Origin of the sequence: Fructilactobacillus fructivorans, from assembly GCF_001434095.1 — a bacterium.
Lineage (GTDB): Bacteria > Bacillota > Bacilli > Lactobacillales > Lactobacillaceae > Fructilactobacillus > Fructilactobacillus fructivorans.
Genome location: NZ_AZDS01000002.1, coordinates 1 through 57671 on the forward strand (window position 1 = coordinate 1; position 57671 = coordinate 57671).

Here is a 57671-nt window from a genome sequence, read left to right on the forward strand (position 1 = left end):
TGGTACTCAATGAAGCACTGCCACTGTTGCTTGTGGAGATACTTTGACTGTCACTAGTGCTTAGTGAAGCACTACCACTGTTGCTTGTTGAAGTATTATTGTCACTTTCACTAGTTGAAGTGCTTAAGCTATCGCTTGCACTGGTAGAGTTGCTGTCACTCATTGAAGTGCTTGCGGAATCACTGGCACTAGTAGATAAACTATCACTCATCGAAGTACTTGCGTAATCGCTCTTGCTGGTTGAGTTACTATCACTCATTGAGGTACTTGCGGAATCACTGGCACTGGTAGATAAGCTGTCGCTCTTTGAAGTACTTGCAGAATCACTTGTACTGGTAGATAAGCTGTCACTCATTGAGGTACTTGCAGAGTCGCTGGTGCTAGTTGATTGACTATCGCTCATGGAAGTACTTGCTGAATCACTGGCACTTGTTGATAAACTATCGCTCATTGAGGTGCTTGCGGAATCACTGGCACTAGTTGATAAGCTATCACTCATTGAGGTGCTTGATGAGTCACTGGCACTAGTTGATAAGCTGTCGCTCATCGATGTGCTTGCGGAATCACTTGCGCTGGTAGATTGACTATCGCTCATGGAAGTGCTTGCGGAATCGCTTGCACTGGTTGATAAACTATCACTCATTGATGTGCTTGCGGAATCGCTAGCACTAGTTGATTTGCTGTCGCTCATTGAGGTACTTGCGGAGTCGCTTGCGCTAGTTGACTGACTGTCGCTCATCGATGTGCTTGCGCTAGTTGACTGACTGTCGCTCATCGATGTGCTTGCGGAATCACTTGCGCTGGTAGATTGACTATCACTCATCGAAGTACTTGCGGAGTCACTCTTGCTTGTTGATTGACTATCGCTCATTGAGGTACTTGCTGAGTCGCTGGTACTAGTTGAATTACTTAAACTATTACTATCACTAGTTGAGTTGCTCAAACTGTCACTCTTGCTAGTAGAATTGCTTAAACTATCACTGTGGCTGGTTGAATTGCTTAAACTGTCACTCTTACTAGTAATTTTACTAGTTGATCCACTTTGAGAAGTACTAGTACTCTCACTGTTAAATGCGGTAGCAGATCCAAATTGAAGATACTTTGGTTGGTTTTGATTATTCAACAAACCCTTAATTTTTTCGGCTTCATCAAAATTGCCAGGAACACCTATTACAACATTTTGAATTTTTCCATCATAACCGATCTGAAAATTCAAATAGCCAAGAGGCGATGAGAAAGTTTGATCTCCAATTTTGATTGTCGAACTATTAACAATAAAGCTAGTGTTAGGGCTGGCAATTAAACTGTTATTATTAGTATTATTAGTTAAATCAAATACCACATTATCAGGATCAGTAATATTAACGGTGGCATTACTTCCAGAATTATTTAATAGTGTAACTCGTTGGCTACCTGTCGATACTAATGATAATTTCCCATTAGTCTCAATGGTAACAGCTCCACCATCATTTAAGTACAGCAGACTTTGATTGTTACTGTCTGTACTACCAGATTGATTATACGTAATATTAAAGTTACCGCCACTAGTAATATCAACACTAGAGCCAGTGTCAAGAAAAACGATGCCTCGTTGAGAAGCACTACCTGGCATAAAGTACCCATTAGCAGTTACGTTCAAAGTTCCGCTATCACTAATTTGAGTGTGGCCAAAGGAATAAATAGCACCAACTTGAGGATTAGAAAGTGTATTATTTAAGTTAATGTTTAAATTAGCACCCTTACCAATAATAATATCTCCACTTTTAGTGACAATACCATAGTTAGTGCCATTAACATTGTTTTCATTAGCACCACCATTATTGTTAGGATTTAAGGTAACAGTCGCACCATTTTCTAAGATGACATCGCCGCTTGTACGACCACCTTGAGTTAATTCAATCACATCATCACTATTGGTAGTTCCAGTGAAATTAGAATTAGCAGCGAAAGTAATTGAAGTAGCTTGAATTACCTGCTGACCACCGGCTTCTGTTGGAATAGATCTACCATTAGTAAATTGATTAGTATAGGAAGAAACAGAATGAGCAGTTACGTTACCTTCGATCGTAACGTCAGTACCAACGCCAGGAGCATTGAAACCAGAACCATTGATTCCATAAATGAACTGTGCACCAGTATAATTTACGTTGTTAACAACATATGATTTAGCTTGACTAATAAATCCATAGAAACATCTACCATAAATATCTAAATTGTCATATTCAATCGTGGCACTACTATTGTTAACACCGTTATTCCAGTCATTAAAGGTGTAACCCCTTAAGTCAATCGTGTAATGGTGCCCCGCAGCTGAACCAATTGTTAAGTCACGTGGATTGTTAATTTGAACAACTACTTCTTGTCCGTTATTAAAGTTCCTCAAATTAGCAAAGTTAATATCACCAGTAACAACAATGTTATTAGCGGTACCGTTTACTAATTCATTGTATAATTCGTTGGCGTTGTTAACGTACACAGTATTTTGATCAGATGCTAAAACAACATTATTAGAATTAGTATTTTGTTGAACTTCACTAGTTGAATTCTGTGCACTAGTAGATTGTTGGTCAGTTTGACTGGTAGAAGTGCTGCCGCTTTGTGACATTGAGGTTGAATCATTTTGACTTGTAGATGCACTATTATTAGATAATACATTTTCACTGTTTGCCAAAACGTTGTCAGCTACAGTCGAAGTGCTATTAGCTTCGCTATTCTTATTGCCACTTAAGTCCTTGATGTTAACGGACATATTATTGTTTTCACCAATACTGCTTAAGGCAGCTAAAGTACTGGTGTCAGGAGTTAACCCGTTTGCTAAGCCAACGTTAATTACTTGGTGTTGGGAATCAACCGTAACGGTAGCATCGGCTGGTACCACTGCTTTAACCTGGTTATAAACCTTTTGGTTATTTGCTTCACTAGTACTTGTATCAGCAGAAGTTGAGGTGCCGTTAACACTGTTGCTTTCGCTGTTAAGGTTTGAAGCAGAAGTGATGCTTTGACTATTTTCTGTTTGACTATTGCCTAATGAATTACTGTTAGCAGTTTCACTGTTAAGTCGTGCACCTGGTTGTAATGGAGCAATTGGCTGATTGTTGTCAGTAATTGTTTGACTAGCAGCTGTAGTAGAGTTCACTTGGCTAGTAGAATTAGCTAGTGGATTATTACTATCAGCTTTAGCTGTCTTACTGTCAGAAGTAGATGCAACCTTATTAGTTGTAGAATTTTGATTCGATTGTTGATCAGTCTTAGTCTGATTATTAGCCTTAGTAGAATCTGCTTGAGTAGCAGAATCAGCGGTTGAAGTATTAGTGTCAGCCTTCTTTTGACTATTAGCCGTTGTAGAACCGGAATTAGAACTAACCTTATTATCACTTGTTGAGTTAGTTGAATTAGCGATTGACATGGAAGCTGATGTCGAATTCGACAATGCTTCACTCATACTAGTTGAGATCTGGTCAATCTTAGCTTGTGAGTCTACCTGACTGCCAGTTGTAGAAGACGTGGTTTGTGAAGTTGATGAAATCGTTGCCGAGTTCTTATTTGGTAAGACATCAGCGTCCTTATTTTCTTTACTAGTGTTGTTACTAGTTGTAGTAACGGAATTAGCAGAAACAGAAGTAACACCAATGGTAGCTCCTAATAATCCACCAATTAGTGAAATTCCAGCAACCATCCACTGCTTTCCAGCTTTGTACATTTTATAATGCGTTCTAGCATCGTCTTGAAGTGCTAAACGGATGTTTTGCTTTTTATTTCCTTTTCCTCTCATAAAAAACTTTCCCCCTTAAATTTGTGAATAATCTATACTTAGATGGTTTCACTATATAACCAAATTAATTTATTTAGCCCATATTCCCAAAAATGGGACGATTTTTTCACTTGCAAACCCAATTTAATTTGAATATAAAAAAACAGCTGGAATTACCATCATTCCAGCTGTTTTTTGTATTAGTTGATATTCATTTTAATGAAGTTGTGAATTTCATTCCAAAAATCATTTTCATAATTAAAGACCGGTTGAGACTGCAAAATAGATTGTGAAAAGCTTGGGAAAGTCACTTTATTCGTTAGCAATTTACCAATTTGTTCGTAACAATTACGAAGATGATCATCCATGGCTCCACTCGTATTGATCGCTTGATAAACTTGCTTTAAGAAATCAATGGCCTGATCTGCCTGATGATTAATGTAAAAGTTCATTACAAAATCAATCGCGCATCCCCAATAAACATATATCCGATCCAAATCATTACTTTTAAGGCCACTCAAGATCTTTTGTGATACCAAGAAATCACTATTGATCTGCTTTCCTGGAAACAAGGAGCGCTTTAAATTTAAATTTAAAATATTTAAATAGATATCAAAATCCGTTAGGTCATCACAATATTGAAAATATTTATCATTATTCTTAAAAAAGGATGACACATCCGGTTTTTGTTTCCGTGCGATTTGACTAATAATCTGAGTGTACGTATAAACCTTAAAAAAAGGTGACGTCAGTTGCAGACGATACTTATCAAGTCGATTTAAAATCGTTTCAAGTTTATCCGGATTATAACTATAAGTATTGTAAAAAGAAGCTAATGCTAATGTATCGATTAACTCATCCGTCGAAGGACTCAGTAATGCCAAAAATTCTTCATCAGAAATTCCCAACAATTTTTTAATCCCGAAAATGTACTCAAACGGAATGTCAATTTCATAATTGATCCACCGATAGTAACGTGAAGTGCTCAACCCCACTCGATCTAAAAATGAACTTATTTTAACTTTCCGTTGCTGAATCAATTCGGCTATTTTTTTCCGATCAATACTGACCGCGGCAACACTATTTTGTGGAATTTCTTTATTACGACAATGCAAATCGATATAATATGCAACTCCTAATGAAGGAAAATTCATTTTTATTACCCCGCTAAAGTGATAAAACTATAGACCAAACTAATAATAACTACGAATACCATAATGACTGAGACGATAATCATAATTACTTTCCCGCTGCTCTTGGTGTCTGATGCATCAACAACGTACTTCTTCTCTTCATCAAAACGTGACTTAATATCCTGCTGCAATTCTTTCAATTTAATTTTTTGCATTTTATTACCTACTTTAAAAACTAATCAACTACTACCTTTTTGGTGGGAATCCCCTTGTTTTCTAGTTCTTGCAAAAATTCCTTACTCATATGCACATCTTGAATGTAAGAAATTCTATCCGTCAGAATGTCTAACAAATTTTGTTTGACTTTTCCATCGGCATTAAAGGGTGATTCTTCCAAGTAAAGCGTATTGTGCGACTTAGATTGCGATAATGCCCACAACTCAAGCCCCATGTAGCTAATCCCGACGGAATCTTTAGGCGTTAAGTATTTCCCAACGGTGTCAGCATAAAACTCATCTAAATTATTAAACTGTCGCTTGGTTTTTAACGAATCAAAATCTTCAATGGTAACCCAGTTCAGCTGCTTTTTATAAAAATAAAAACACAAGGCTGGAACACCGGCATCATTATAAAAATCAATTCGTTGTGGTTGTCCCCGCGTATAGATAATGTTGCTGAACTTTTTCCCGTCGCTAGCAAATTCCTCGATATAATCTAATTCGTCGTTTGGGAAAACATAGTCCACCTCTTTAACGTGCCGACGCGTATTCGGCCACAAAATGACATGTCCGATCGTGCTGCCGTTGGAGATGATATTAATGGTAAAATCAGCGTTCATAAATATCTCTGCGCCATCAACGGTAGGAACTCGGTTGAAAAACAAAAATGACTTTGGATCCATGTCTAAAGTGCGACCAGTAACGTAATCAACAACATTCAAACCACTGATATCATTCGCTAATAAAGCATCCCGAAAATTAGAAGCTGGTGATAAAGTAATCACTTTGCCATGACTTTTTTTGATTCTGTCTCTTTGGTGCTTCCAGATTAAATTTTGATCGTTTATTTTATTGGTTAGCTCGTAATGCATCAACAAACTCCTTCCACTTATTCGCAATTACATGATTTTGAAATGAAGCCATGGAACTGATGGTTGCTTTTTGAACCTGGGAATAATTTGACTTTAATAAGCGGTTAATTCCATTTGCTAAACTTTTTACATCGAAATCAACGTTATCATCCCCACGTTTGAAGTCTTGCAGGAATCCATTTACACCATCTTGGATCATTTCAAGCGCTCCAAAACGTGCTTTAAAAGCAATTACTGGTAATCCAGCGCTTAACGCTTCTACCGTGGTTAACCCGAAGCCCTCTGAAAATGACGCTGAAATGAAAGCATCATATTTGGGATAAACGTCCTCTAAGTGCTTGGACAATCCCTTTAATTTGATATAGCTTTCAGCCTTTTCTTTTTTGATCGTTTTTTCAATTAAATCCTTCTCGCCACCAGCACCATAAATATCCAAAGAAACTGTCTTTCCTTGTTTATGTACCTTAGCAACTGCCATCACCAACATATCAATATGCTTCTCGCCAGCTAGTCGCGAAGCAGTGATTAATTTGAGTGAACGTAATTTTTTATTCCGGGCCCTTGGTCTCGTTTTGCTGCTCCCCTTATCAGCAACTCCACCAACCGGAATCGTAGCAAACTTGTCCTTTTTATTAGGAAAATCTTCAATCAGATCCTTGGTTTGCATTTTGGTAGCACTAATAATTTTGTCGATATTATCAAGATGAGTTAACGAGTATTCGTAGTAGTTATTCCACAATGGATAACGAGGATCATTTCTGTCAGACAAGTGGTCCGCATGCACAACTTCAACAACTTTACTTTGGGACATCTTAGGATATAACAACGCCGCTTCACTCTCTTCGCCACGATCCAAGAACCAGTTGTTGGAGTGACCATAAGCTTTATCCACCTGTTCAAAAAAGTATCGTTGGAGTTGAACCTCATTAGGAAAGTAAAATTGATGACCATTTTGGTTATAAAGATGAATATTTTTAATCAGGGTTTCTTTATGGCCGTTGTCATAAAAATCAAACGTGACCTTCTTCTCACCGGTCTTACTTGAATAAATTTCAACCTTCGAAAGGCTCATAATTAACAAATTGTGTTCTTTATTAGGAAATTTAACCATGGTTTCGATGATTTTCATCCCCGAAGCGGTCTGAACCTTTAACAGTCGGGTCGTATTGGTTCCATCAACCACCGTTTCATTTTTAACGGGATAGAACTTTTGAACTCCCTGATGTAAATAGTCGTCACCTAACACAAAATATTCGTACATATTAATAACCTGATCATTTTTTAGGTTCCACGTGTCCATGGCCTCGTGTAGATTATTAATTAATTGCACAAAAATATAACGATATGGCAATCCGACTTCATCAAAACGACGAGCGCGATAAAATTGCGCATGTTCCACGCCGGAATTACCAATTCCCATGGCACGATTAATAAAAAAATTCATTGGTTGGTTATTTTTTACTTGTTCTTTCATCAATTTCATTCCTTTGCTTTGTTAATTTTAGAAAGCGGATAACCATATGACCTTACCCTAGTTGGCAGCTTTCCCAACTGCTTATCTTGCTTAATGGCTTTCAATAACTTATCAATTACTGCATCGACCTTCGCCGGATCATTAATTTCATTGTTAGACAGTCGATAAAAGATTTGAGCATGATCGCTTTGAACGGGAACCGTCCAGCTTCCCGAATCACGGCGTCCGATGTACACATCCAACTCCCTCGCCTTAGGATAGCTGAACTCCGTCAGCTTTAAATCAGGGCTCACCTTAAAGCTCAGATTCTTAAAATTATCAGCTTCACCTAAGATAAGATAGCGAAACGTGATGGACTGATTGGATTTCACCACTAAGGATATTTCATACTCTGAGGCATGTTCCGGATACTCAAAATCACCGTCATGACCATTGATAATAATGTCTTTCATAAAATCATGGGATTGATCATAGATCGTTACTTTGAAATAAACTGAGTCAGCAGGTTCAGCCGTGAAATCACTAGCGAGGTGATACCTATGCTTACCAAGTAAAATTGGTAATTCTCCTTGCATCCTGGCGTCTTGAAAATTTAGTCGTGAGTGCCAGGTGTAAACGCTCGTGCCCGGAGACAATAAGGGGGATGAATACGTGACCGCAGTTGGTGAATACGTGACCTGAGCCCCATACCTTTCCATTGGCTTAAGATATCTTCCCCACGTTAAAACCGTCATTGCTTCCAATTTCTTAACTCCTATCAAACTTTTCTTGCATCAAATTATGATATTGCCGCACAAACCAATTAACGATGCCATCCGTATCATCATTATGGCGACCAATTAATCCCTTGCTGATTACTTTGACGGCTTGTTTTTGCTGCTTAAAATAATTAAATAACTCGTTGTAAGCGCCCTTGTCGTAATCATCTTGTTTCATATAGGCGATGGCAAAAATCGTTTTAGCAAAATGACCGTTCTTAAAATGATTCCAAAAGTATTGGTTAAAATGATCTTGGGCTTTCTGATCGGTACTACCCTCATGCATTAGTAACAAGTCTAATGAAGTCAAAAAATCAGCAGGACGATGCAAACGCGAATTCCTAGCGATGGTGCCCAAATTGACTAGCGGCTTTCCGACAATCACAGCCGCCGGACTTAAATCCGTCGCATAGTAAAGGGCAGCGGTCGTTCCCATCGAAATGCCGGATAAAACTAACTCTTTATTAGAAAAATTCAACTTTTTCAAGCAATCCTTGATGGTCGCGATTAATTGTCGTTCAAACTCCTTACTCCCAACGTAAAAGGAGCCACCTTCCATTCGTTCATCAGCAATTAATAAATACGGTGCGGAACTAATGTTGCTCATCATCCGGCCTCCTTCAAATCCTTCAGCCGTTCTATAACCACTGAAGTAAACGTTCAGAGGTGGTTTTAAATCACCCGGATTAAAGTAAGTCGCAATCTGGCCCCTATAATTTTGTTGATCGGTTAGGGTTTTCGATCCAACCATGTAAGTTCCCAGATTTCGTCTCCGGTTTCTGATGTGAAGCCTTCGGAGGGTAAACGACTCAATCGTGCGTGCCTTGCAAGAAAACTGAAACATATAAATTAGTAAGCTTTTGGGGCGTTTCGTAAGCGACCGGTTGGTCTAAATCAGACTCAGAAACAGTGAGCTGTTTGACGATCTGATCCGTTTCGGCATCCAAAAAATACAGTTTAAATTGCACTTTTCCCGTACCTTGGAGTTTGTACTCTGGCCAAAACTCCATTAAAGTATGATCTTTCCCTTGCGCTAGGGTCATTTGAAAATTAATGGCCTGGACCTGATCGGGCAAAGTTAAATTATGGAAACTAATCTGACCGGAACCGGTCTGTGTCATGTTGGACAATAATTCAGAATTTACGTCGATTCTGTCTTTGTCCAACCGATCTCCAAATTGACCCCCAAAATAAACCTGCTCAATTAGCTGAGTTACTTCATCAACGTCCGCTAAGTTTGCGCTTTGCGCGTTTTTGTAACTGAGGGCTTCACCAATTTCATCTGAAAAATTTTCCCCCTGCTGGTAAATAATATTATTGGCGGGAAGGTCTTTAATTAGTTTCGGCATGATGTAAACCATAGACTTATTACCTAAGATAAACAGCGTATTGCTATATTTAGGGTCAAGGTGCTCCTGGTGTTTTTCATCTAACAACTCTTGTTGCATCGCAAAGACGTCCTTGGGATCGGCCAGTGAAAAATACTGAAACTTGAATTTATCATTTAATGTTTGATTTAAATCCAACCGTTGCCCACCTAACTGAATGATCCTCTTATTCTTTGCCATTAATTTCGCCTCATTTCCTTAAAGATTGAATTGATTTCAGTGACAATCTTTTCACTGGAAAACATTTCAATTTTACTAATATCGGCAACCAGTGACTGGTTCCAATGGTCCAAATGATCTAAGAAGTAATTAACTGCTTTGATGAGATGCAGATCATTTTTAATGATGATGCCATTCTTGTCATAGTCCACGTAGTTCGTTTTAACCACGTTAATTTGCGGAATTCCAGCGCTAATCGCACTAACCTGCAAATAAGGGCTCGGGAGCCGATCCAAATCAACCAAAACGCGGGCCTCATGAATACTTTGCTGATAAAAGGATGGCTCATTATTAGAATAAATTTTGATCCGATCGAGCGTTTCACTCGCATCGACGAGCTGGTCCCAATTAGTTTGCTGCTCTTTTTCCTTCGCCCGTTTTCGTAACTTAGGCGTTAACTGATGTCCCTTTTTTAATCTGAGGTATTTGTGTACCCACTTAAAATCAGTTGAACTTAACGAAACGTCGAAGTGGTTTTCTATTCCCGTGATGACTTCTTGTTTTAAGACTTCGTGAATGGCTTCGTGATTTGCACCAAAAGCAAGAGCCTTATCCTTACCCTCGATAACCACTTGCAGTAGCTTCTGGGTCAGTCTTCGAATGGTTCGTTCGGGCATTTGGTTAACTTTCCAAAAAATAACCTGCTGCTCCATACTGTTGCTGATCCCCAAATTCAGATGGGCCGCGTATGGAGAAACAATTTTGACGTTCAGGGGATGTGCTTTTTCATGCCAAATCCGTTTGATTTTAGCGGCGAATAATTGGTTCGGCACTAGAATCGCACTATTTTTGGCAGATAGCTGGGCTAGAAATGGTCGCTTAATTAAGTTTGCATCGGTTAAGAAGCTACAGACCTGACATTTTCTTTGCAGCTCATGGGTAAGCGCTAAGCTATCTTCCGTCGGATTGTTAATGATTTTAATCTCAGGGTCCGTCTTGACCTGATTAAAATGATTTTGCGAAACCTCACTGATTAAATCCGTCAACTTAGAATAGTGCGAGTGCGCAAAGCGTTTTTGAAAGGGTTCGGCAATCTGAACCTGATCATTTTGAGTGTGATTAATGGTTAAAACCACTTCTGAAAGTGGATTATACAATTGAGTTTGATAGGGAACACCATTATCGTACGTGCCCCTTCTTGATAAAAAGCCGCGCGAATCAAAATAATCAATGGCGGTTAACTGATTATCTTGATAATATTCAATCGTACTTAACACTTTCCCCGCAAAATAATTCGCCTTGGCGTACAATTGATCGTCCTTTAAAAATTGGACTCCCCGTGGTGAATAAACTCGTTCTAAATCACTAGAAAGGGGGAGATCCTCGATCGCTAACGGTTTACCAATCTTAATGTGCACATCCTGAATTTCATCTAAAGCCTGCCAATAGGGAGTATTAAGCAGTCCAAACTCATTTAATTGGTAAGTTAACATGGGCAAAAAACTATTGGTAATTAACGTACAATCTTCATTATTATCCTGAAAAATCGCAAGTTGACTAATAATAATGTTATAACCCAGCTGCAACGTATAAGGACGCCAATTAGGGATAAAATAAACCATACACACTCCTACTAATAACTAAAAAATACGATAACGATATTTGTAAATTAGTGCCAGAATTTCTTGGGAAATGCCGTCTAAGATAGTAATTAAAATAAATAAGGACCCAAACAAAAACGAAAAATTCGTTACGATGGGGAAATATAAACCGACTACTAAAGGCGCTAAAGCAATCAACAAGATATAAATGGTACCGACAAACGACATAATGTTAACCTGTCCGGTCAGATACTTCTCGGTCTCCTTGCCAGGAGCCAAGTTAAAGATGTAATCGCCGCTTTCTTTTAATGACTTGGCAATTATATTGGGCTGGAAATTTACAAAGGCAAACAAATAACTTAGTACGATGATAATCAGACCGTAGGAAACGATTCCCTGCCATGTGTGATAAGAAAATAAAAGCGAAATAATTTTTGACAGCTTCGCGTTTACATTTAGGTTTGATACAACTAACAGTGGAATTGAAAATAACGATAGGGCAAACATAAATGGCATGGCGCCAGAAACCAGCACCTTAATGGGAATATATGAATCCGTTAAAAAACTATTAACTCCAATTCTTTCAACGGGAATTCGATATTCCCCCTCATTAACAAAGACCGTAATATAAACAAATAAGATGACGATGATGGCGACAATGATCCAACCGATAATCGAAAAATTCAGGGGCTTTTTTAGGCCTGAATCTAAAACGGTGGGTAAGTTTTTGACCAATCCTGGAATAATGAAGATACTGACTCCACCAACTCCAAGATCCTTATTTACGTCAGCCAGCCACACAATCAGCATGGCACCAGCTAGCAAGACCGTGAAGATGAACCAGAAAAAGGTCTCATCATCAAATCCCAGGGTCTTGGGACGATAACGCAAGAATAACTTCGACATCGCCAGGGCCTGCAGAGCCGCTAACACAAAGGTAATACCCTTTTGCCAGTATCCTGAGACTTTCTGAGACATTCGGCTAGTCGTTTTGTCGTCCACCGTCGTAATAACTTGCCACACAATTAAGGCCGTCATGTAAGGACCCAGTCCTAGAGCGAATAGACTGGGAACCGTAATTTGACTACCAAAGTTACTAGAAATTAAATTGATGTAGGCATTTTGATCTAACGCGCCAGCATAATTTTTTAATTGAAACCCTGGAATTAAGATAAATCCGCCTAATTCAAACAAAGCCAACAAAAAGATTGTAAATGATCCCCGCTTTAAAAATTGCCTCACAACAAAATCTCCCTTTTTAACCTATACAAAAATCAAATCAATGGTGCCATCGTCCTTTTGTACGATCTCTGATAATAAGATGTTTCTAAGTATTAATAGATAAATTTTTTCGCGCATATTATGAAAAGCCCGACGCGCCTCGTGTTGATACTCATAAATTGGATTATGCTGACCCCAGTTTCGGCTACTAACGGCTAATTTAAGCTGTTCCAGCGCATCCACTTGGTCGATCCACATCGTATCAATTGATTTTAATAAGACGAGTCGCTTGTACTCTAACAACTGATCCTTATTTTCAAATTGTTTGTAGACACGCTGCTTTTTCGTTTCAATCATGTTTAACAACTGGGCTCTTAAGTATTTCCGGTCACGCCACCGATCCTTTAGGGTACTTTGATTAGGTAAAAACGAATAATCAATATTGTTATAAATGAAATTCGTGATATCAAAATAGTTTTTCCACTTCGGTAGGTAATTATCAATACAGGAATGAATCGCAGTATCAACGTAATGATCTAAATCATCAGACCGCATGACCTGATTACGGGTGTCGTAAAGGCAATTTCGTTGCGCTTTCACGACCTCATCAAATTTTAAGATGTTTTGCCGTTCGGAAATTTCACTATTTTTTTGGATCCCCTGTGCTTGATTAATAATGTTTTTAATCCGCGGCTTTTTTAGTGCACTCGTAACGTGCTTTTTGACCAACTTTTCCCGGTACCTTTTGACCCATTTGGGAGCGTTCTCGGTAACAATCTTATCTTCCAGCGAAACATAAAACTTCGTGTCACCGGGTTCACCCTGGCGGCCAGCACGACCACGGAGCTGATTATCAATTCGTAAGGAGGACATTCGTTCCGTCCCGACCACAAACAAACCGCCATTTTTAATGGCCTGATCGGAAAGTTTAATATCAGTGCCCCGGCCAGCCATTGAAGTGGCAACCGTAATGGAATTCGTCTTCCCAGCTTCAGCAATGATTCGACTTTCCTTGGGAGCACTATTAGCGTTCAAAATGTTATGGGGAATGCCTAACGATAATAAAATATGCGAGTACAGTTTCGACATCGATACCGAGCCGGTTTCAATCAGAACTGGTCGATGCAGTTCCCGCATTCGTTGGACCTCCTGCAAGGAAGCCTTAATCTTATCTTCGTTGGTGGCATAGATCTGGTCTGCATGATCCTTTCGAATGATCTTTTCATTGGTGGGAATAACAAACGTATTTAAATGGTAGGTTTCACGAAATTCGTCCGCATCCGTTTTGGCCGTTCCGGTCATGCCAGAGAGGCGGGTAAACAAGCGAAATAGGTTCTGATAGGTAATACTTGCTAACGCTCGACTATCATCACTGATCTTGACGTGTTCCTTAGCTTCCAAAGCCTGATGGAGTCCCGATTGTAACTTGGTCCCATACAATTTACGTCCGTTCATTTTATCTAGTAGAACAATTTCATTGTTTTCCACCACATAACTTCGATTTCGGACAAACAGACACTTGGCTTTCAGCGCTAAATTCAAGTGTTGATATAACTCATGAGCCTTAGGCGCTAGTAAGTCGGGTACCCCCGAATACTCCTCTAAATTCTTGATCCCGGTTTCGGTAAACCAGACCTTTTTCCCGTCTTCTGACTTTTTAAAATCAATCTTTTCGTCTAACTGTTGAATCATATTCTCACATAGCTGATACAAGTTGGATTGCACGTTCGGTGCCCCAGAGACAATCAGCGGCGTCTGGGCCTGATCCAATAAAATGGAATCAATTTCGTCAATCAAAGCGAAGTCCAAATGTTTGATATATTGGTTTTCTGGCTTCGTTGCTAAGTTGTCAAATAAATAATCAAATCCCAAGTTACTGTGGGTGGTGTAGACAATGTCCGAACTATAGATCTTCTTTAGGTCACGACTCGCATCGTCACCGTCGTCCTCAGGAACACCACTAGCAATCGTTAAGCCCAGCCAGCGGTAGACTTTACCAATATCTTCCGCATCCCGTTTGGCCAAATAAGAATTAGCCGTAATTAAAAAGGCACCTTTCCCCACTAGTCCGTGTAAATACATGGGCATCGTGGCAGTCAGTGTTTTCCCTTCACCGGTTTTCATCTCGGCAATGTTGCCATAGTTCAAAACTACGGCACCTAGAATCTGCGTATAATATGGTGATAATCCTAAAACGCGGCGGTCAGCTTCACACACGGTGGCGTAGGCCTCCACAATCAAACTATCTAGTTTGGCTCCATTCTTTAACTGGTCTCTCAATCGCTTGGTTTGTTGCTTTAACCGTGCATCAGAAAAATGTTTTAAGTCTTTAATGCGTTTTTGCACTTTTAAAGCAATTTTTTTATATTTATACATTACTTAAAACATCCTCCTACCGTTTAAAAGTGATTTGAGCCAATCCTTCTCAATTACTTAATTATTTCACAAGCACAAAACATTTAGCCAAGCTTATTTTTTTTAATAATCATTCTTCTTACCATCGAGCAATTAATTGCTTAACGGAAAAGTCCCCGTTGAGTAGCCTCTCACACCACTGTTACATATTCAAGAGCATTATAATTTTTTATGTTACATATATCAAATATGTAACATTTTAAAATGATTGTGATTGCTTTTGAATTAAAATTGTTGTGACTTTGATAACAATTTAAGAATAATTATTGTCTTAGAAGTCGACCATTATAGGCATTTATCGAATTACTCTCCTTTCCCCCTCCATAAGAAAAAAGAAATCACAAATGGTTTGTGATTTCAAATTTACCTCCTTTTGTCTCTTCATGGTTGCCATGACAGCTAAAATAACCATAAGAATTTTTGATAAGAAAAAAGACCTACACCGATTGAAAATCGGTATAGGTCTTTGAAGGGATCAATTGTCTAATTTTAAGATCGTTCTGCATTTCGGTTCATTCCACGTGGCTTAATGCCGGCGAAGGTTGAATTTTCTAATTTGAAAAATTAAATAAATCAGCAACAACAAGATCACAAGTAACTCGAGCGCCCCCATGATCATCTTCATCACGTTAACTGGGTTAGCGACTTTGTAAACAACTGGAACACTCGTTTCACTTCCGGAAAGCAAATCGAGTTCATCTGAGCCAGCTTTAATATTCACCGTTCCAACCTTTTCACCCTTAGTGATGGGTGCAAGCGGCGTCTTGAAAATCTTGGAATTATGATTTGAAACAAAATCAGTTTTGATCTTTTCGCCTTGCGGTAACCAGTACGTTTTCGGTGAAGCTGGGCCGATTTTCGTTGTCTTATGAACCCCGTTAATGACGTTCACCGCCTTAGTGGGCAAAACGTTGGCTCCAATCGTCGTCGGAAACAGATTCTGACTAATCTGATTTAGCATCAGCTGGGTCTGGGTAAACCGTTGATCCTTTGGAGCGCCCAGTACCACGGTGATAATCCGATCGTGATTGCTGGTCCCGGTTCCCACGAAGTTTTCACCAGCCGTGTCACTGGTACCGGTCTTGAGACCGTCAATTTTGAACGGATGGGTTTGTCCCAACAACAAATTTGTATTTTTATAAACTTTGCCATCCCACTTCAAAGACGTCATCGAGGTGGTTTTCAAAATTTCTGGATGGTGTGTGATTAACTCCTGCGATAATTGGGCTAGACCCTCCGCTGACATGGTGTTTTCCGCGTTGTCTTTCAGGTTGGGATCCTTTAAAGCCCCCAGATCACTATTAGCCAGACCACATGCGTTGTAGAGTTGAGCGTTTTTAATACCTAACTTATTAACTTCCTGGCTCATCATCTTGCCAAAGTCGTGGTTAGGTCCCGCCAGATATTCTCCTAGCGCCATGGCAGCGGCGTTGGCGGAACAAATTAGACTGGCATCGTAAAGTTGCTTGACCGTGTAAGACTTTCCAGCTTGGAGGGGAACGTTGGTAAAATCACTTCCCTGACTTAAACTGGCCACTTTTGGACTGATTTTAACCTTACTGTCCCATGAAATCTTTTTGGCCTGAATTTGATTTAAAACGATATATGTAGTGATAAGTTTGCTGACGGAAGCGATGGGAAGTTGTTGCTTGACATTCTTATCGTAAATAATTTGACCGCTGGTAGCGTCAACGGCAATGGCACTTTTGGCACTTATGTTAATTTCATTTTGTGAAATGGGTGGCTGCCGACTGCTGGCAGTGACCGTGTCAGGATTGAAGATGAGCGGAATGATTAAAAAGATAAGCGAAAATAGCACGCTTAGTGTTAGAACTTGATGCTTTTTAACTTTCAAAATCAGATGACCTCTTTTTTATTAAATAATATTTTTTATAAATAATCTTAACATACTCATTGTACTAAACTAATCAAGTAATAAAAATAATAAGCTAACAATCTCGTAAAAGATAGTTAGCTTAGACTTCCATTAATAAAATTTAGAAACCAGTAACATTAGTTCCACCACAACATCACATAAACAATGGTGGCGAAGGCAAAGAAAAGCCCATTAATTACGTAGGTTTTCTTAGTTGGATAACACATAAAATCAACCAGGTTCAAGATTAATAAAATGGGCATCCCAATCACCGAAAAGCCGGTTACCACCGTATCAATGAATTGTGGGATCTTCATCCCAATCATGATTAGTCCAAGAATCAGGGTCGCAATCACGTATACGATATTAACAATCAACATTCCCCGTGACGCGTACCTACTATTCTTAGTCACAATCGGCTTCATCTTTTTGAAGAGCACGTTATAGAACAGCGCGTAAACGACCGCGAACACGACAATTCCATAGATCAGAATGATGAAAAACATAGCTGGACTGAGGGTGGGACTGGCCTTGATGTTTAAGACCGCAAATAATTCAGGAAAACTACCGAAGACCATCACCGCTGATATCAGTGGTGACAGGATAAACTTACCTAGTGATTTAAGTAAACGCATATGGACACTCTTCTCTCGATTAAATTCATTCCTTAGGTAAATTATACTATAAACGTAAAAAATGAGTTAACGACCCATAAATAGAACACCTTATCATTATTCAAAAATAGTAGTAAGATATTTTGAATTTGGGTTAATATTTATTCCTAATCCAGTGGTTTTAGGAAGATATATTTTTCCATTTAGTGAGGGTATCATACCTCCACTAAATGGAGTATCACTTACATAATCAAGCCCATCTAGATCTATGAAACTAACATTCGATAAGCCAGCACTTAAGTAAGCTGCCATACTCAGTGAAATATTTACTTCAGAAGTACACCCAAAAAGACATCTAATTCTTCTTTTTTTGGCAAAATTAGCTATACGTATTGCTTCTATCGGTCCACCACACTTAATAAGTTTAATATTAATAAGATCAGCATATTTTCCATTAATTATTTTCTCAGCATCTTCAAGCCCAAATACTGATTCATCAGCAACAATAGGAATATGACTAAACCGTTTTACTTCCCTCATCCCATCTAAGTCATTTGCATTAACTGGTTGCTCAATAAAATCAACTTTTATATCAGAATTTTGCAACTTGTCAATATATGTAATTGCTTGTTGGCGTGACCACGCTTGATTAGGATCAATACGGATAGATACCCCTTTACCTAATAAATCTTTAACATTTAGAATCCGATTTAACTCATCAGTACCACGACTAACTTTATATTTTATACATTTATATCCAGCTCGGATGGTTGAGATGGTTGCTTTTCTAGTATCACTTTCATTCATAACACTAATCGTTGTATCATTTTGAAGGTATTGCATTGGTTCGCCAATATTTAAATATTTATCTATAGATTTTCCCTCAGATTGCGAAATAGCATCAACCATAGCAACTTCGATACCATATTTTGATGAATGGTATTGATTCGTATTAGTTAATATTGACAATGCGGATCGAACATCCATACCCGTAATCATATCTACAATATTTTTTGAATACTCTACCATGTCCTTAAATGATTCACCCGTAAGCTTATAATTTTCAGCAGATTCACCGTATCCCTTTGAACCATCTTCAAGTACAATTTGATAAATCAAACTTTGCAACTTTGTAGAAGTACGAATATTGGTAATAAATGGCTTCGAAAGCGGCATCATTAACTTAGATATTTTAACTTTTTGTATTTTCATCATTCTGTTCATGCCCCCCTAAAAACAATTAGTTTAAATTCATTTAATATTATTAGTACAAAGTATAGTCATATTTGAGCTAAGCTTATAAATTGTTCATGTTATAGGTCCTTTAAGAGCGCTTGTCAAGCTGTTCACAATATGTTTCCAAATATTATTATTAAAATTCTTAGTGTATAAACATGAGTAATTTGATCATGAACAAAAAATACCAACTAACCCATTTTAGATTAGTTGGTATTTTGTTTTAATTATCATTTAAACTAATTTCTTCCGAATATAACCAGAACAACCGTCAATCACCATTACCATGACGACGATTCCGAACAAAATGATTCCAACTCGCGGCCAGTTTCGAGTGTTCAAAGCCATGATCATCGGCGCACCAATTCCGCCAGCTCCTACCAAACCAAGGATGGAGGCAGAACGAACGGAGATTTCAAAACTATACAAGGTGTACGAAATCAAAGCTGGTAAGATCGTGGGCCACGTCGATAGTGCGAAAACCTGGGGTTTACTGCCACCGGCGGCCACAATTGAGTATTCCGAACTATGATTCATTTCTTCAATTGACTCTGAGAACAATTTTCCTAGCATTCCAATTGAATGAATTCCAAGGGCCATAACACCGGCAAAACTACCAGGTCCCACGGCTTTAATGAACATAATTGCCAGTACAATCTCGGGGAAAGCTCGGATTGCGGTCAGAAGAAAGGTTCCCACTTTGGAAGTCACATTATACTTGCTGTTCTTGCTTCTGGAAGCAAAGAAGGCAAAGGGAACACTGATGATGGCGGCAATGATGGTTCCTAAAAACGCAATTGCTAGGGTCATAATCAGTTGGGAAACGAGGTCTTCTCCACTGCCGTTATAGATATAAGCCCAGTCGGGATGAATTAGTCCCATGAAAATGGATTTCGAAACCGTCCCAGCCGATTCCTGAATATGACTAAATTTCATGTCAGAAAAACACCAGCCATAGATCACAATAATGATAATGCCCCAGACGATCCAACTGTAGCGATCTCGACGCTTTTGTTTTTCGTTAATTTTGGGAATGGTCACTGTAGTTTCCTCCTTAGATAATTGCTAAGGATGTCGATTACTAGGACAGTTGCAAACGTTGCTAGAATTACAACCGCCGTTTCCGAATAATTAAATTCGTCAATGGTCTGCTGCAGGTACAATCCTAATCCACCTGCACCAACGTATCCTAAGACGGTTGAAGAACGAACATTCACTTCGAGGGTGTACAAGAAGAAACTGCAGAACTGTCCCGCAATTTGGGGAATAATCGCCAACCGAATAATTTGGATAATGCTGGCACCAGAAGCCTTCATTGCTTCTGCTGGACCCATATCGACCGTCTCCAACACTTCGTAGAAAAGCTTGGAAATCATCCCAAACGAGAAAATCGCCAGGGTGATCGTTCCAGTTGTGGGACCAATGCCAAAGATGGCTACCAGGATGGCAGCAAGCAGTAGGGATGGCAACGTTCGAAAAATATCTAAGACAAAGCGTGATGTGCCATGAACAACCTTACTGTGATCCAGATTACGAGCCGCCAGGAAAGCCGCTGGAATTGCAAAAATCGTTCCAATCGTGGTTCCTAAGATAGCCATCTGAACCGTCTGGACCAGTGGATCCCAGATGAAACTAAAGTAGGACCAGTCTGGATTACTCATCTGACCGATTAAAACCCCAAACTGAGCAATGTTAGAGACAAATAAACTTGGATCGACCCCACAAATCTTCAGCGAGTAAAGAAACAGGACAATTAGGATGGCAATCACGATCATGCCCTTAATATGATATTTTTTTACAAATGATCGCCTGGGCACTTCGCTAGTATGCATTAGCTATTGCCTCCCTCGTAGATCTCCTTTAGATCATCGGGCGTCGACTGAGCAGCCGCTTTATCAAACACTAATTGTCCGTCCCGAATTCCAATAATTCGATCGGCAAACTCAAGTGCCAGGTCAATGGAATGTAGGTTAACAAGCACCGTATCGTGATCCTTGACGTTTAGATTTCTTAAATCTTTCATGACGCCCTCACTCGTTTTGGGATCGAGTGAAGCCACGGGCTCATCAGCCAAAACTAGGTCAGGTTCTTGCATCATTGTCCGGGCAATGGCGACCCGCTGCATCTGTCCACCGGACAATGAGTCGGCTCGATCGTACAGCTTTTTTAACATATTTACGTGGTCCAGTGATCGGACCGCTTTTTCTTTGTCTCCCTTGCTGTAAAGTCCCAAAATGGTTTTCCAAGTTGAATAATAGCCAACTCTTCCACTTAAGACGTTTTTTTGAACTGTAAGACGATTAACTAAATTAAAGCTTTGAAAAATCATACCAATTTTGCGTCGAAAGTGACGGAGTTCCTTACCCTTTAACTTCGAAATGTCAGTACCATTGATGAAAATTTCACCATTAGTGATATCCTGCATTCGATTGATGGAACGAAAGAGTGTGCTTTTCCCCGCTCCGGATAGGCCGACCACGGCAATGAATTCGCCACGTTTCACGTTAAAACTAATATCGTCTAATCCTTTGATACCGTTCGGATAAACCTTGGTCACATGATTCACTTGTAAAATGTCGGAATCGCTCAATTTATTCCTCCTTAATTATTCTTTCGTCTTGCTAATCTTGTTGGCTTGATCCATGTACGAATGGAGTTGCTTGAACTGAGCTTTCTGGTATGGAACGTATCCCTCTTCTTGATAAATCTTGAAGATGATATCGTGTCCCTCTTTCGTCTTAGCCATGTTTTCGTATGCTTTGGCAATCTTGTTTTTCCATGACTTCGACATGTCACTTCGAGTGGCTACCACATCATTAGGAATGGCCTTAGTCGTATAGATAACCTTCGTGTCCTTCATAACGTTCGGATCGTCTTTTTGAACAAGGGTCTGAGCGCCTTGGAAAGTAAAGGCGGCATCGTTGTTCTTGTTTAAAACGGAGAGAACAGCTTGATCGTAACCATTAATAACGTCGGTCTTAATGCCGTCCTTGTTGATGTTGATTCCGTGTTTCATGAGTTCCACAACGGGGTAGACGTAACCAGCCGTTGAATTAGGCGTCCCGATCGCAATTTTTTTACCCTTCAAATCATTAATATTGTTAATCCCACTGTCCTTGCGAACAACGACCGTGGAATAAAAATGATCTGACGTTTTATTAGTAAGCTGTAAAGTCTTCGGATCGCGAGCCTGTCTGGTAGCTTGAACCAGTGGGGCCACCTGATAATTCTTTTGTGCTAATACAAAATCACCAGGGTTCATCTCCGAAACGTCTAAAGTCTTAGATCCCATGGCTTGAACGAGTGAGTTCCCATCCGTTGAAACCTTGACTGTGACAGGGATATGTAACTGTTTCTCTAATTGTTTAGCAAGTGGTTTGGCTTCCGCGTTCGCTTGCCCTGCGTTAACTGATGGCGTAAATCCGACCGTTAACTTCTTGGGTTTGTAATTGCTAGACTGCTTGCCACAGCCTACTAATCCGACTGATAAAAAGGTAAGTGCTGCTCCTGCGGTGATCCATTTCAAAGCTTTCTTAAGTTTCATTACGAAGTCCCTCCCAAAATTGTTGTACCAGACAAATTAATAATACCATTATACATACAATTTTCAACATATATCTTTATATTGTTCGTATTTTATCCATTATTTGGATTTTTATAAGTACTTTGTTCAATTTATTAATTAATTAACGAATATTAGTAATTATAATAATTAAATGGATCACACCATTAAATACGTGCTGTTCAAGTCAAAATTTCGTTTAATAAAAATAATTTGTTTCATGTGAAACTATTTTATTAGTTAATTTAACTCCAAATAATAAAATGATTGACAAGCTAGTGAATTAGAAATAGAATTAAAGAGTAATAAAAAAAGGAAGAGATGTCGTTACCATCTCTTCCCGCGCAGATTTATGTGTTATTGGGTAAAAAACTAATCTTTATGATTAGCTTTTTTTATTATCTCATATAATGGAATGACTTTTTATGTTAAATAATAATTGACATTCTTCATCAACGGAAATAGAATAATAATATACTAAATAAAAAAGAAGAGATGCTGTTACCATCTCTTCTGCATAGGTTTAGTGTGTTATTGGTGATAAAAAGCTAATCTTTGCGGTTAGCTTTTTTTATTATCGCGTATGCCTTAGCAAAATTAATTGCTGCACGCGAGACAATAAGAACCACTACTGCTAGTGGTACAATCCCAATAACCAACTTTCTTCTGTATTCAAACGACTCACCTCTTCGTTAATTATTAAGGTGGAGATGAGGTTCAACACAGTAAACCTACTAAAGCTCCAATTGGCGATCAAATCAATTGTCGCTCTGTATATAATCATACCTAATTATTTCAGATAATGGAACACAAAAAGCATCCCCACTTCCAAAAAAGTGAGGATGCTTTTTACGTATCTTATTTCGTATAAGTTCTAATCTTTGGTGCTGTGTATGTGGTCATAAATTTATAGATTTCTGGCAGTGAGTCCGAAAAGAGTAACTTCTTGCGATCTTCTACCGTCAAAAATTCTTTTTCGGTCATTTCGTCGAACATTTTCTTCAAGGGATCATAGTATCCTTGTACGTTGTAGACTACGCATGGATCGTCATTATCTCCAATTCGCGCCCATGAAAATGCTTCAGAAATTTCTTCCAAAGTTCCTGGACCACCAGGAAGTGCGATGCATCCGTCAGACTGAGCAAGCATCTTTTGTTTCCGAATATCCATGTTAGGAACAACTTCTAGACTAGTAAGCCCATCCATGCTGGCCCCGCGATCAACAAGTTCTTTGGGCATAATTCCATGAACGACGCCACCAAGTTCCAAGACGGTACTGGCGAGCAGACCCATGAGTCCAACTCCGCCTCCACCATAAACTAATTCCAAATCGTGATTGACCAACCATTTAGCTAATTTCTTGGTAGCGTTTTGATATGCGGGATCGTTGCCAGGAGCAGCGCCGCAATATACTGCAACTGATTTCATTTTTATTTTCCTCATTTCAATTTATTTTTACATTAAGTAGTGTACCACGTCACTTCAAGTCAGTAGTAACAAGTGTTTGGGCAAATTGTTTCACGTGAAACTCATTTTACTATAAACAATATTAAACACCTTTACAATCTTCCATCAAAGAACTTATATTATATTCTCTCTCTTTAATTAATTCTCTGCTATTAATATGTCTACTTCTGCCCTTATCACTTGCCCATTCATGAGGTGCTTCCATAACTCCTTCTTCCAGAAAGTTATCTTCTCCATATTTTAAATAATTAGAAAAATAATTATCACCGAAGTATTCTCCAATATCAAGTGGTTTAGGAACATCTCTTGAAGTTAACTTTTTTACTCCATGCATTTTATTTATATTTCTATAAAACCTTAATTTGTATAATAAATAATAAATTAGTTCAATTCTAACAATTCTTTTTTTTATAAAAATATCATGTAACGATGTTCTATTTAAAAACACATCCACGGAATGACTTTCTCCATGTAATTCATACGTATATATATTTAAAGCATAAGCATATTTAAATATTTCGTCATAATACTTATTGACCAAATGTTGAACCAATTCGCCTAAATTATATAAAACATCACTTTTTAGATCAGTGTTAGAATATTTATCTTTTTTTATTTCTTTTTTTGACTTTTTCATTATATTTTGAATTACATAAATATATAATTCATTTAATTCTTTTACATCAACGTTAAAGTCATTATTTGTTGGCGTATTAAATCGTCCATAACGAAATTTTTTATAAAAATTATCCAATTTTTGAAAAAAATACTTCTCTTTTTCATTTATAAATGAATTTTCTTTACTATTACTATTATAATAATCAATCAATTTAATCAACTTTATATTATTATGTCCATACAAAGCATTAGTTACTTCTTCCCCAAAAAATTCAAAAGATTTTGCTCTTTCATCATCCTTTTCATTTATAAAATACAACATTTCTACTGGGTGCTCATTATTTAATTGAAAAAGTAAAATAATTTTACCTAATCTTTCAAAAGAAACACACATATTAACAAAAAATATAAAAGCAGACGATTCTATTCGATCTATTAACTCATCATTTGTACTTTCTTTATCTTTAAGTACAATATCATCATCATTCTCAATAGCTTCAAATCCCTTATAAATTAAATCACCACAAACACCTAACTCACGACCCAAATACCAATTAAAAAATGAATTTATATCCATTTTGTTTCACCCTATTTCATTAACCTGTTCAAAATAAAATCCAAAACACATTACCCCTGCTCTAGAATTTTATTTATTTTTTAACTTTTAACTTTTTAGACAATCAGTTTACCCTTATCATTACTGAATTAAATTACTGCAGTTAAACACTTCTGGTCGGAAAAGCATTATGATACTTGGTCAAATCCACAATCCAAATGTTTTTGCCTGACATGGATTCATATCAATACTACAATTAATTTTAGATTTTATCTTTTTGTAACAATCATTTTCACTCTACTTATCATAAATATGAGCATCATATTTAAAGGGATGCTCCTTAAATAACTTACTGTAAAAAGCACTTTCGGCGAAAGCTCGATTCAACTTCTTTATATCGCCATGCTTTCCCGGTGCATCCTTAACAAAGTTTCCATCTACACCAAAATTCTTGTCGACATTTCGAACTGATGTCGGTTTTGGGAGGGTGAAAAAGCCCAATTGTCCAAGCGTCGGCAAAAGTGCGGGGTACGAGAATTGACCACCACGCGAATTATTAGAATAGGTAATAATTTTAGCGGGTTTCCCCTTTGCTTCAAACGCCAAGAAGTCGAGTGCATTCTTCAAAACGGCGGGGAAGGAATGGTTATATTCGGGAACCAAAAAGATATATCCATCCGCCTGCCGCATGTCATCAACCCATCTTTGTTCATTGGGCTTTAAGACTCGATTGGGGTTGTCCATCGGCGCCATGCTTTCGTAGAAAAACGGTAAATTGTAGTCCGATAAACTTATAAAATTAAACTTAACATCATTTACTTTTTCGAACTCATCCTGTCTCTTAAGAAGATACTTAAAGAGCCGTCTGCCAAGGCTTTCATCCCTGGTGCTTCCTAAAATCACATTAATTATCATCGGCCTTACCTCCATTCCCTTCTAATAATTATACCCTAGTAAAAATAAAAAAACCGAACCAGCCATCTCTAGCCGATCCGGAAATTTACTTATTTCTTAGTTTCTTCTTTGGGACGATCAATCACTCTCACCTTATCGCCACCGATGATTAACTGATCACAGATGTTCAGGAACAATCCATGTTCAACAACTCCGGTATAATTCTTTAGGTTGTGAGCTAATTTAGCTAAATCAGCATCATCTGGGATCGTAATATCGATGAGGTAATTTCCTGAATCCGTCTGAAGGATGTCACCGTCGTCTCTAAAGCGGAACTCGGGCTTGTACCCGGCTTCGTTTAAGTAACGGAAGACACCCATCCCACCGAATGGAATTACTTCAACTGGTAACTTCTGACCCGCTAAGGTCTTGTGATACTTAGTGGAATCAACAATCCAGACGTTCTTGTCCGACATGGTGGCAACTAATTTTTCAAAGAGAAGGGCAGCTCCACCACCCTTGATCCCGTTGAGCTTATCGTCAACAGCGTCAGCGCCGTCAACCGTTAAATCAACGCGATCAATCGTATTAACATCAAGCATTGGCATGCCGAGACTCTCGGCTAATTTCTCGGTTCCAACGGAAGTTGCGACACACTGAATGTCAAGACCTTCCTTTTTGATTCTTTCATTAATTGCCTTAACGAAGTAAGCAGCCGTACTACCTGAACCAAGTCCCAGCACGATGTGATTAGGAACCTGTGCGGCCGCATACTCAGCAGCTTGCTTCTTCTCTTTCTCGATGGCTTCCTTGGTCTTGGAAGTCTTGCTGATGACGTCCAAAACATCCTTTTCGTAAGGAATGGAGTTCTGCGCACCGGCCACCTGAACTGTCAAAGAAGAAGCATGGTTCGCGTACAACATCGCGTCACGAATGTTAGCACTGTTTAAATCTAGGCGAGATGCCAAGGCACCAATGAAGGTGTCTCCAGCAGCCGTCGTATCAACCGCTTTTACCTTAAATGCTGGGATAAACGCATGGCTGGCTGGAGTGGCGTAGAACGAACCCTTGTCACCAACGGTAATAATTACCATTCGAATTCCTAATTTGAAGAAGTATTCCGCGTTCTTCATCATGGAATCATCATCAATGACTTTAATCCCAGTGAGGGCTTCGGCCTCCGTCTCATTTGGGGTAATAATGTCAGTTAACTGTAGGAGTTCTTCTGGCAACTTCTTGGCTGGTGCCGGGTTCAAAATGGTTTGAACCTCATTTTTCTTAGCAATCTTAAATGCTTCAATAATGGTTGGTACTGGAATCTCTAACTGCGCAATTGCTCGGTCAGCATTCTTAATGGCGTCCTCGTGTTGATCAACGTCTGCTGGGGTCATGGCCATATTTGCTCCACCATAGACGTAGATCGAGTTCTGTCCGGTACTGTCAACGGTAATGTAAGCTTGTCCGGTTTGACGAGCTTGAGTAGTAATTACGGAATCAATGTTCATTCCGTCTTTTTTAAATCCTTCAATCATGAATTTGGCGTCTTCGTCATCACCTAATTTCGTGATGAACGTTGTGTCAGCACCAGATCTTGCTGCAGCAATTGCTTGATTGGCCCCTTTTCCGCCACCGTGAGATTCTTGGTGGTTTTCGACCGCCAGGGTTTCACCTGGTAACGCATATTTATCAACGTTTAAAACTTTATCAACGTTGGTGGATCCGATCACAACAACTTTTTTACTCATTTTACTGCCTCCCTATTTGCAAACGCTTTCATAATATATGATATCATTGTGGGAAATAGTTGTATATAGATTTGGCTAAAATGATGCTTTTATCACAGACAGTTAATTAATTCTTCAATGGTAAGTTGATCGACAAAAGCACTTCACTCATTTAACCACTTCAACCCTTCATATTTTTAAGGTACCATACACGGTACCCAAAATGTTAATTTACACAAAAAAAGAGACACCCTCAGGCATCCCTTTAAACCATTTAATTTATTTCTTCGATTCGTCTAAAGCCTTTTTAGCTAACACGAAGTCCCCGAATGTTGCGGAACCATTGTGAGGTACGACCGGACGACTAATGTACTCGTCAAGTGGACCAACATCAAGGTAATTATCGAACAAGAGGTTAAATTGGTCACGAACCTTTTCAACGAATTGTGGAGTACATACTCCTCCACCAAGCACGATTTGATCAGGACGGAAGTTAACCGTCAAACTGATGACACCTTGAGCCACGTAGTAAGCAATGATGTTCCAAACTGGATCATCTGGTGGAGTGTCTTGACCCTTAATGTTATTTCGAGCTTCAAAAGTTGGACCCGAAGCAACCCCTTCAAGACAGTCACCGTGATAAGGACAGATCCCATCAAAATCCATGTCATCTCTGTGTCTCTTAACCCGAATGTGTCCGAATTCAGGGGTTCCACGAACTCCTAAGAATTCATCATTAATAACAGTTCCAGCACCAATTCCGGTTCCATCAGTGATGTAACTAACCGCTTCAATCTTGTTGTTAGCCTGACGACGCTTGATGTATTCACCATAAGCTGAACCGTTAACATCAGTAGTCCAGTAAACTGGTACCCCAAACTCGCGTTTCATGGTTCCAACAAAGTTAACGTTGCTCCAACCCTTTTTAGGAGTCTTGATGATCCAACCGTATTTGTCAGAATCTTTTCGAACATCGATTGGGCCAAATGAAGCAATTCCAAATGCATCAATGTGGTCAAACTTCTTAAAGTATTCCACTACCTTAGCCAAAGTTTCTTCTGGCGTAGTAGTTGGAATATGAACACTATCAACAATGTTGAAATCGTCGTCACCAACGGCACAAACAAACTTTGTTCCACCTGCTTCAATGCTTCCATATCGCATAAACATGATCCCCTTTGTAACATTTTGTGTTTCATTTATTGATACAAGTATAAAGCGCTTACATATCGAATGCAACACTTTTTATTCATTAGTTAAAAAATTAAGTAATCAGTAAACAAAAAGTTGGACTATTTCACATAGTCCAACTTTATTTTATTTCTTTTTCGCAATTTTACCCTGCTGAATGTACACCGAAAGAATCGCAATGTCAGACGGATTAACCCCACTAATACGGGCCGCTTGAGCAATCGTCTCCGGCTGAATCTTCTCCAACTTCTGGCGACCCTCAGTTGCAATCCCATCAATCACGGAGTAGTCAATGTTGTCCGGAATCTTCTTGGATTCCATCTTCTTCATACGGGCAACCTTGTCCTCTTCCTTCTTGATGTAACCAGCATACTTAGTTCGAATCTCAACTTGTTCCACCACTTCTGGATCCAATTTTTCGTCGGGTCCTGAAATGAAATCAAGCAGTTTATCGTATGTTACATACGGACGTCGCAAGAACTGCGCCGCAATAATACCATCTTTGAGCGGTTTGTCCCCCTGAGCTTCCACAAACTGATTAACTTTTTCACTTGGCTTAATCCGAACGGTATTCAAGCGCTTAATTTCGTCTTCAACCGCCTTGCGTTTAGCAACAAACTTAGTGTAACGTTCATCTGAAATCAAGCCCAACTCGTGACCAATTGGGGTCAAGCGCATATCAGCGTTGTCATTTCTAAGCAGTAATCGGTATTCGGCACGACTCGTTAAAAGTCGGTATGGTTCGTTGGTTCCCTTGGTAACCAGATCATCGATTAAGACCCCGATGTAACCCTGATCACGTTGCAGAATCAACGGATCCTTGCCCTGAATCTTCAAAGCGACGTTAATTCCGGCAATCAACCCCTGACCGGCAGCTTCCTCGTATCCAGAAGTTCCGTTGGTCTGACCGGCACTGAATAATCCGCTGACCTTCTTGGTCTCAAGGGTTGGTTTCAATTGGTAAGGGGAGATGATGTCGTATTCAATCGCATAACCGGGACGCATCATTTTGACGTCCTCGAGTCCCTTCACGGAGTGCAACATCTGCTGTTGAACCTCTTCTGGAAGGGAGGTCGACATCCCATCGACGTACCATTCTTCGTTGTGGCGTCCCTCCGGTTCTAGAAAGACCTGGTGTCGCTTCTTGTCCGCAAACCGGACCACCTTGTCTTCGATTGATGGACAATAACGGGGACCCACACCTTCAATGACCCCAGTAAACATGGGAGCCCGATCCAAGTTATCCTTGATAATCTGGTGGGTTTCCTCGTTCGTATACGTCAACCAGCAGGAAATCTGCTTTGAAACCGGCAGGTAGTCTGCATACGGGGTGGTGTAACTAAAGTGGTGAGGGGTTTCATCCCCAGGTTGTTCCTCAGCTTCATTGTAGTGAATGGTATCACCGTTCACTCGTGGTGGGGTTCCGGTCTTAAACCGCTTCAGTTCGAAACCTAAATCTTCCAAGTTTTCTGAAAGATGAATGGCTGGAATCGAGTTATTTGGACCAGATGAGTACATCAACTCACCAATGATGATCTTGCCACGAGCGGCCGTTCCAGCACAGATCACAACTGCCTTAGAATGGTATTCCGCTCCGGTATTGGTAACGACGCCTTCAATCTGACCGTCTTTCACAATCAAACGATCGACGATTCCCTGACGCAACGTTAAATTAGGCTCTTTTTCAAGGGTATTTTTCATTTCATGATGGTAAGCATGCTTATCGGCCTGAGCTCGTAAAGCCCTAACTGCAGGACCCTTTCCGGTGTTTAACATTCGCATCTGAATGTAGGTCTTGTCAATATTCTTTCCCATTTCACCGCCAAGGGCGTCGATCTCTCTGACCACCGTTCCCTTTGCGGGTCCACCAACTGATGGATTACATGGCATAAATGCCACCATATCAAGGTTAATTGTGACAAGGAGTGTCTTTTGACCCATGCGAGCAGATGCCAGAGCGGCTTCGCAACCAGCGTGTCCGGCACCCACCACGATGACGTCATAATCGCCACCGTTATAGGTCTTCTTCACTTCTTGTTGTATCATTTTATTCATTTAGTAACCTCCATTGAGTTAATCGCTTACTTACCCAAACAGAATTGGCTAAATAATTGATCCAACAATTCGCCATCGTAACTGTCTCCGGTGATCTCACCAAGTAAATCCCACGCATTTGTCATGTCAATCTGAACTAGATCGACGGGCATCCCGTTATTTAAGCCGTTTTCAACCGACTGAAGGGAATCACTCGCCTGTTGTAAAAGACTAATATGGCGGGCATTGGTAACCATGACGTCGTTTTGAGAACTCTTGATGCCACCATTGAAGAACATTTTGGCAATCGTATCTTCAAGTGACTGCGTTCCGTTATCCTTCGTAGCATGGGTCTTGATGATATTTTCAGCGTGATAACGTTGTTTTAATTCGTTAACATTAATTTTTTCCGGTAAATCGGTCTTGTTCAGTAGAATAATCCGTTTACTCTTCTGGGTCAGATCAAGCAGTTCCCGGTCCTCATCAGTCAGTGGCTCACTGGCATTCAATACCAGTAACACCAAATCCGCCTGTTTGATGGCGTTTCGGGAACGATCGACCCCGATCTTTTCAACCTTATCCTCGGTATCACGAATGCCGGCAGTGTCAACCAAGTGCAGTGGTACTCCGGAGACATTGACGTATTCATCCAAAACATCCCTCGTAGTCCCCGGCACATCGGTTACAATCGCCTTGTCCTCGTGAAGCAACCGGTTCAACAGACTCGACTTGCCCACGTTTGGTCGCCCAACAATGGCGGTATTCAGACCGTCCCGCAGGACTTTCCCCTGCTTCGCCGTCTTCAAAAGTTGGTCGATTTGAGCCTTTAATTCCTTCGATTTGTCCATCAGGAGTTTCGACGTCATGGTCTCCACGTCATCATACTCAGGGTAGTCGATGTTGACTTCCACTTGGGCCAAGACGTCCAAGATGTCCTGCCTGAGATGCTTAATGAGGTGCGAGAGGTTGCCATCTAGTTGATTCAAAGCCGCTTTCATTGATTCATCGGTCTTGGCTTCAATCAGGTCCATCACAGCCTCTGACTGGGACAGGTCCAAACGGCCGTTTAGAAAGGCACGCTTGGTAAACTCACCCGGTTCCGCCATTCTGGCACCGTTACTTAGGACCAGCTGGAGAATCTTGTTAGTGGCCACAATCCCACCGTGACAGTTAATCTCAATAATGTCTTCCTTGGTGTACGTCTTTGGTGCTCGCATAACCGAGACCATCACTTCGTCAACTTCACTGTTGTGGTCTGACGGATCAACGATGTGACCGTAGTTAATCGTGTTAGAAGCAACTTTTGCGAGGTTCTTACCCCGATAAATCTTCTCAGCCACCTTCATTGCATCCGATCCACTAATGCGGACAATCGAAATGCCACCTTCACCAGGTGGGGTTGAAATTGCCGCAATTGTATCGTAATCAGTCGTTGTCAGTGCCATATCCAAACTCCTTTCTCATTTAATCGCATAAAAAAAGTACTCAAACCACGCCCTGTGCGTGGATAAAGTACTTTCACTACTTTACCTATTCGAATTTACAATCTTACATATACTAGGACGAAAATTTTATTTTGTCAATTATTTAGCGAGGAGCCACCACAATCGAACGGTGGGGTTCGCGTCCCGCTGAATACGTCATCACTTCTGAACTGTCCTGAAGTGTCACGTGAATTTGTTTACGCTCAAAAGAAGGCATCGGGTCCAAGTAAACTGGTTTGCCCGTTGCCACAACTTCTCTAGCCGTCCGTTCGGCGAGACTAGTGAGGATCTGAAGCCGACGTTGGCGGTAATTAGCCGTGTCGAGTTCAACTTCCAGGTAGCTAATTCCCATGTTATTTAGGTAAATATTGCTCAATTCCTGCAGGGCGTTAATCGTCCGACCGTGTTTGCCGATTAACAAGCCTTCTTTGGGCGTATCAAAATTAATGGTCACGTGGCGATTGTTCGGCATCTCGTAGCTTAGTTCAGCCTCAATCCCCATTTGATCAGTAATGGCCTGTAAATACTGAATTAGCCCACTTACCGCCTCGACGTTTTTGGCGTGACGATCTTCGGTTTGGACCGGACTAGCAACGGCCGTACTAGCCTCCTTTTTGACTTTTAACTGACCTTCAGCCCGTTTCCGGGCTGGATCAGATGTTTTAACGTTCATTTCAACTTCTGCGGGATGCTTGAAAAATCCCAGAAATCCCTTACTAGCGGTTTTAATAACTTTAATTTCAACATTATTACGATTAGTATCAAGTGATTTTAAGCCATTTTGGATGGCTGCTTCGATGGTGGCTCCGGTGTATTTCGTCATTGTTGCTTCTCCTATATTTGTAAATGTCCAACGGTATTAATATTATCACAAATCAAATCGTTGAAGGAATAGGAATTCACAGATGTAATATTACAAATTACGAGAAAACAAAAAAAGCAGACCATCGTCTGCTTTTTTATTCGTTAATTATTTGTGATGTTTACTCTGCTTAGCTTTCCGAATGGCCTTTTTAACGGCCCGATCGTGTTGGCGTTTTTCACGTTCTTTTTCTTCACGTTCACGATTGATCTTCCAAGGATTCTGGATTAACAACGTCTGAACTACTTGGAACGCATTCGTAACCACCCAGTACAAGGACAAGGCTGATGGTACGTTCAAAGCGGTGAAGAAGATAATGATTGGCATCCCAATCGTCATCATCGTCGTCATTCCGTTTGATTCCGGCTGACCTTTCATTGACAACCAGGAACTAAGGAAGGTGAACAAAGCGGCTAGCACAGGCAAGATGTAATACGGATCCGGACTACCAAGCTGCAGCCACAAGAAGTGACCGGTTCTTAGAATGTGAGTCCGCCAGATTGCTTGATACAAGGCAAAGATCACTGGTAGTTGAACAACCATCGGCAAACATCCAGCCCATGGATTAATGCCAGCTTCCTTATACAGCTTCTGTTGCTCCGTCTGTAATTTTTCCATTGTCTCGGAATCTTTACTGGAGTACTTCTTCTGCAGGGCCTTCAGTTGCGGCTGAATTTCCTGCGTCTTCTTCATACTCTTAGTCTGATACATCATTAATGGTAGAAGGATAATTCTCACAATAATGGTGAAGATGATAATTCCGATTCCGTAGTTATCACCAAAGAATTTTGATAACCAAATAATTACTCTCGAGAAATTAAGGACGACTAGGCCATCCCAAATCCCCTTACTATGGTTAGTAATTGGAGCGTTACTACATGCCGTGAGCACCAGACCAAGGCTGGCAATCATCGCCGTAGTAGCGATTCTTTTCAATTTTTTCAATTTTATTCCTCGCTATCATCAGAATCTAATAGATGAGCTAACTTTAAAACATGAATCAGACTCGCCTTGACGTCTTTTTGTGACATCCCATCAGCTCTGGGACGTGCAATGACTAAAAAATCCACGTCCGTTCTTAGATCCGGCTTCAGTTCTGTAATCGACTGGCGAATTCTCCGTTTGACCCAGTTTCGATGAACGGCATTTCCGATCTTTTTACCCACGGAAATTCCAATCCGGAAGTGTTTCTGTCCCGGTTTTTCCAGCTGGTACACGACAAATTGTCGGTTAGCAACCGAATCATGTTTTTCGAAAACCTTTTGAAAGTCAGCTTCTTTTTTGACACGGTACGATTTTCTCATGAATAATCTCCAAGTATTTTCAAAAAAATAATGAAAAAGACCACTGAATGGTCAGTGGCCTATGCCGATAATACTTTTCTACCTTTTTGACGTCGACGTGCTAAAACTCTACGACCCTTGCCAGTGCTCATACGTTTTCTAAATCCATGAACGCGGTTTCTACGACGTTTCTTTGGTTGGTAAGTTCTTTTCATTACTAACCCTCCTTACTAATTAATCGCCTATATTAAGTTGTCTATTCAATAGCTTTTCTAACTTATAGTATCACAAATCTAATAATCTTCAAATAGGGATTTTAAATTAATACACAACACTCCGTTCGCTTTAAAAAAGTTTCATAAAATTTGCCTGTGGATTATTGTGGATAACTCCTGTGGGAATTAACATGAATTGAACACGTCTTTGAACAAAAGCACAGCATGTTAACAACGTTAAACACAATCTGTGGATAAAGTTCATTATCAAGCTTCAATCCCTACTGTAACAACAATTAGTTATGCACAGCAAACTGTTGATTTCAGCAAATTATAAATTAATTTCTAGACTTATGAACAGGTATGTGGATAACTAATGAACACCCTGTGAAACATTTATACACACCCTGTTTTTTCTGTGGAAAACTTTTTTTCTACATGCTAGAATACAATCATAATTTAAACACAAGGAGTCACTCTCAATGGATCAAAACGAATTATGGGACAAAATTAAGAATAAATTTAAAGCGGATCCGAAATTTGAGGGCACGACATACGATACTTGGATCGCCACCGTGAAACCAATTGCATACGACGGCGATACCTTGACACTCGAATTACCATCTTCGCTTCATCGTGACTACTGGGAAAAAATGCTCAAAAGTCAATTAGTTGAGTACGCATACTCTATTACTTATAAGAACATTTCTCCTAAATTTGTTTTAGAAGAAGAACTACAAAAGGAATCAAAACCCGCTGCAAAGCCAGCCGATGGCGGCCAAGACTCTTACAGCTACACCGATACCCACTTGGAACCAAACTATACGTTTGAGACTTTCGTGATTGGACAAGGCAACAAAATGGCCCAAGCTGCGGCCCTTGCTGTTAGTGAATCACCCGGAAAATTATACAATCCGCTCTTCTTATATGGGGGAGTTGGACTGGGGAAGACCCATTTGATGCACGCGATCGGGAACAACATCGTCAAGCATGATCCCAGTCAGCGCGTGATGTACGTGACGAGTGAAAAATTCGCTAACGATTTCATCGGCGCCATTCAAAACAACAAAATGGATGAATTTCGTCACGTCTATCGAAACGTTGACGTTCTTCTAGTGGATGACATCCAGTTCTTTGGTAACAAAGAGGGCACTCAGGACGAATTCTTCAACACGTTTCAGGCGCTCTACTCCAATCATAAGCAGATCGTGCTAACGTCTGATCGACTTCCAAACGAAGTTCCCAAACTAAAGGATCGCTTGGTCTCGCGGTTTGCCTGGGGACTTTCCGTTGATATTACCGCGCCCGATCTGGAAACCAGAACCGCTATTTTGCGTGCGAAGGCCAAGGCCGACAACATGGACATCCCGGCTGACGCCCTAGGATACATTGCCAGTCAGATCGAATCCAACGTGCGAGAACTGGAGGGCGCCTTATCCAGAGTGCAGGCGTATGCCAAATTAAACAACGCACCCATCGACACCGAACTGGTCGCAAACGCACTTCGACCGCTCAAACTAGCGAAGGCGCGCTCCGCTCTGACCGTTTCGGACATCATTTCAAAGGTGGCGTCCTACTATCACATCAGTGTCAAAGAAATTAAGGGCACCAAACGGGTTAAGGCAATCGTTGTTCCACGTCAGATCGCGATGTATCTGTCACGAGAAATGACCGACAACTCGCTTCCAAAAATCGGCGATGAGTTTGGCGGAAAGGATCACACCACCGTCATTCACGCCTACGACAAGATTAGTCGCGCATCCGCCAACGATTCTGACTTAAGCAAACAAATTTCGGACATTAAGACGGAGTTACAGCACTAACCGTGGTTCGATTTAAAAATGTTATAATTGCGGGTGTGGATAACCTGCAAATAACTCATTGAGTTACTCACAAAGTTATCCACAGTTAATAACTTTTATTCCGTAAATAATTACCGAGTTATCCACAGTATTAACAGTGCCTACTGCTTCTACTGTTCTTTATATCTTTAATTAAGTAAATAGACATCACATTTTCAGGGGGACATTTGGCAATGAAATTCGTAACGAACCGTAATGCTTTTATCAAAGCACTCAATACCGTATCAAGAGCAATCTCATCAAAAACCACCATTCCAATCTTGACTGGCTTAAAGATGGACGTATCAGAAAGTGACATTCTTCTCACTGGTAGTAACGCTGATGTATCAATTCAAACCAGCGTTAAAGCAAGTAATCCTGACAACGAACTGACGATTAAATCAACTGGTAGTATTGTTTTACCTGCCCGTTTCTTTAGTGAAATTGTCAAAAAACTTCCTGACAAAACGATGTCACTAGAAGTTGGCGATAATTTTCAAACAACCATTAAATCTGGCAACTCTGAGTTCACCATTAATGGCCTTGATGCTAATGGTTATCCGCACCTTCCAGAAGTTGATACGGAAAACACCGTTGATCTAGCTGCCGATATCTTTAGACAGGTCATTGGTCAGACGGTCATTGCCGTTTCCAAGCAGGAAAGTCGACCAATCCTGACCGGGGTTCATTTCACACTTGCTAACAATAAGTTGCTGGCAGTTGCGACCGATAGTCATCGTCTTAGTCAACGAAGAGTTAGCCTTCCAGCCGATGACGACGGTAAGTTTGACGTGGTAATTCCAGGAGACAGTTTGAAAGAACTTTCCCACATGTTGGACGGAATTGATCAAAACATTCAGATGAATTTATCAGAAAATCAAGTGCTCTTTACCCTCGGTGACACCAGATTCTATTCCCGTCTACTTGAGGGCAACTATCCGGACACTTCCCGTCTGATTCCAAAGTCATCTAACACTAAGATGGAATTTGCGGCGGGTGACTTACTTTCAGCCATCGAACGAGCTTCCCTTCTTTCACACGAATCACGAAATAATGTCATTAAGTTGACCATTAAACCTAACGACCAGGTGGTTACCATTTCCGGGAATTCACCTGACGTAGGAACGGTGGAAGAAGACTTGAAGCCAAAAAGTTCTGAGGGGGAAGACCTTGAGATCTCATTTAACCCCGATTACATGAAGGAAGCTTTGCGAGTCTTCGGTCAGACTGACATCGAAATTTCGTTTACGTCCGCCTTACGACCGTTTGCCTTGGTTCCAACCGAAAACAAGGAAGATTTCATTCAACTCATTACCCCAGTACGAACCTTTTAAATTAATAAATGATGATCAGCGACCCCAATTTGGGGTCGTTTTTTTTGTGCGCGCAGTTTGAACTTACAAAAAGTTGGTAAATTAGCCAAAAAGCTCAAATTTCCATTTATTTACGAATATGAGCTTTTTAATGCATTTGAGGCACTTATGTATGAAAAAGCATAAATGAGCATAAAACGCATAAAATCGCCCGATTTATGTACTTTTGCCTATTTTTGGGGTATAATAGAAATAGATTTGAAAGTGGGTGAATTCATGAAAAAAGACATTTTCATAACGACTCCGTACATAACTTTGGGGCAACTTCTAAAAGAAGAGAACATTGTGGAATCAGGCGGAAAAGCCAAGTGGTATTTAAAGGAAAACATGGTGTACCTAAACGACGAGCCTGAGAATCGACGTGGGAAGAAACTCTACAAGGGTGATACGGTCTCAATTCCAGACGTAGGAATGTTTTTTATTAAGACAAAGTAGGGTTAAGCATGCAGCTAGAAGAATTGAAATTACGCAATTTTCGTAATTATAAAGATGCTGATGTTCATTTCTCAGACGGAGTGAACGTTTTACTTGGACAAAATGCCCAGGGAAAGACCAATCTACTTGAAGCAATTTATGCACTCGCACTCACTAAGAGCCATCGGACGACTACCAATCGTGATCTGATCAATTGGAAGGAGAACCATGCGCAATTATGGGGACGAGTTAAGAAGAATCATACGACCACTGAACTAGAACTTGATTTTGGTAAAAATGGCAAACGAGCCAAGGTGAATCACATTGAGCAACCCAAGCTATCGTCATACGTTGGGCAGCTTAACGTGATTTTATTTGCCCCCGAAGATTTGTCGATTGTAAAGGGGTCACCTCAAGTTCGTCGGCACTTTATGGACATGGAGTTCGGCCAGATGAGTAATCGTTACCTGTACAACACGACGCAGTATCGTCGGATCTTGAAGCAGCGAAATGCCTATCTGCGGGAACTCTTGTTACACCGACAAAGTGACATGGTTTACCTGGACGTTCTATCGGACCAGCTGTCAGCGTATGCTGCCGAGATTATTTTTCAGCGCATTCAGCTGATTGCCAAACTGCAGAAGTGGTCGCAGGCGATTCATGCTGAAATTTCCCAGCAAAAGGAAACGTTACGCTTTAAATACGTAACCTCCTTAAAGAAGACGGACCTGACCTCGGTGGAGCAGATCTATCAGAGTTTGTTAGCCAAGTTCAAGGCCAATCGTGACAAGGAAGTGAAACAGGGAACGACCATCTTTGGTCCGCACCGAGACGACCTTCACTTCATTGTCAACGGGAAGGATGTTGCGACGTTTGGCTCGCAGGGTCAGCAACGAACGGCCGCCTTGTCTACGAAACTAGCAGAGATCGATTTAATGAAGGAAGAAACCGGGGAGTATCCGGTTCTTCTACTTGATGACGTGTTATCCGAACTGGATGAGAGTCGGCAGACCCACTTGCTGACGGCCATTCAGGACCGGGTTCAGACATTTTTGACCACCACAAGCATGAGTGGGGTGGCATCTAATTTAATTAATAACCCCAAAACTTTTCACATTGAAAAGGGAGTCATTGTATCCGAGTAATGTAGTTGAGGAGGAATTGTAGTGACTGATGAAGAAAAAGCAGCAAAAAGAGAACGTGCCGGCGAATACGACGCTAGTCAAATTCAAGTCTTAAAGGGACTTGAAGCGGTTAGAAAGCGTCCCGGGATGTACATTGGAGCCACTAACGAACAGGGACTTCACCATTTAGTTTGGGAAATTATTGATAATGGAATTGACGAAGCCCTGGCTGGCTTCGCCGATGAAATTAACGTTGTCGTTGAAAAAGACAACAGTATTACCGTTACCGATAACGGTCGTGGAATTCCGATTGGTACCCAGAGAGATACCGGTAAATCAGCGCTAGAGACCGTTTTCACTATCCTGCACGCTGGTGGTAAATTCGGCGGCGGTGGTTACAAGGTTTCTGGTGGACTTCACGGAGTTGGAGCCTCAGTTGTAAACGCCTTGTCAAAAGAACTGGACGTTGTGGTTACAAAAGGTGGCAAGCGCTACTACATGGACTTTGAAAGAGGCCACGTCAAGACCCCAATGAAGGTTATTGGTGATGCACCTCAAGACGCCCATGGAACTAAGGTTCACTTTGTTCCGGATCCAGATATCTTTACCGAAACCACGACCTTTAACATGAAGACTTTGACCACTCGGGTCAGAGAATTGGCCTTCTTAAACAAGGGTCTCCGCATCACGATCAGAGATGACCGTCCGGAAGAACCCGTTGAACATGACTTCTTCTACGAAGGTGGAATTCGTCATTACGTGGAATTCTTGGATCGTGGTCGAACTCCAATTTTCAAGGATCCTATTTACATTGAGGGTCAAGAAAACGGTATTACGGTTGAAGTTTCCATTCAATACACGAATGATTATCACAGCACCCTTTTGACGTTTACTAACAACATCAACACCTACGAAGGTGGAACCCACGAGGAAGGGTTCAAGCGGGCTTTGACACGAATTATTAATAACTATGGAAGAAATAACAATTTAATTAAGGACAGTGAACCCAACCTTTCGGGTGACGATGTGCGTGAAGGGATGACGGCCGTTGTCTCCATCAAGCATCCCGATCCCCAATTTGAAGGTCAGACCAAGACCAAGTTAGGTAATTCTGATGCTAGAACGGCTACTGACCACATCTTTGGCCAAGAGTTCTCCAAGTTCATGATGGAGCATCCTCAGATTGCTGAGCAGATCGTTGAAAAGGGTTCGGTTGCTTCTAAGGCTCGAGCTGCGGCTAAACGAGCTCGTGAGGTCACTAGAAAACGAAGTGGACTTGAAATTAACAGTTTGCCCGGCAAATTGGCTAACAACACCAGCAAGGATCCGAACGTTTCTGAACTGTTCATCGTCGAAGGTGACTCCGCCGGTGGTTCAGCTAAGCAGGGTCGTTCTCGTTTAACCCAGGCCATCTTGCCAATTCGTGGAAAGATCCTGAACGTTGAAAAGGCCACCATGGAGAAAATCCTGGCAAACGAAGAAATTCGTTCCCTGTTTACCGCTATGGGAACGGGCTTTGGAAACGACTTTGACATCAGTAAGGTTAACTATCACAAGTTGATCATCATGACCGATGCCGATGTCGATGGCGCTCACATTCAGATTTTGCTGCTCACCTTAATTTACAATTACATGCGTCCAATGATCGATGCTGGATACGTCTACATCGCTCAGCCACCTTTGTATCGAGTTCGTCAGGGAAACAAATTCCAGCGATACGTTGATTCTGATGAAGAACTCCAGGAACTGCTAGGTCAGTTACCTGCTTCACCAAAACCACAGATTCAAAGATATAAGGGGCTGGGTGAAATGGATGCTTCCCAGTTGTGGGACACTACCATGAATCCAGATCACCGTCGTTTATTAAGAGTTACTTCTGATGATGCTTCGGCAGCCCAAGAGGCCTTCACCATGTTAATGGGTGAAAAGGTGGCTCCTAGACGGAAGTTTATCGAAGACAACGCAACCTTTGTTGAAAACTTGGATGTATAAATTGTTTCACATGAAACAATTAGGTTAATTGACTGATTTAACAAGGAATGGAGGCAAAATCTCTTGGCAAATGAAGAAAATAATAAACCAAGTCGAGTTCAAAACGTTGAATTATCGAAGAAGATGAGATCATCGTTCTTGGATTATGCAATGAGTGTGATCGTGTCACGTGCGCTTCCTGACGTTCGGGACGGTTTAAAGCCGGTCCATCGTCGGATTTTGTACGATATGCACGAATTAGGTGTTACCCCAGACAAGCCTTACAAGAAGTCTGCCAGAATTGTGGGGGATGTTTTAGGTAAGTTTCACCCCCACGGTGACAGTTCCGTCTACGAAGCCATGGTACGAATGGCTCAGGAATTCAGTTACCGTTACATGTTAGTTGACGGACACGGAAACTTCGGGTCAGTTGACGGTGATGGTGCCGCTGCCATGCGTTACACCGAGGTCCGTCTTTCCAAGATTTCAATGGAAATGTTGCGGGACATCAATAAGGACACCGTTGATTTTCAACCCAATTATGATGGAACCGAACGTGAACCAGTGGTTCTCCCAGCTCGAATTCCCAACCTGCTTTTAAATGGGGCTTCAGGGATTGCGGTTGGGATGGCCACTAACATCCCACCTCATAACCTAAGTGAAGTAATCAGTGCCATTCATATTTTGATGCGAAATCCAGACGCTACCACCAATGATTTAATGGAAGCACTTCCAGGACCAGACTTTCCAACTGGTGGAGTTGTCATGGGTAAATCTGGAATCAGAAGAGCCTACGAAACCGGCCGTGGAAGTATCATCGTTCGTGCCAAGGTTGACATTGAGGAACAAAAGAACGGGAAGCAACGCATTATTGCGACCGAACTTCCTTACATGGTCAACAAGGCCAAGTTGATCGAACGGATTGCTGACTTAGTGCGAGACAAGCGAATTGAGGGCATTACCGCGATTAATGATGAGTCCGATAAGGACGGAATGCGGGTTGTCATTGACGTAAAACGGGATGCTTCTGCGGAAGTAATCTTGAACAACTTGTACAAGTTGACGTTGATGCAGACCTCATTTAGTTTCAACATGCTGGCCATCGTCGATGGTGCTCCGAAGGTCTTGAGTTTAAAGGAAATCCTGCAGTACTACCTTGAATATCAGGTTGAGGTAATTACCAGAAGAACCAAATTTGATTTGCGAAAGGCCCAAGCCCGAGCTCACATTCTGGAAGGATTGTTAGTGGCTCTCGATAATATCGATGCGGTCATCAAGATTATCCGAAGTTCTTCGACCGGTGACATTGCCAAAAACGAACTGATCAATAATTTTGAACTAGATGACAAGCAGGCTCAGGCGATCCTAGACATGCGTTTAGTTCGTTTGACCGGACTGGAACGTGGCAAGATTACCGATGAACACAATAAATTACTTGCTAACATTAAAGATTACAAGGACATTTTAAATAGTCGGGACCGAATTAATGAGATTATCTACGACGAACTCCTTGAAATTCAAAAGAAGTTTGGTGACAAACGTCGGACCGAATTATTAGTTGGTGAAATTACCAGCATCGAAGACGAAGATTTAATCGAAGAGGAAAACGTGGTCATCACGTTGACCCACAACGGTTACATCAAACGTCTCCCAACGGACGAGTTCAAGGCGCAAAATCGTGGTGGACGCGGAGTTCAAGGCATGGGTGTTAATAAGGATGACTTTATTGAACACCTGCTATCAACGGCGACCCACGATCGACTCTTGTTCTTTACTAACGCTGGGAAAGTTTACAGCATGAAGGCTTATGAAGTACCAGAGTACGGCCGGGCTGCGAAGGGAATTCCAATCGTTAACCTGTTGAACCTCGGTCAAAACGAGAAGATTCAGACGGTAATTAGCATCTCATCGAAGCATAACGATCAGGATAAATACCTGTTCTTCACCACTAAGCTCGGAACGGTTAAACGGACACCCGTTTCTGATTTCTTAAACATCAGAAAGAACGGTTTAAAAGCCATTCATTTACATGATGGCGATGAAGTGATCGGAGTTTCCATCGTTGACAACGGTGACAACATGATCATTGGAACCCATCTGGGCTACGCCGTCAGTTTCAAAGCTGATGACGTTCGCTCCATGGGTCGTTCGGCTTCCGGGGTCAGAGGAGTTCGCCTACGTCCTGAAGATTACGTGGTTGGAGCCGCTATCCTAACACCGGACAGTGACGTGTTCGTTATTTCTGAAAATGGATACGGTAAACGAACGAAAGCCGCTGATTACCCAATTAAGGGTCGTGGTGGTAAAGGAATCAAGACGTCCAATGTGACCAAGAAAAATGGTCCACTGGTTGGTTTGAGTACCGTTACTGGCGATGAAGACATCATGTTAATTACTAACATGGGTGTCATGATTCGATTCGCGGTTAATAACGTTTCTGAGACTGGTCGTGCCACTCTTGGAGTTCACTTAATCCGAGTTGATGATGACGCCAAGGTAGCTACCATGGCGGTCGTTGCCAAGGACCAAGAACAAGAATCGAAGGTTGAAGAACCAACTTCAGCTTCTGATCAATCCGAAGAATAAAGCACAAAAATAACACTACCTTTGGCGTAGTGCTATTTTTTTGACTAAAATTATTACTAATATTCGTAAACTGGCATTTTAATGTTGCTTAAACGGGTTATTTCGGCTATGATATTGGTTGTGTTTGAAACAATTAAAGCAAAAATGACTTAATAGTTCGTAAAATGAGCAAGGAGATTTATGAAAATGGACGTGTTTGATTACGAAGATATTCAACTGATTCCGAATAAGTGTGTAGTTAACTCCCGAAGCGAATGTGACACTTCGGTTGAGTTTGGGGGCCGTAAGTTCAAGATTCCGGTCGTACCAGCTAACATGCAAACGGTGATTAACGCTGACCTAGCCGAAAGTCTCGCTAAAAATGGTTACTTCTACGTCATGCACCGTTTTCAACCAGAAAAACGCCTTGATTTTGTGAAAAGAATGCATGACGATGGGGTGTTTGCCTCCATTAGTATCGGGGTTAAGCCCAACGAATACGATTTCATTAAGGAACTGGTCCAAGCCAACCAAATCCCAGAATATATCACGATTGACATTGCCCACGGTTACTCGGACTCGGTCATCAACATGATTAAATTCGTTAAGGAACGGATGCCCAACACTTTTCTGATTGCTGGAAACGTCGGAACCCCAGAAGCCGTTCGGGCGCTTGAAAACGCGGGTGCGGACGCCACCAAGGTCGGAATTGGACCCGGGAAGGCCTGCATCACTAAGATTAAGACCGGTTTTGGAACCGGGGGATGGCAACTAGCTGCCATTCGCTATTGTGCGAAGGGAGCCAGAAAACCCATCATCGCTGACGGTGGGATTCGGACCGATGGTGACATCGCGAAATCGATTCGCTTTGGTGCTACAATGTGCATGATCGGATCGATGTTTGCGGGCCATCAAGAGTCTCCGGGTCAAAAAGTGAAAAAAGATGGGAAGGAATACAAAGAATACTTTGGTTCCGCCTCCCAATTTCAAAAGGGTGCCTACAAAAACGTAGAGGGAAAGAAGTTGTTAGTTCCTTTCAAGGGCAGCATCTATAACACTCTGCGTGAGATGCAAGAGGACCTGCAGTCATCAATCTCCTACGCTGGTGGGAAAGACATCGACGCCATTCGGAAGGTTGACTACGTGGTCGTTAAAAATTCGATTTATAACGGTGATTAAAAACAATTCGCAGTGACCTGCGTATCTAATTATGTATCGCAAATCAACGCCTCAAATGTCTTATTGAAGTAGAGAACAATCAATGATACAATTAAGCATTGTGAGTTCAATTAGGTTTTTAATTGACTCCCCTTGCTCTCCAAATCACTGGAGAGCCGACAGTCCACAAGGAGGTGTAATTCATGGAAAACAACAAATACGAAATTACTTACATCATCAGACCTGATATCGACGATGCTGCCAAGACTGACTTGGTTAACCGATTCGACAAGATCTTGACTGATAATGGTGCAAACGTAATCGATTCAAAAGACTGGCAAAAACGTCGTTTGGCCTACGAAATCGGCGGCTACAATGAAGGTACTTACCACATTGTCAACGTTGAAGAAGGCGACAACGACCAAGGTCTAAACGAGTTTGACCGTCTTGCCAAGTTTAATAAAGACATCTTACGTCATATGATCGTAAGAAGAGACGACAAATAATTTAAGATGAAAGGAGTTTTTCAGTATGATTAATACAGTAGTTCTTACTGGACGCTTAACACGAGACGTTGATTTGCGATACACCCAAAATGGCGCGGCAGTTGGTACTTTTACCCTAGCTGTTGACCGTCGTTTCACCAATTCGAATGGTGATCGGGAAGCTGACTTCGTCAACTGTGTTATTTGGCGAAAATCAGCTGAAAACTTTGCCAACTTCGTGCATAAAGGTTCACTTGTTGGAATCGAAGGTCGGATTCAGACCCGAAATTACGAGAACAAGCAGGGCCAGCGAGTTTATGTTACCGAAGTAGTTGTTGAGAACTTTACCCTCCTTGAACCACGTTCACAGAACGGTGGCAATGGTCAGGGTCAAAGCAGCAATGGCAATCACGCTCCTAGTGAAAATCCATTTGGAACTCCAAAGACGAGTGGGCAATCCACTCCTAACAATGGCAAAAAGAATGACAATTCGAACGATCCCTTTGCTAACTCTGGAGACCAGATTGATATTTCCGATGATGATCTTCCATTTTAATGGAACGATTTGATTAATGTTTTAGGAGGGAAATACACATGGCTCAACAAAGAAGAGGTGGCCATCGTCGCCGTAAGGTTGACTTTATCGCCGCAAACCATATTGAATACATTGATTACAAAGACGTTGATTTATTAAGACGTTTCGTCTCAGAACGTGGTAAGATTTTACCTCGTCGTGTTACTGGAACAAGTGCTAAGAACCAACGTAAGTTAACCATTGCGATCAAGCGTGCCCGTATCATGGGGTTAATGCCATTCGTAGTTGGTGACTAATTCAGAATTTGAGACTTAACTATTTTAGTTAGGTCTTTTTTTTACCCTTTTTATGGGATGAGCTCCAATGTGATAAAATAGAAGAAATAATGGAGTGGGAGATGGGAGTTACTATGAAAAAGTTCTTTTCACAAATGACGTTACCGCCATTTTTAAAAAATACACGATTAAGAAAAATTACGATTTTTATTGCGATTTCATTGATTTTGGGATTAGTAATTGCCTTTCTGTACAACTTCTTCATTGGAATTGTTCTATTGCTGGTGGCCTGTTTAGGACTGGTCTATACCATCAACACGATGAACCGAGTTGGTGAAGAATCCGACAAATACATTAACGACCTGTCCTACCAGATTATGCGGGGTCAGCAGGAATCCCTTCTGGAGATGCCGATTGGGATCCTGATCTTTAACGATGAACACGTGGTGGAATGGATTAATCCGTACCTGCAACCGTACTTTGACAGTTCGGAAATAGTTGGTTATCCGCTTGATCATTCTGCTCCCGACCTCTTTGACATAATTCAGGCCAACCTGGATCAGACGAAACCGTTTGAGATGACCTGGCGGGGACATAAGTTCGATATGTTGGTCCAAAAGGAATATAACACCGTCTACATGATGGATATTACCCATTATGCGGAAATCGAAAGTAAGTATGAAAATGGTAAAATTGCGGTTGGCCAGATCTTTTTGGATAACTTTGATGAAATTACCCAGTCAATGAGTGACCAAGACGTTTCTAACTTGAGAAATTACATCACCAATGAGCTAAGTTCGTGGGCGCAGGAGTATGGGATCTTCTTAAAACGAATTGATGCCGATCACTACTTTATCCTGTTGTACGTCTCCACTCTGAATCAGATTGAATCCGATAAGTTCAAGATACTGGACGTCATTCGGGAAAACACTTCCAAACAAAACCTCCCGTTGACGCTTAGTATGGGAATTTCATACGATGACAATAACCTGAATAATCTCGCTGACCAGGCCCAGAGTAACCTTGATTTGGCTCTTGGTCGTGGTGGTGATCAGGTCGTTGTTAAAGCCAAGGACAAGGAAGCCCGATACTATGGTGGCAAGACGAACCCGATGGAGAAACGAACCCGGGTTCGAGCTCGGATGATCTCCCACGCTTTACAAGAGTTAATGAAGGAATCCGACCAAATTTTCGTGCAGGGACACGCTCAACCTGACATGGATGCTATGGGAGCTGCCATGGGTATCAGACGAATTGCCCAGATGAATGGTAAGCAGTGTTGGATTGTAATGGACGAAGAGGAACCGCATTCTGACATCAAACGGTTGTTGAATGCGATTGACGATTATCCTGACATTAAGGAATCGATCATTACCCCGGATAAGGCGCTCAAGAAGGCCACTGACAGCAGTTTACTGATCATGGTCGACCACTCGAAGCCTGACATGGGAGTATCCGGGGATCTTTACAAACGTCTCAAGAATCGCGTGGTCATCATCGACCACCATCGTCGGGGAGAGGACTTTCCCGAAAACCCAATCTTGGTCTACATTGAACCGTATGCTTCCTCCGCTTGTGAGCTGATTACCGAAATGTTTGAGTATCAGTCGCAGGATGCGGATCCCATTAATCAACTGGAGGCAACGGCGATGTTGAGTGGGATCGTGGTTGATACCCAGTCCTTTACCATTCGTACGGGAACGCGTACGTTTGATGCCGCCAGTTATCTCCGATCAGCGGGCGCTAATGCCGACGAAATGTCTGACTTCATGAAAGAGAGTGTGACGAACTACATGGATCGAAACCACCTCATTTCCATGATGGAACAGATTGACGAAAATATGGCACTCATTACCGCCGAAAATGACAAGGAATACGACTCTGTAATTGCCGCTCAGGCCGTCGATTCCCTCCTGACAATTGATGGAGTTGAAGCTTCATTTATTGTCTTTAAACGAACAAACGGAAACATTGGCATTTCGGCCAGAAGTAATGGTAACATTAATGTTCAACTGATTATGGAAGCACTTGGTGGTGGTGGTCACCTGTCCGCGGGTGCCACTCAGATTCCCGATGAAAGTGTTTCTGAGGTTAAAAAGACCCTATTGGGCGCCATTAACAAGATCGTTAACAGCGATGATGAGAAAGCAGACAAATAGCAGAATGAACTTAAATCTGTTAAATTATTAGTAAACAAGGAGTGAATCAAAATGAAAGTAATCTTTTTGAGCGATGTTAAAGGTAAGGGTAACCGTGGTGACGTAAAGGAAATGCCATCTGGCTACGCTAACAACTTTTTGATTAAGAAGGGACTCGCTAAAGCAGCCACCAAACAGGCGATCAGTGAGTTAAAGGCCCAACAACACGTTGAAGCTGAACATCAAGAAGAGGAACTTGAAGATTCCAAACGTCTGAAAAAGGAGCTTGAAGACGACAAGACCGTCGTTGAACTAAAGGCGAAGGCAGGATCAGACGGACGATTGTTCGGTTCAATTACCAGTAAGCAGATTGCTCAAGGTCTGTTGGATCAGTACAATATTAAACTTGATAAACGGAAGATCGAAATGAGTGAACCAATCAAGTCCATGGGTTATACCGATGTTCCCGTTAAGGTTCATCCCCAGGTTTCCGCTCAAATTCGGGTTCACGTTAGCGAAAAATAAATGATCGTAAGTTACAGTTAGAAAAGAGTCGAGAATGAACAACGATACTTTAAATGATCACACACCACCGCAGAACATTGAGGCTGAAAAAGCCGTTTTGGGGTCCATCTTCCTAAGTACCGACGGACTAGTCGACGCCATGGAATACTTGAATCCTGATGATTTCTACAAGCGGGCTCACCAACTAATTTTTAAGGCGATGTTAGATTTAAACGAGGATGATCAGGGAATTGACGCCGTGACCGTTACCGATCTTTTAAAACAGCGTGACCAACTAGAAGACGTCGGTGGGGTTCCGTACATCATTGACCTGACGAACGCTGTACCAACGGCCGCTAACTTGGTGTACTACGCTAAGATTGTGAAAAATAAGGCCGTTTTAAGACGACTGATCCAGACCGCTACTAACATTGCGACCCAGGGATACGAACAGTCCGAAGACGTGGAAGATCTGTTAGATAACGCCGAACGGGACATCATGAACGTTTCGGAGGATCGGAATCAATCTGGATTTAAGAACATTAAGGACGTTTTAAACGAATCCTTTACTAAAATTGACCAACTTTCTCAAAATGGTGGGGATGACATTACCGGTCTTGCGACGGGCTATCACGAGCTTGACAAGATGACTACCGGCCTTCATCCCGGTGAACTGATGATTCTGGCGGCACGACCAGCCGTTGGTAAAACCGCGTTTGCGTTGAACATCGCGCAGAACGTGGGAACGAAGACTGACAAGACGGTTGCCATTTTCAGTTTGGAAATGAGCGCGGAGTCACTAGTGAACAGAATGTTATGTGCGGAAGGTAGTATTGATGCCAACCACCTGAGAACCGGTCAATTGACCGAAGAGGAATGGCAGAATTTAGTAATTGCGATGGGCAGTCTTTCAAAGGCTCACATCTACATTGACGATACTCCCGGCAATAAGATGGCTGGCATTCGTGCTAACTGCCGGCGGTTAGCTAAACAAACCGGCAATTTGGGATTGATCGTCGTCGATTACCTTCAGTTAATTGAAGGGAGTAACAAAGAAAATCGGCAACAGGAAGTTTCTGAAATTTCCCGTCAACTTAAAAAATTAGCGAATGAACTTCAAGTGCCAGTGATTGCATTATCACAACTCTCACGTGGAGTGGAACAGCGTCAGGACAAGCGTCCGGTGTTGTCGGATATTCGTGAATCAGGATCAATCGAACAGGATGCTGACATCGTCGCCTTCTTGTACCGGGAAGACTACTATGAGCACGATTCAGACGATGAAGATTCTGATCCCCGTTCTCAAGGGGCCGATGACGATGATAACGTCGGCGAGGTTGAAGTTATTATCGAAAAGAATCGTTCGGGTCCGAGGGGAACCGTTAAACTGCTCTTTGTAAAATCGTATAATAAATTCTCATCTATTTCCTATGCTTCGAATGATGGTGTACAATAAAAAGCCACTTACAGGGTAAGTGGCTTTTTTTATTAAAACTAAAATAAGAAAGATTGAGAGGATTTTCAATGAACAACAACGAAAAGACACAAGGGTTGCCAAAATTATCCATTGCGGCAATCTGGTTTCTATCCTTTGGAATTCTTGGAGTCCAAATGTCATTTGGGTTGATGAATTCGCAACTTGGAAGAATTTTTCAGACCCTTGGAACGTCACCGAGTCTCTTAGGACTCCTGTTTATCATTCTCCCGATCGCCGGGTTGTTTGTCCAACCCTTGGTCGGTGGATGGTCTGATCGAACCTGGATTCCGAAGTGGGGCAGAAGGATTCCCTATCTAATTGTTGGGACCATTGCGGCCGCCATCACGTTATTCCTGCTACCAAACGTCGGTGATTTCGGGTGGCCAAGCGTGGTTACAATTTCGTTGGCCGCCGTCATCACGTTGGTCTTGATGGTTGCCTTTAACATGTGTGTGCAGCCCTATAAAATGCTGATTGGTGACATGGTTAACCAACGGCAGAGTGGGTTTGCGTATTCGATTCAGAGTTTCTTCTTGAACATCGGTAGCGTGCTAGCGTGTCTATCACCATGGCTCTTTACCGAGATTGGGGTTAGTAACACTGCCAGCAAGGGGATGGTTCCTAACTCAGTAATCTTCTCGTTCTACGTTGCCGTCGTTGTCCTGATCTTCTGTACCATCGTCACCGTTTTAAAGGTTGACGAGTATCCACCAAAGCAGTTCAACGATTATCATGGTTTGGAACAGAACGGGAAACGAGCTAAGAAAAGCACGTGGATGCTTTTAAAGGACGCACCCAGGGTTTTCTGGGTTGTGTCCATCATCCAACTCTTTGCCTACATTGGTTTTGCCTACATGTGGATGTACGGAACCAGTATCATTGCTAAAAACGTCTTTAACACCACTGACCCAATGAGCAGTGGCTACCAGGCTGGTGGTAATTTATTTGGAATTCTATCGGCAGTGTATGCACTAGCCGCCGTGGTGGTTTCTCTGGTACTGGCACGAATTCCGCAACGAAAATACAAACTGTTCTTCTCGATTAGTTTAGTCATCGGGGGAATGGGTTTCTTAATGTCAGCGTTGAGTCACACCACTTTTTTACAGGTAATTGCGTTTATCCTGATCGGCGTTGGTTGGGCCGGAATTTCGGTCTATCCGTTGACGTTTGTGACCCGTGAGATTCCCGGAAAATACATTGGGGTTTACATGGGATTATTTAACGTTCAGATTTGTATTCCGCAGATTGTGGCTTCACTGGCCAGTCCGGTGATTGTGATGGTAATTGGTTCCATTGCAAATATCTTTGTGATTGCGGCCGTAACCATGGTTTTGGCAGCCGGAGCAGTGTGGATTCTACGTGATATCCGAGACTAATTGTTTTCAGAGGTTTCAAGTCGTTAATAAGATTGATTACTAATAAGTTTCACTGAGTCAAATTGGAATTGTTCCACGTGAAACAATTCGGATAATTACATGAAGCAAACGAGTTAGAAGGTGTCCAACACGAAAAAACAACAAGTACTAGTCGGAATTTTTGCTTTCTTGGCGGCCATGTTTTTAATTTTGATCCCGTTTATAGGGGATCAAAAGTTATCTGGATCGCCATTGCGATGACCGCTTTGTGTGCTGGTCTGGCAATTTTAACCGAGATTTTAGCTATTAAAAAATAAAAAAGGGAAGATCTACCGTAAGTAACAACGATGGGGGTCTTCCTTTTTGTGTGAAATGAAGTAATAAAAAAGGATCATGGTCTTAAACCATGATCCTGATATATGATGGGCAGTCAGGGGTTCGAACCCTGGACCCACGGATTAAGAGTCCGTTGCTCTGCCAGCTGAGCTAACTGCCCAAATCAAAAGTACATTTATTATAATAGCATACCGCCAAAACCCATGCAACACTATTTTATAAAAAATTACAAAACAAGTGGTATTAGAAGGGTCTTCCGTTGAGCCGTTGTTAATTAATAACAGTTGTTGAATAACGTGAAGCTAGTAATTTGATGTGTTACAATTTAACTAGGATTGAGCATAAAATAAGACTTGATTCTAAACTCGATTGTAATAGGGACTACCGCTAGTCCAAAGGAGACAAATAATATTATGAAGAAAAAAATTCTAGTTGTCGATGACGAAAAGCCAATTACAGATATTGAAAAATTTAGTTTAACCAAAGAAGGATTTGACGTTGATGTAGCCCACGATGGACAGGAAGCCCTCGACAAAGTCGATAGTAACACACCTGACCTCATTATCCTTGATTTAATGCTTCCCAAGGTTGACGGACTGGAAGTTGCCAAGGAAGTTCGAAAGACCCACAACATGCCGATTATCATGGTAACTGCCAAAGACTCCGAACTTGATAAGGTCTTGGGACTAGAACTTGGGGCGGATGATTACGTCACCAAGCCATTTTCAAACCGAGAATTAGTGGCCCGGGTAAAGGCCAATTTGCGTCGGCAAAATATTACCGGCTCAGCTGGTGAGGGAAAGGATGATAACCACGACATCGAAATCGGTGACCTGGTCATTCATCCCGATTCTTATTCCGTTACCAAACGCGGGAAGGGCGTTGATTTGACCCACCGTGAATTTGAGTTGTTGCATTATTTGGCCCAACACATTGGTCAGGTAATGACCAGAGAGCACCTGCTTCAGACCGTTTGGGGCTATGATTACTTTGGTGACGTACGAACGGTCGACGTTACCGTCCGTCGTTTACGGGAAAAAATCGAAGACGATTCAAGTCATCCAAAGTGGTTGGTAACCAGACGTGGAGTGGGCTACTACCTACGCGATTCCGAAAGGGAAGAATAACAAATTCGATTAATTTATTAGAGGTATTCATGCGATGAAGAAGAAAAGACGTTGGCACTTTCTGCGGTCGATTCACTTTAAGATTGCGCTGGTTTTCGCGTTAATGATGATTATCACCCTGGAAGTAGTGGGTGCCGTTTTTGTACGTCAACTCGAGTATCAAAATTTGAATACGTTTAAGGACTCCATTCAGCTGAAGCCCTATGTCAACACGTCCCTTAAGAAACAGTTGGCTAAAAAGAACCAAACCGACGCTAACAAGCAGATTCAGACCATTTTGGAAGACGTTGACACTAACAATTCTGATGACATTTTGGTGGTTGATTCCAGGGGTAACATTCGGGGAACCAACCAGAGCAGTGATCAGTCCTTAGTTGGACAAAAGACGACTGATAATGACATCAAGAATGCTTTAAATAACGGCAAAACGATTGAGAAGAACACTTATAGTGACGGGAACCGGTACTACACCATGATTACGCCTCTGATTAATAGTCAGGGAAACGAAAATAACATGGAAGGGGTCGTCTACGTTCGGGCCAATCTGAATCCGGTTTATCAAAACATTAACAGTATCACCCTAATTTATCTATTTGCGGCGATCGTTGCCATTATCTTGGGGTTGCTTTTGACGTTCATTATTTCGCGTGCGATTACAAAGCCGATTGACGCAATGAAGAAGCAGACGGAACAGATTGCCCGGGGAAACTACTCGGGACACGTCAAGGTTTACGGAAACGATGAACTGGGACAATTGGCGCGTGCCGTTAATAACTTGTCAGTAAGAGTTGAGGAGTCTCAGGAGTCCACGGAGTCCGAACGAAGGCGACTGGATTCCGTCCTCGATAACATGACCGATGGAGTGGTTGCGACCGATCGCCGCGGGAACGTTATCATTATTAATGATGAGGCGCTCAGCTTCTTAGGGGTTACTAAGCAGCAGGTCATCGGGAAATCCATTCTGGATGTCCTGCATCTCCGTGATCGGTTCACCTTAAAGGATCTCATTGAAGACCCGGGTCAGGTAAACTTGGACTTTTCTGATCGTGATCACAAGTTGATTCTATCGGCTCATTTCTCACTGATTCAGCGGGAATCGGGCTTCATTAATGGACTCGTTTGTGTCTTTCATGACATTACCCTGCAACAGAAGATTGATGACGACCGGAAACAATTTGTGTCCAACGTTTCTCACGAATTAAGAACCCCATTAACCAGTGTCCATTCCTACATCGAGGCTTTACAAGATGGAGCCTGGAAGGACAAGGACCTGGCACCTAAGTTTTTGAAAGTAACGCAAGATGAGACCGACCGGATGACCCGAATGATTAACGATTTACTGACGTTATCACGAATGGATTCTGGCACTCAGAAATACGATACCGAATTAGTCAATATGAACAAACTCTTTAACTACATTCTGGATCGTTTCGACATGATCATTAAAACTGACGATAATCCGAAAAAGAAGTATTCCATCAAGCGTGATTTCACTAAACAAGACCTGTGGGCCGAGATTGATACCGACCGGTTTACCCAGGTAATTGATAACATCATGAACAATGCCATCAAGTATTCGCCCGATGGTGGTGTGATTACTTGTCGGATCTACGAACAAAAGAACCGGATCATCATGAGTATTTCCGATCAGGGACTTGGAATGCCGAAGAAGGCCATTAAGCACATTTTTGACCGTTTCTATCGGGTTGATAAGGCCCGTTCAAGAGCCCAGGGTGGAAGTGGCCTTGGACTAGCAATTTCGAAGGAAATCGTGGAAGCCTTTGGCGGACACATCTGGGTTGATAGTGTCGAAGGAAAGGGATCGACGTTCTATATCTCACTACCAAATGAACCAGTTGAGGAGGATCTTTGGGATGAAGGAGAAGCTTAAACCATACATTTTACCAGTTTCACTGTGTATTGCTGTGCTGGTCAGCTTGGTTCTGATCGTGGCGCTACTGGTTAATCCAGCTCGATTTGGCAGTCGCATGCACCAGGACAAGTCGGCCACGCTTAAAAGTGAGGTCTCTTCTAAAAATCGCTACGACATCTATTCTCCTACCGAGGTCATCAGAACCGCCAAGGATGGCAAGCAGGGATTACTCACGAGTGAAACCACCAGTTTGACGGGAGAATTGGTCAAAAACATTGAAACTTACCACGTTGAATCGGTAAAAGAAATTTCAAAGGATAACCAGAAACACTTTATTAATACCCTTAATTCTAATAATTCACTGATGTTGAACTATGGAAGTGAAATTCCAGTGAAATTGTTGAGTAAGATCTTTGATAGTAAGGTTGGAAGTAATAACTTCAACGTGAACCGAATGATTCTGCCCCTCGGTGACAACACCCACTTCTATCTTTTGGGTGATAATGGTTATCACGTTTATGAGGTAACCACTAAGAAACGAAATTTAAATCAGCTTCAGAACATTCTTAATAAAAAGATTCAGTCCGTTAACGTTCAGATGCGGACCCTAAACGACCGACCGTTTCTCTTCTACCCCAACCGGGTCAAGATGCGAAACTACGGTTACTTACTGGCTGAACAGTCACAGACCGCCTACATTAACCGGGTGTTGGGTAACACGACGGATACGAGCGTTAAGCATCGAAAGAAGAGTACCACCTACAGTAGTCGGGACCAGTCCCTTAATTTTGACGATGATGACAACGTGCTTTATCAGGACTACAAACAGAACAAGCGTGAGAGAAGCTACGCAAACGTCCTTAATTCCGCTTATGGGTACGCTAACAAGTTAGGAATTCCGTTGGATAATGCTCGGTTTGACAGCTATAATCCGGTGAAAAATACGGTGACTTATCGAACCTTCGTGGAGGGCTATCCTGTCTTTAACCAGAAACGACTTGGAACCTGTTCGTTTACGATGGGGAACGGCGGGGCAACTCGCTACGAATTTTCCCTCCTAAGTTTTCAGATTCCAATTCCAACCAACGCTGAGAGTACCACCCTTCCAAGCACGGGAACGGTGCTGAATCAATTATCCGCTGAGGGGATTGACATGAAGAAAGTGCGTTCAATTACCCTGGGATATCAGGTGGTTCCTGAGAAAAACAATAAACAATTAATCACCCTTCAGCCATCGTGGTTTGTAAACTACGATGGGTCCTGGATTAATTACCAATTAATCGGTAATGGGACTGGAAAGGAGAGTTTCTAATGAATTTTAAGCGAATTCAAGAGGTCTTCTTGCTGGCTTTCATCATTTTGGACGTTTTCTTGGTCTTGATGATCGTTCAGAATCGGAACATGCAGACGGAAAACACGAATCAGAGTAGTGCGAATGCTACCATTGTTAAGGAAATGCGGCGTGATGAGATTTCCGTTGGTAAACTATCCAATAAGCGCTCTAGTGGTTACTACATTTCAGCGACCAACGACGGTAACCTAGCGAACGAGATGGGAAACTTGAGAAATCAGGACGCTCGGTTTGAAAATGGTGCGGTGGTTAGTACCCTTCGGACTCCAGTTCAGTTTGATGATCGTAACCCCCAAAACACGATTGATCCGCTCATGAAGAAAAAGAGCTTCGTGATTAACGGTGATGACTACGAGTACGATCCAAACCAGTCCAACTCCAGTAAAATCGTGTACATCCAAAAGGCCATGACCAGTACGTTAATGGATAATAACGCTAAGATCACCTTTAACCTTGATGAGGACGGTGATATTAAGAGTTATACCCAGACGGCGCTCACTAACATCAAGATTTTACACGAGAGTGCGGAAACCATCTCCCAGGAACGGGCTTTGATCTGGCTTTACCAGTACAATGAAATTCCGAATAATTCCAAGGTCCTCTGGACCAGACGGGCGTACACTAAATTACTGAACATTAAGAACAACGGGGTTTACATCCCAACCTGGGTCATTGCTATTCAGACCCGCAACTCGAAGGACGTTTCGATCCGCAGAATTAACGCCTTTACCGGTTCAGTTCTGAAGACCGAGAACGTGCAGGGAAACTTTAAGAACAAAATTACAAGTGGTATGGAAGACAATTAGAAAGCTGGATGGAAAGTTGAACGATGATCCAATGAAAATTAGTGTCTTGTCGAGCGGAAGCGGCGGCAACGTCACGTACATTGAAACCAATCAGCATAAGGTGTTACTTGATGCGGGATTGTCTGGAAAGAAAATTGAACACCTAATGAATTCCATTGGACGGAGTTTAAACGACGTGGACAAGTTGTTTGTGACACACGAGCACACCGACCACGCGAAGTCCGTTGGAATCCTGGCACGCAAGTACAACATGGAGGTCTACGCCAACGAAAAGACCTGGAACGCCATGAGCCGTAAGATTGGTAAATTTCCGGAAGAACAGAAGTTTATTTTTGATCCAGATACCATCAAGACCTT

At 41.5% G+C, this 57671-nt stretch carries 49 protein-coding genes and 1 tRNA gene (1 of these 50 running past the window's edge); 20 read left to right on the top strand and 30 right to left on the bottom strand.

Going from position 1 to position 57671, the window contains the following annotated elements:
- The 29 genes from FC73_RS02085 to rpmH form a co-directional block, all read right to left on the bottom strand.
- Window positions 1-3772, bottom strand: a 3772-nt coding sequence (locus FC73_RS02085; protein ID WP_169782371.1) for a KxYKxGKxW signal peptide domain-containing protein, incomplete at its 3' end; no start/stop codon positions are given.
- Between the two features lie 179 nt (window positions 3773-3951).
- Window positions 3952-4905, bottom strand: coding sequence for a helix-turn-helix domain-containing protein (locus FC73_RS02090; protein ID WP_010022141.1), 954 nt, complete (start codon window positions 4903-4905; stop codon window positions 3952-3954).
- Window positions 4906-4910: 5 nt separating this feature from the next.
- Window positions 4911-5099 carry a hypothetical protein gene (locus FC73_RS02095; RefSeq protein ID WP_010022144.1) on the bottom strand — a complete coding sequence of 63 codons (189 nt, stop codon included), beginning with the start codon at window positions 5097-5099 and terminating at the stop codon, window positions 4911-4913.
- A 20-nt stretch (window positions 5100-5119) separates the two neighbouring features.
- The gene (locus FC73_RS02100; RefSeq protein ID WP_029327140.1) at window positions 5120-5974 is read right to left on the bottom strand and encodes a hypothetical protein; all 855 of its coding nucleotides are present in this window, start codon (window positions 5972-5974) and stop codon (window positions 5120-5122) included.
- A complete protein-coding gene (locus FC73_RS02105; RefSeq protein ID WP_029327141.1) occupies window positions 5952-7418 on the bottom strand; it encodes a glycosyltransferase in 1467 nt (488 codons plus the stop codon). Before FC73_RS02105 ends, FC73_RS02100 begins: the two co-directional genes overlap by 23 nt.
- A gap of 35 nt (window positions 7419-7453) precedes the next feature.
- Window positions 7454-8182, bottom strand: a complete 729-nt coding sequence (gene asp3 / locus FC73_RS02110; protein WP_225416847.1) for an accessory Sec system protein Asp3 — start codon at window positions 8180-8182, stop codon at window positions 7454-7456.
- A 13-nt stretch (window positions 8183-8195) separates the two neighbouring features.
- Window positions 8196-9050 (bottom strand): accessory Sec system protein Asp2, encoded by an 855-nt coding sequence (gene asp2, locus FC73_RS02115; protein ID WP_081454155.1) that lies wholly within the window; start codon window positions 9048-9050, stop codon window positions 8196-8198.
- Entirely contained in the window at window positions 9016-9774 is a 759-nt protein-coding gene (locus tag FC73_RS02120; protein ID WP_010022151.1) for an accessory Sec system protein Asp2, read from the bottom strand. Before FC73_RS02120 ends, asp2 begins: the two co-directional genes overlap by 35 nt.
- Window positions 9774-11375, bottom strand: a complete 1602-nt coding sequence (asp1, locus tag FC73_RS02125) for an accessory Sec system protein Asp1 (RefSeq protein WP_010022153.1) — start codon at window positions 11373-11375, stop codon at window positions 9774-9776. Before asp1 ends, FC73_RS02120 begins: the two co-directional genes overlap by 1 nt.
- An 18-nt stretch (window positions 11376-11393) precedes the next feature.
- Complete coding sequence (locus tag FC73_RS02130) at window positions 11394-12596, bottom strand: preprotein translocase subunit SecY (protein ID WP_010022155.1); 1203 nt, start codon at window positions 12594-12596, stop codon at window positions 11394-11396.
- A 21-nt stretch (window positions 12597-12617) separates the two neighbouring features.
- Entirely contained in the window at window positions 12618-14951 is a 2334-nt protein-coding gene (secA2, locus tag FC73_RS02135; RefSeq protein WP_010022157.1) for an accessory Sec system translocase SecA2, read from the bottom strand.
- A gap of 565 nt (window positions 14952-15516) precedes the next feature.
- Window positions 15517-16845, bottom strand: coding sequence for a D-alanyl-D-alanine carboxypeptidase family protein (locus FC73_RS02140; protein ID WP_010022159.1), 1329 nt, complete (start codon window positions 16843-16845; stop codon window positions 15517-15519).
- Window positions 16846-17003: 158 nt separating this feature from the next.
- On the bottom strand, window positions 17004-17501 hold the full coding sequence (locus tag FC73_RS02145; RefSeq protein WP_010022160.1) for a hypothetical protein: 498 nt from the start codon (window positions 17499-17501) through the stop codon (window positions 17004-17006).
- 96 nt (window positions 17502-17597) lie between these two features.
- Window positions 17598-18695: a mandelate racemase/muconate lactonizing enzyme family protein gene (locus tag FC73_RS02150; protein ID WP_010022161.1), complete on the bottom strand. Its 1098-nt coding sequence runs from the start codon at window positions 18693-18695 to the stop codon at window positions 17598-17600.
- Window positions 18696-18950: 255 nt separating this feature from the next.
- Window positions 18951-19757 carry a phosphonate ABC transporter, permease protein PhnE gene (phnE, locus tag FC73_RS02155; RefSeq protein WP_010022162.1) on the bottom strand — a complete coding sequence of 269 codons (807 nt, stop codon included), beginning with the start codon at window positions 19755-19757 and terminating at the stop codon, window positions 18951-18953.
- The gene (phnE, locus tag FC73_RS02160) at window positions 19754-20548 is read right to left on the bottom strand and encodes a phosphonate ABC transporter, permease protein PhnE (protein ID WP_010022163.1); all 795 of its coding nucleotides are present in this window, start codon (window positions 20546-20548) and stop codon (window positions 19754-19756) included. The genes phnE (FC73_RS02155) and phnE (FC73_RS02160) overlap by 4 nt, the downstream gene beginning before the upstream one ends.
- A complete protein-coding gene (gene phnC / locus FC73_RS02165) occupies window positions 20548-21306 on the bottom strand; it encodes a phosphonate ABC transporter ATP-binding protein (RefSeq protein WP_010022164.1) in 759 nt (252 codons plus the stop codon). The genes phnE (FC73_RS02160) and phnC overlap by 1 nt, the downstream gene beginning before the upstream one ends.
- 15 nt (window positions 21307-21321) lie before the next feature.
- Window positions 21322-22260, bottom strand: a complete 939-nt coding sequence (locus FC73_RS02170; protein ID WP_010022167.1) for a phosphate/phosphite/phosphonate ABC transporter substrate-binding protein — start codon at window positions 22258-22260, stop codon at window positions 21322-21324.
- 876 nt (window positions 22261-23136) lie between these two features.
- On the bottom strand, window positions 23137-23706 hold the full coding sequence (locus tag FC73_RS02175; RefSeq protein WP_010022169.1) for an LOG family protein: 570 nt from the start codon (window positions 23704-23706) through the stop codon (window positions 23137-23139).
- Between the two features lie 121 nt (window positions 23707-23827).
- A complete protein-coding gene (locus tag FC73_RS02180) occupies window positions 23828-24940 on the bottom strand; it encodes a hypothetical protein (RefSeq protein ID WP_010022170.1) in 1113 nt (370 codons plus the stop codon).
- 276 nt (window positions 24941-25216) lie between these two features.
- Window positions 25217-25834 carry an NADPH-dependent FMN reductase gene (locus tag FC73_RS02185; protein WP_010022171.1) on the bottom strand — a complete coding sequence of 206 codons (618 nt, stop codon included), beginning with the start codon at window positions 25832-25834 and terminating at the stop codon, window positions 25217-25219.
- An 89-nt stretch (window positions 25835-25923) separates the two neighbouring features.
- On the bottom strand, window positions 25924-27558 hold the full coding sequence (gene rbsK / locus FC73_RS02190) for a ribokinase (protein ID WP_010022172.1): 1635 nt from the start codon (window positions 27556-27558) through the stop codon (window positions 25924-25926).
- A gap of 258 nt (window positions 27559-27816) precedes the next feature.
- Window positions 27817-28701: an ROK family protein gene (locus FC73_RS02195; RefSeq protein WP_010022173.1), complete on the bottom strand. Its 885-nt coding sequence runs from the start codon at window positions 28699-28701 to the stop codon at window positions 27817-27819.
- Window positions 28702-28854: 153 nt separating this feature from the next.
- Window positions 28855-30783, bottom strand: coding sequence for a tRNA uridine-5-carboxymethylaminomethyl(34) synthesis enzyme MnmG (gene mnmG / locus FC73_RS02200; RefSeq protein WP_010022174.1), 1929 nt, complete (start codon window positions 30781-30783; stop codon window positions 28855-28857).
- 26 nt (window positions 30784-30809) lie between these two features.
- Window positions 30810-32207, bottom strand: a complete 1398-nt coding sequence (gene mnmE / locus FC73_RS02205; protein WP_010022176.1) for a tRNA uridine-5-carboxymethylaminomethyl(34) synthesis GTPase MnmE — start codon at window positions 32205-32207, stop codon at window positions 30810-30812.
- A gap of 142 nt (window positions 32208-32349) precedes the next feature.
- Entirely contained in the window at window positions 32350-33069 is a 720-nt protein-coding gene (jag, locus tag FC73_RS02210; protein ID WP_010022178.1) for an RNA-binding cell elongation regulator Jag/EloR, read from the bottom strand.
- Between the two features lie 147 nt (window positions 33070-33216).
- Window positions 33217-34053: a YidC/Oxa1 family membrane protein insertase gene (locus FC73_RS02215; protein ID WP_010022179.1), complete on the bottom strand. Its 837-nt coding sequence runs from the start codon at window positions 34051-34053 to the stop codon at window positions 33217-33219.
- A 2-nt stretch (window positions 34054-34055) separates the two neighbouring features.
- Window positions 34056-34412: a ribonuclease P protein component gene (gene rnpA, locus FC73_RS02220; protein ID WP_010022180.1), complete on the bottom strand. Its 357-nt coding sequence runs from the start codon at window positions 34410-34412 to the stop codon at window positions 34056-34058.
- Window positions 34413-34471: 59 nt separating this feature from the next.
- On the bottom strand, window positions 34472-34606 hold the full coding sequence (rpmH, locus tag FC73_RS02225; RefSeq protein WP_010022181.1) for a 50S ribosomal protein L34: 135 nt from the start codon (window positions 34604-34606) through the stop codon (window positions 34472-34474).
- A 482-nt stretch (window positions 34607-35088) separates the two neighbouring features.
- Here rpmH and dnaA point away from each other — a divergent pair, with 482 nt between their 5' ends.
- From dnaA to FC73_RS07160, 15 genes are all read left to right on the top strand, one after another.
- Window positions 35089-36429 carry a chromosomal replication initiator protein DnaA gene (gene dnaA, locus FC73_RS02230; RefSeq protein WP_010022182.1) on the top strand — a complete coding sequence of 447 codons (1341 nt, stop codon included), beginning with the start codon at window positions 35089-35091 and terminating at the stop codon, window positions 36427-36429.
- Between the two features lie 212 nt (window positions 36430-36641).
- Window positions 36642-37781: a DNA polymerase III subunit beta gene (gene dnaN, locus FC73_RS02235; protein WP_010022183.1), complete on the top strand. Its 1140-nt coding sequence runs from the start codon at window positions 36642-36644 to the stop codon at window positions 37779-37781.
- A 255-nt stretch (window positions 37782-38036) separates the two neighbouring features.
- On the top strand, window positions 38037-38255 hold the full coding sequence (yaaA, locus tag FC73_RS02240; RefSeq protein WP_039143789.1) for a S4 domain-containing protein YaaA: 219 nt from the start codon (window positions 38037-38039) through the stop codon (window positions 38253-38255).
- A gap of 8 nt (window positions 38256-38263) precedes the next feature.
- The gene (recF, locus tag FC73_RS02245; protein WP_010022186.1) at window positions 38264-39379 is read left to right on the top strand and encodes a DNA replication/repair protein RecF; all 1116 of its coding nucleotides are present in this window, start codon (window positions 38264-38266) and stop codon (window positions 39377-39379) included.
- Between the two features lie 21 nt (window positions 39380-39400).
- Window positions 39401-41350, top strand: coding sequence for a DNA topoisomerase (ATP-hydrolyzing) subunit B (gyrB, locus tag FC73_RS02250; RefSeq protein WP_010022187.1), 1950 nt, complete (start codon window positions 39401-39403; stop codon window positions 41348-41350).
- A gap of 123 nt (window positions 41351-41473) precedes the next feature.
- Window positions 41474-43915: a DNA gyrase subunit A gene (gene gyrA / locus FC73_RS02255; RefSeq protein WP_235728166.1), complete on the top strand. Its 2442-nt coding sequence runs from the start codon at window positions 41474-41476 to the stop codon at window positions 43913-43915.
- A gap of 186 nt (window positions 43916-44101) precedes the next feature.
- Window positions 44102-45073, top strand: a complete 972-nt coding sequence (locus FC73_RS02260; RefSeq protein WP_010022189.1) for a GMP reductase — start codon at window positions 44102-44104, stop codon at window positions 45071-45073.
- Between the two features lie 182 nt (window positions 45074-45255).
- Entirely contained in the window at window positions 45256-45558 is a 303-nt protein-coding gene (gene rpsF / locus FC73_RS02265) for a 30S ribosomal protein S6 (RefSeq protein ID WP_010022191.1), read from the top strand.
- Window positions 45559-45583: 25 nt separating this feature from the next.
- Window positions 45584-46093 carry a single-stranded DNA-binding protein gene (gene ssb / locus FC73_RS02270; RefSeq protein WP_010022193.1) on the top strand — a complete coding sequence of 170 codons (510 nt, stop codon included), beginning with the start codon at window positions 45584-45586 and terminating at the stop codon, window positions 46091-46093.
- Window positions 46094-46131: 38 nt separating this feature from the next.
- Complete coding sequence (gene rpsR, locus FC73_RS02275; RefSeq protein ID WP_010022194.1) at window positions 46132-46368, top strand: 30S ribosomal protein S18; 237 nt, start codon at window positions 46132-46134, stop codon at window positions 46366-46368.
- Between the two features lie 113 nt (window positions 46369-46481).
- On the top strand, window positions 46482-48506 hold the full coding sequence (locus tag FC73_RS02280; RefSeq protein ID WP_010022195.1) for a DHH family phosphoesterase: 2025 nt from the start codon (window positions 46482-46484) through the stop codon (window positions 48504-48506).
- A gap of 51 nt (window positions 48507-48557) precedes the next feature.
- Window positions 48558-49010, top strand: coding sequence for a 50S ribosomal protein L9 (gene rplI, locus FC73_RS02285; protein ID WP_010022197.1), 453 nt, complete (start codon window positions 48558-48560; stop codon window positions 49008-49010).
- Window positions 49011-49044: 34 nt separating this feature from the next.
- Window positions 49045-50445: a replicative DNA helicase gene (gene dnaB / locus FC73_RS02290; RefSeq protein ID WP_010022199.1), complete on the top strand. Its 1401-nt coding sequence runs from the start codon at window positions 49045-49047 to the stop codon at window positions 50443-50445.
- Window positions 50446-50513: 68 nt separating this feature from the next.
- Window positions 50514-51842 (top strand): MFS transporter, encoded by a 1329-nt coding sequence (locus FC73_RS02295; RefSeq protein ID WP_056936285.1) that lies wholly within the window; start codon window positions 50514-50516, stop codon window positions 51840-51842.
- 120 nt (window positions 51843-51962) lie between these two features.
- Window positions 51963-52082, top strand: coding sequence for a DUF3953 domain-containing protein (locus FC73_RS07160; RefSeq protein WP_225416844.1), 120 nt, complete (start codon window positions 51963-51965; stop codon window positions 52080-52082).
- Between the two features lie 162 nt (window positions 52083-52244).
- Here the strand turns inward: FC73_RS07160 and FC73_RS02300 are convergent.
- Window positions 52245-52317, bottom strand: a tRNA-Lys gene (locus FC73_RS02300).
- Window positions 52318-52570: 253 nt separating this feature from the next.
- On the opposite strand from FC73_RS02300, the gene yycF reads away from it, so the two are divergent.
- The 5 genes in view from yycF to FC73_RS02325 are tightly spaced (at most 34 nt apart) and all read left to right on the top strand, a layout consistent with a single transcriptional unit that may run on beyond the window.
- On the top strand, window positions 52571-53284 hold the full coding sequence (yycF, locus tag FC73_RS02305) for a response regulator YycF (RefSeq protein WP_010022202.1): 714 nt from the start codon (window positions 52571-52573) through the stop codon (window positions 53282-53284).
- Window positions 53285-53318: 34 nt separating this feature from the next.
- The gene (gene walK, locus FC73_RS02310; protein WP_010022204.1) at window positions 53319-55175 is read left to right on the top strand and encodes a cell wall metabolism sensor histidine kinase WalK; all 1857 of its coding nucleotides are present in this window, start codon (window positions 53319-53321) and stop codon (window positions 55173-55175) included.
- Complete coding sequence (locus tag FC73_RS02315) at window positions 55159-56469, top strand: YycH family regulatory protein (protein ID WP_010022205.1); 1311 nt, start codon at window positions 55159-55161, stop codon at window positions 56467-56469. The genes walK and FC73_RS02315 overlap by 17 nt, the downstream gene beginning before the upstream one ends.
- Window positions 56469-57314, top strand: a complete 846-nt coding sequence (locus tag FC73_RS02320) for a two-component system regulatory protein YycI (RefSeq protein ID WP_010022206.1) — start codon at window positions 56469-56471, stop codon at window positions 57312-57314. The genes FC73_RS02315 and FC73_RS02320 overlap by 1 nt, the downstream gene beginning before the upstream one ends.
- Before the next feature lie 31 nt (window positions 57315-57345).
- Window positions 57346-57671 carry the beginning of an MBL fold metallo-hydrolase gene (locus tag FC73_RS02325; protein WP_050780920.1) on the top strand. It continues 463 nt past the right edge of the window, so only the first 326 of its 789 coding nucleotides appear in the window; its start codon is at window positions 57346-57348; its stop codon lies beyond the right edge, outside the window.

Coding starts and splice junctions, on each gene's coding strand:
- FC73_RS02260 (WP_010022189.1), top strand. CDS start 44,102: ATGGACGTGTTTGATTACGAAGATATTCAACTGATTCCGAATAAGTGT.
- secA2 (WP_010022157.1), bottom strand. CDS start 14,951: ATGTATAAATATAAAAAAATTGCTTTAAAAGTGCAAAAACGCATTAAA.
- rbsK (WP_010022172.1), bottom strand. CDS start 27,558: ATGAGTAAAAAAGTTGTTGTGATCGGATCCACCAACGTTGATAAAGTT.
- FC73_RS02095 (WP_010022144.1), bottom strand. CDS start 5,099: ATGCAAAAAATTAAATTGAAAGAATTGCAGCAGGATATTAAGTCACGT.
- dnaA (WP_010022182.1), top strand. CDS start 35,089: ATGGATCAAAACGAATTATGGGACAAAATTAAGAATAAATTTAAAGCG.
- FC73_RS02180 (WP_010022170.1), bottom strand. CDS start 24,940: ATGGATATAAATTCATTTTTTAATTGGTATTTGGGTCGTGAGTTAGGT.
- FC73_RS02090 (WP_010022141.1), bottom strand. CDS start 4,905: ATGAATTTTCCTTCATTAGGAGTTGCATATTATATCGATTTGCATTGT.
- FC73_RS02315 (WP_010022205.1), top strand. CDS start 55,159: ATGAAGGAGAAGCTTAAACCATACATTTTACCAGTTTCACTGTGTATT.
- mnmE (WP_010022176.1), bottom strand. CDS start 32,207: ATGGCACTGACAACGACTGATTACGATACAATTGCGGCAATTTCAACC.
- FC73_RS02280 (WP_010022195.1), top strand. CDS start 46,482: ATGAAAAAGTTCTTTTCACAAATGACGTTACCGCCATTTTTAAAAAAT.
- rpsF (WP_010022191.1), top strand. CDS start 45,256: ATGGAAAACAACAAATACGAAATTACTTACATCATCAGACCTGATATC.
- FC73_RS02320 (WP_010022206.1), top strand. CDS start 56,469: ATGAATTTTAAGCGAATTCAAGAGGTCTTCTTGCTGGCTTTCATCATT.
- asp1 (WP_010022153.1), bottom strand. CDS start 11,375: ATGGTTTATTTTATCCCTAATTGGCGTCCTTATACGTTGCAGCTGGGT.
- FC73_RS02105 (WP_029327141.1), bottom strand. CDS start 7,418: ATGAATTTTTTTATTAATCGTGCCATGGGAATTGGTAATTCCGGCGTG.
- rplI (WP_010022197.1), top strand. CDS start 48,558: ATGAAAGTAATCTTTTTGAGCGATGTTAAAGGTAAGGGTAACCGTGGT.
- rnpA (WP_010022180.1), bottom strand. CDS start 34,412: ATGAGAAAATCGTACCGTGTCAAAAAAGAAGCTGACTTTCAAAAGGTT.
- asp3 (WP_225416847.1), bottom strand. CDS start 8,182: ATGACGGTTTTAACGTGGGGAAGATATCTTAAGCCAATGGAAAGGTAT.
- recF (WP_010022186.1), top strand. CDS start 38,264: ATGCAGCTAGAAGAATTGAAATTACGCAATTTTCGTAATTATAAAGAT.
- FC73_RS02145 (WP_010022160.1), bottom strand. CDS start 17,501: ATGCGTTTACTTAAATCACTAGGTAAGTTTATCCTGTCACCACTGATA.
- dnaN (WP_010022183.1), top strand. CDS start 36,642: ATGAAATTCGTAACGAACCGTAATGCTTTTATCAAAGCACTCAATACC.
- rpmH (WP_010022181.1), bottom strand. CDS start 34,606: ATGAAAAGAACTTACCAACCAAAGAAACGTCGTAGAAACCGCGTTCAT.
- rpsR (WP_010022194.1), top strand. CDS start 46,132: ATGGCTCAACAAAGAAGAGGTGGCCATCGTCGCCGTAAGGTTGACTTT.
- ssb (WP_010022193.1), top strand. CDS start 45,584: ATGATTAATACAGTAGTTCTTACTGGACGCTTAACACGAGACGTTGAT.
- FC73_RS02295 (WP_056936285.1), top strand. CDS start 50,514: ATGAACAACAACGAAAAGACACAAGGGTTGCCAAAATTATCCATTGCG.
- FC73_RS02175 (WP_010022169.1), bottom strand. CDS start 23,706: ATGAAATCAGTTGCAGTATATTGCGGCGCTGCTCCTGGCAACGATCCC.
- jag (WP_010022178.1), bottom strand. CDS start 33,069: ATGACGAAATACACCGGAGCCACCATCGAAGCAGCCATCCAAAATGGC.
- phnE (WP_010022163.1), bottom strand. CDS start 20,548: ATGCATACTAGCGAAGTGCCCAGGCGATCATTTGTAAAAAAATATCAT.
- FC73_RS02185 (WP_010022171.1), bottom strand. CDS start 25,834: ATGATAATTAATGTGATTTTAGGAAGCACCAGGGATGAAAGCCTTGGC.
- asp2 (WP_081454155.1), bottom strand. CDS start 9,050: ATGTTTCAGTTTTCTTGCAAGGCACGCACGATTGAGTCGTTTACCCTC.
- FC73_RS02120 (WP_010022151.1), bottom strand. CDS start 9,774: ATGGCAAAGAATAAGAGGATCATTCAGTTAGGTGGGCAACGGTTGGAT.
- FC73_RS02170 (WP_010022167.1), bottom strand. CDS start 22,260: ATGAAACTTAAGAAAGCTTTGAAATGGATCACCGCAGGAGCAGCACTT.
- mnmG (WP_010022174.1), bottom strand. CDS start 30,783: ATGAATAAAATGATACAACAAGAAGTGAAGAAGACCTATAACGGTGGC.
- FC73_RS02150 (WP_010022161.1), bottom strand. CDS start 18,695: ATGATGAAAATACAAAAAGTTAAAATATCTAAGTTAATGATGCCGCTT.
- walK (WP_010022204.1), top strand. CDS start 53,319: ATGAAGAAGAAAAGACGTTGGCACTTTCTGCGGTCGATTCACTTTAAG.
- yaaA (WP_039143789.1), top strand. CDS start 38,037: ATGAAAAAAGACATTTTCATAACGACTCCGTACATAACTTTGGGGCAA.
- dnaB (WP_010022199.1), top strand. CDS start 49,045: ATGAACAACGATACTTTAAATGATCACACACCACCGCAGAACATTGAG.
- FC73_RS02195 (WP_010022173.1), bottom strand. CDS start 28,701: ATGCGATATGGAAGCATTGAAGCAGGTGGAACAAAGTTTGTTTGTGCC.
- gyrA (WP_235728166.1), top strand. CDS start 41,474: ATGAGATCATCGTTCTTGGATTATGCAATGAGTGTGATCGTGTCACGT.
- FC73_RS02100 (WP_029327140.1), bottom strand. CDS start 5,974: ATGCATTACGAGCTAACCAATAAAATAAACGATCAAAATTTAATCTGG.
- yycF (WP_010022202.1), top strand. CDS start 52,571: ATGAAGAAAAAAATTCTAGTTGTCGATGACGAAAAGCCAATTACAGAT.